Source organism: Streptomyces sp. NPDC046203 (assembly GCF_040646255.1).
GTDB lineage: Bacteria > Actinomycetota > Actinomycetes > Streptomycetales > Streptomycetaceae > Streptomyces.
In genome coordinates, this window is sequence record NZ_JBEYZX010000051.1 from 1 (window position 1) to 45,715 (window position 45,715).

Consider the following 45,715-nt stretch of genomic DNA (forward strand, 5'->3'; position numbering starts at 1 on the left):
CCCACCCCGCCGACGTCGCCGGGCCTGTTCTGTCCCCCCGAGCTGACCTCCGAGCGGTGGAACCGCGGCGCGGCGGCGCTCGAAGTCCGCGAGGGCCGCGGCGACGGCCCTCGGCACGGCGGTCGGGTCGGGTACGACCGGCCGCCCGCCCTGGCCGTTCACCAGGACGAGGCCGTCGCCGCTCAGCGTGACGTCGTACGACGGACCCTCGGCGAGCTGCGCGGAGACGTACACCGTCGGGTACTCGCCGGTGATCGGGTCCGGCCCGATCAGACCGCCGATGCTGTTGTCGTACAGATGGATGTTCAGCGTGTGGCCGCCCTCGGTCACGGAGGCGCGCCCCGCGTAGTCGATCTCGATGCCCCAGGGCTGGGCGGGGTCGGTGTTCATGGGAAATCCCTCCGGATCGGGTCTGGATGCCGTATCAGGTCTGGATGCCGTGCATCATCACGGGCTGGGCGTAGACCGTGCCGCTGGTGGCCTGGGCGTGGATCTCGACGGTGACGGTCTTGGAGAAGTTGGTCTGGATGTTGCCGGGCAGCGGGCCGGTGTAGTCGTAGGTGCCGCCGGCGGTGACCGTGGGGCCGAACTGCGTGCCGTCGACGAGGACCTTCACCGAACCGGTGCCGCCGCTGGACGCCCGGGTGTACATCGTCAGCCGCATCCTCGGCTGCCACACCGGGTTGAACGACTGGGCGATCATCGTGAACGTGCTGCTGGTCGTCTGCGGCCAGCGGGCCTGGTTCTGGTCCATCGGCGGCAGCATCTGGAGCCACGGCCGGGCGAGTCCGCCGGTGACGATGTCGTCCGCGAAGATCTCGTGGCTGTAGCCGTCGAAGACGCGGATGACCGGCCGGTTGAGCTTCGGGTCGCTGCTGTCCATGACCAGGGCGGTCATGCTGGTCCCGTCGGGGTTGACCCGGCGGACGGTGAACGAGCCGTTCACCACCTGGTTGAGCGCCGGGCGGGTGTTGACGGCCGTCGACAGGGCCTTGATCCGGCTTTCCATCTGGTTCAGCCGGTCGATGATGTCCTCGGGCAGCTGGGGCATCATGCCTCCTCGAGATAGAGGTCGGCGGTGTCGGGCCGGCCGCGCTCCGGCGGGGTGACCTTGACGCCGATGATCCGATAGCGGGCGTCCAGCCCTTGCGCGTACCACTCGTCGGTGATCCGGATCCGCGCGACGCGGCCCAGGAGCTGCGGCGGGACGATCCCGCCCAGATGGATGCCGACCTCCGGGATCACGACGGTGCCGCGCGCCTGGTTCAGCTCCGCGCCCGCCAGCGAGTCGAGCGTGAGCTGGTCGGTGATCTCGTTGTGGTCCGTGGACAGGTCGAGCAGCGGCCAGCCGTCCGCCAGCAGATCCGTGGCGGTCTGCTGGCTGGAGAACAGCGGCCGGGACTCGGCGGCGGCGTTGGAGTTGGTGGACGCGCCGCGGGCCACGGCGGTGGTGCCGCCGCGGGTGGCGTCGTACGGGAAGGAGTACGACAGGATGACGCCGGGCCGGTCGAAGACCAGGTCGGTGGCGCCCGTGATGATCCGGGGCGCACCGAGCCGCAGCTGCTTCACCCGGGCGCCGGTGACCGGGTCGCGGTAGACCAGGATCTGGTGCTCGAAGCCGTTGTCCATGGCCGCGAGCTGATCGAGCGCCTCCAGGTAGACGGTCTCGTCCCCGGGCCGCCAGCTCACCGTGCGCAGCACCTTGGAGTCCGGCTCGTTGCCGAAGGTGATACCGAGCCGGCGGGGCTCCTCGCCGGCGGGCGCGCCCGGGTAGTTCTGGACGTCGAGCTCACGCCACAGCCGGCGGGCGATCTCCAGCTGCTCGGTCGGGGTGGTGTACGTGATCTCGGTACGGATCCGGCGGCGGCTCGCGTACGAGTCGAAGGTCGCCGCCTGGATGCCGAGCGTCAGCACGCCCCGGCCGCTGGACTGGAGGGTGGTCGTCCAGACGATGCCGCCCCACCACAGGTCGCCGCCGCGCTCCAGATAGACCGCGGTGCGGCCCTCGCGGACCTTCTTCACCCGCTCGGCGATGGCCTGGTCGGGGATGGGGACGGTGCCGGACAGCGAGCCCGACTTGCCGATGTAGTCGTCGAACTGGACGTCCCGCAGCGGCAGGATGTCCAGCGTCTGGTCCGTGAGCAGATCGCAGAAGATGGCCCGGTAGGGCGTGTCGAGTGCCATGGCGGACCTCCCTTTAGAGGACGTAGGTGGCGGAGATGCGCAGATTGCGGCCGGCGACCAGGGAGCCGTTGTAGGTCCAGCTGCGGATGGTGATCCCGCCGCCGGTGTAGACGATCGCCGCGCCCATGCCGAAGCCGTCGGAGGCGATGGCCTCGATGTCGACCGCCGGACGCCAGCCGGCGGGCAGGGTGAGCAGCGCCTGGTCGGGGAGGTTGCCGCTGGCGTCGACGTCGATCTTGTCGCCGTTGCGGGTGACGACGACGCTCATGCTGCACAGACCGCTCTTGGTGCGCCGGGCGTTGAAGGAGTTCAGCGTCCAGCCGGTCTGGGCGGTCGCGCCGCTCGTGGTGCTCTCGTTCTCCACCGGCGGCTGGTAGGCCAGCCAGGCCGAACCGTTCCAGCGCTGCAACTGCCCGCCGTTGTAGTCCCGGTACTGGCCGGGGTAACTGCCGGCGGTGACCGTGCCGCTGGGCGCGATGCCGCCGATCTCCTTCGGGTACGGCACCCAGGAGGTGCCGTCCCAGCGCTGGAGGAAGTGGGCGTTGTCGTTGTCCTGGTACTGGCCCGGGTACGAGCCCGGCACACCGCCGTTGTTGTAGACCGGCAGGATGCCGCCGGACGACACGGTGGTGGTGCGCAGATCGGTCGTCGTGCCCGAGGTGGTCCAGTCGATGCCGCCGGTACCCGCCGACGCCCCCGCCTTCACCTTCACGGTGAACAGCACCAGCGAGCGGGCCGGGGCGGCGGGGGCGACCGGCGCGGCCGCCGGGACACCCTTGACGATCTCCACGCCGGCCTCGTACTTGCCGAACGTGTCCACGTCCTGGTCGTAGACGCGCACCACGACGAGGTCGATCCGCGGGTTGAGCGGGTCGCCGTCGGCGAAGGTGATGGTGATGTCCTCGTCGAGGGCGACCGGGTAGGCACCGTCGCTGGTGCCGCCCTGGATGACGGCCTTGCCGGCGTAGACGGTGGCCGTCATCGGGCCGTTGGAGGCCATCCACAGGCCGCCGACGCGGTACTTGCCGTCGTACGTGCCGGGCAGGATGCCGGACCGTACGCCCAGCGGGTTGACGGGGGTGGTGGCGCCGATGTTCGTGATGCGGGTGTTCTGTCGGGTCTGACCAGTGGGCAGCAGCCAGCCGGAACGCATGGGCATGGGATCTCCTGGGATCTCCTGGGAGGGGCGGGCGGGACCGGGGGAAAGCCGGGTGAGGCCGGGGGAGGGGCAGGGGGCGGTCGGCCGAGGGGGCGGTCGGGACCGGGGGTGGGGTGGGGGACGGAACCAGGGGCTGGGGCCGGGTGGCCGGGACCGGGCGAGGCGGTCCCGACCGGGGGCCGCGGTTTCTAGTACTGCGCGTCCACGCGGATGAAGCAGTTGTCGAACTCGGCGGTGACGGTGGCGGCGTTGACCCTGTAGTAGGCGGTCAGGGTGTACGCCGCGCCCGGGGTCAGCCCCGACAGCCGCCGGTGCGTCGACACCGACACGAGGGTGTCGGAGGCGGCGATCGCCGCGTAGTCGTCGCTCGGCTCCTGGACGACCGTGGTGCCCTGGGTGAGCCGGAGCGCCATGTACGCGTAGGTGGAGGTGTTGGAGCGCAGCCGGGTGCCGAAGTGGACGAGCACGGCCTTCGACGCCGGGGCCGTGAAGGTCACCGAGAACGGGGTCTTCACCGTGTCGGTCAGGTTGGGGGTGTACGTGGTCGACTTGGTGGTGCCCGCGTCGCTGAAGTCGTTGTAGTAGCCCCCGCGGAACGCCGGCGCCCACGCGGTGCCGTTCCAGCGCTGCAGCTCGCCGTTGGTGCCGTCGCGGTACTGGCCGACGTAACTGCCCAGCGCGGTGGAGGCCGAGCTCGGCACCACACCGCCGACCGCCTCCGGGTACGCGACCCACTTGCCGCCGTCCCAGCGCTGGAACTGGTTGTTCGCGGTGTCCTGGTACTGCCCCGGGTAGGCGCCCGGCAGCACCGCGTTCTCCACGGGCAGGATGCCGCCGACCGCGACGACCGGGGTGCGCAGGTCCCGCAGGGAGGTGTTCCACGGGATGCCGCCGTTGCCCGCGCTGGCGCCGGCCGGGACCAGCACCTCGTACAGCGGCAGACAGCGCGGCGGGGCGGCCGCCGCGACCGGGGACGCGCTCGGCACGCCCTGGATGACCTCGATCTTCGCCTCGTTGCGGTTGCTGCCGTCGTAGAGGTTGTCGTAGATCCGCAGGGTGACCAGGTCGACGCGGCCGAACTGGGCGTCGCCGGTGGCGAAGGTGACCGGCTCGGAGGCGGGCAGCGTGACCGGGTAGACGCCCTGGGAGATGTCGCCCTGGATGACGGCGCGGCCCTCGGAGACGGTGGCGGTCATGGTGGAGGCGCCGGTCATCCAGAAGCCGGCGAGCCGGTACTTGCCGTCGTAGGAGCCGGGGGTGATGCCGGAGCGGACCTGGACCGGGTTGACCATGGTGGTCGGGGTCTGGGTGAGACGGGTGTCCTCGCGGGTCTGGCCGGTCTCGGCGACCCAGCTGCTGCGCAGATTCACGGTGTTCTCCGATCGGGTGGAGAGGCGGAGGGGTGGGGAGGCGGAGGGGTGGGGAGGCGGAGGGGAGGGCTGCGCGACGGGAGAGGCCGTCGCAGGAGGGCTGTCGCTGGGGGCCGGTCAGGCCTTGAGCCACTCGGCGGTGAGCGTGCAGGAGTAACCGGCGCCGCCGAGCGTGCGGACCGCCGCGGTGTGGCTCTGGTAGCCGGAGAGCTGGACCGTCTTGCCCGCGTCGATGTGGATCAGGGCGGAACCGCCGACGGTGATCGTTCCGTTGGCGGCGGGGGTGAGCCAGCTCATCCGGGACTGGGCGACGCCGTTGACCGAGACACGGGCGCCGCGCATGCCGGTCTGGCCGTCGTTGGACCAGGCGGCCTGGGCGGAGACGCGCCAGTAGCCGGAGCGCGGGACGACGTACGTGTCGGTCCCGTTCCAGCCCTTGGCGTCGTCGGCCTCGACGGTCGGCAGGGTGAGCAGGGTCCAGGTGTTGGGAGCGATGCTCTGGGCCTCGGTGGTCTGCCACTGCGTGGCGGCGAAGAGGATCTTCCCCTTGCCCTCGGCGTACTGCCAGGCGGCACCGTCCCAGCGCTGGAGGACGCCGGCGTTGTCGCGGTACTGCCCGGTGTAGCCGCCGGTCGTCGCGGTGCCGCTGGGCGCGATGCCGCCGATCGGCTTCGGGTACGACACCCAGGTCGTACCGTCCCAGCGCTGGAGCAGACCGGAGACATCGCGGTACTGGCCGACGTACGCGCCCTTGAAACCACTCGTCGGCATGATCCCGCCGAGCGCCGTCATCGGGTAGTGCAGCGTCGTGACGGCGCTCTGCCAGGCGATGCCCCCGGAGCCGGCCGAGGTGCCCGCCGGGACGGCCACCGTATAGAGCGGGAAGGCGCTGCCGGGACCGGAGGCCGGGGCCACCGGGGTGGCCGCGGGCGTGCCCTTGACCAGCCGGATCACGGCCTCGGCCCGCCCGCTGTCGTCGTAGGCGCTGTCGAGGACGGCCAGTTCGATCAGGTCGATCCGGCCGTACTGCGGGTCGCCGTCGGTGAGCGTCAGCGTCTCGGCGGCGGTCACCGCGATCATGTACGCGCCCTGGGCGGTGTCGTTGCCCTGGACGACGGCCCGGCCGGTGCCGATCACACACTGCATCGCGGCCGTGCCGGTCAGCACGAGCCCGCCCGGCACGATGCCGGGCCGGGACCGCAGCGGGGTCTCGGCGGCGCTCTGCCCGCTGGGGGTGAGCAGCGCGGACAGTGCCATCCGGGTGTCCTCGCGGGTCTGGCCGGTGGACTGGAGCCAGGCGGCTCGTACGGTCATCGCTTCACCTCGGCGGTCGGGCTGGTGGGGTGGTGCGGGTGGGGGTGCGGGGAGTGGTGCGGGTGGTGCCCGTGGGGGTGCGGGGACCAGGGCCGTCGAGTACGGCGGTGGGGGTGCCGGCTACCACTCGGCGCTGCGCCAGCGGACGGTCATCAGCGCGTCGGGCGTGGCGCCGTCGGGCCGGAACGCCAGCTCGGTGCGGCCCGGTTCGAGCACGAACAGCTCCTCCGGACTGGAGTCGGCCATCGCGGTGTGGCGGCGGGACGCGGTGTTGTTGAGGGTGACCGTGCCCGCGGCCGTGTCCACGATCAGCTCGTCCCCGGCGGCCAGGTCGATCGCGTACCGCAGCCGGCGCTGGCTGACCCGCTCGGTGACGGTCGGCATGGAGCACGGGCCGCGGAAGACGATCACCGGGTGGGTGGCCGCGGAACCGGTGTTCTCGGCGACGGCGTCCCCGGTGGACTTGGCCTGGCCCCAGTTGAGCGGCCAGGTCAGCGGCCAGGTCAGACCGGACTCCGGCTGCGGGGCCGTGGTGGACGCCGACTGCTCGTAGACGGCGTACCGGCGCGGGTCGGAGGCCAGCCACTGCACCGACATGCGCGAGCTGCCCTGCGTGGCGAAGCCCTGGTCGGCCGGGACCACCCGCTGGGCGATCCGGGCGCGTACGGCGAGCAGCTCGCCGTGCAGCCGTACGGTCAGCCAGCGCTCCTCGTCCATCAGGGCGAGCGCCTGGCGCAGTGCGCGCAGGGCCTCGGGGACGCCGTCGAACTCCGGCATCAGGACGATCGTGCCGCCGACCTTGCGCGGCTTGGCGTAGCGGGAGCCCGGCCAGGCGCCGTGCGAGGTGGGCCGGTCGGCGTCGGAGGAGTCGTACTCCGGCAGGTCCTCCCAGCCGGACAGACCGGAGCGGTCCACGGCGAAGGGGGTGCCGGGGCCGATGAGCAGCCCGGCCCACTGCATCTGCCCGTCCTGGGTGATGAGCGAGCCGGGGGCGAGATCGGCGGTGTAGTTGCCGGCGTAGCCGGTGGAGTTCTCGGCCATGAGGCCGTCACCTCACTTCTGAGGGCGGGTGGATGGGGGCGGGGAGGGGCAGGGCGCATGGGTGCGCCGGGCGCCGGGCGGCGTGGGGGGAGGGGTGCAGGTGGGGCGCGCGGGGCGTCAGCAGTGCGCGCCGGCGAGGAACAGCAGGTCCTCGGCGGTCGACCGGGGACCGGCCCCCGGGTCCTCGTGGAAGTCCCGGATCCGGTGCGGCGGCCGGGGCGCCTCGGTGACCGCCGGGACACGGCGGTTCTCCAGGACGGTGAGCGGGTCGATGCGGGGAGCGTCGGTGGCGCCGGGGAAGACGACACCGCCCTCGGCGAGCATCGGCAGCTTGGGGATGTCGACACCGAAGTGCTTGCCGAGGAAGTCGAAACTCAGCTTGTTGAGGCCGTCGATGATCCAGTTGGCGAAGGCGGCGAGACCGCTGATCGGCCCCTTCACCACCCCGAGCACCGCGCTCAGCCCGCCCTTGACCAGCTCGCCCATCCCGTGGAGCGCCTTGCCCAGCGCGTCCTTGGCGTGCCGGAAGAAGCCCGGCACGGACTCGGTGAAGAAGGACAGGAAGGGGTGGATCGCGCTCTTGATCCCGCCGATCGTGCGCGACGCGATGCCGCGCAGCGCGTCGAGGGCGGACGTGACGGTGGACCGGACGTGGGTGAGGCCGTCGACGGCGGCGACGACGACCTTCAGGACGGTGACGATGACGGTGAGGTAGGCCTTGAAGTAGGTCCCGACGACCGTGCCGATCACCTTGAACACCGGCTGGAGGAACTTCCAGACGGACTGGAAGCCCTTGAGGGCCTGCTGGAAGACCTGCTTGATGATCCGCTGGCCGGTCTCGGTGTTCACGGCGTACTCGATGAGCCAGGCGGCGACCGGGACGAGGATGCCGGCGAGGAAACCGAGCGGGCTGCTCTTCATGGCCAGGTTGACGCCGGTCATGGCGACGGAGGCGACCTCCATCACCGTGCCGTAGGTGTCCATCAGCCTGGTGATCGTGTCCGCGAACGGCAGCAGCGGGAGCAGCAGGTCCAGCAGCATGCCGAGCGCCGGTCCGCCGAGCAGCCCGGCCACGGTTCCCGCCTTGCCCGCCACGGTGCCGAGCTTCCGGAATCCGTTGGCCGCCTTGGACTGCTGGATGCGACGGACGGGGCCGGCTGCATCGGACGCGTCACGGCCGAGGGCGCGCAGGGACGTTCCGGCCGTACGCAGTCCACTGGCGAGCTTGTCCATGCCGCCGGACGCCCGCTGCGCGTCCTCCTTGATCCGCTTGAGCGCGCCGCCCGCGTCGCCGAGTCCGCGCCGCAGCGTCGTGAGGGCCGGTTCGGCGCCCCGGAACGGGTTGCGGAAGGCGGCGGCACTCATCCGCGTGCCTTCGCCAGGTACATCAGCGCGTCGGCGGTGGACTGCGGGTCACTGCCCCGGGACGCGTGATAGTGCTCGATGTGCAGCCCGGCGCCCATGCCCTGGCCCGCCTGCATCTGCGCGTGCATCCGGGCGCGGCGGGCGGTGACGGCGAGCAGCCGGTCCAGCTTGGACAGCGGGAGGACGGCCTCGGCCTCGCCGGCCTCGGCGATGATCGCCGGGACACCGCCGTTGCGGGGCATGACGACACCACCGGTGGCGAGCATCGGGATGGTGGGGATGCTGACGCCGAAGGTCTTGCCGCCGACGAGGGGCACCCAGCCGGGGACGCTGACCTTGACCTGGTTGAGGGCGCCGATCATGCGGTTGATCAGGCCGATGACGGCGTTGATCGGGCCGGAGACACCGCTCTTGATGCCGTCGAACGCCCGGGACGCGATGTCCTTCAGGCCGTTCCAGATGGACGACATCTTGTCCTTGACGGCGTGGAAGGCGTTCGGGACCGCGCTCTTGATCCAGTCGATCACCGGGGTGATCACGGCCTTGATGCCGTTCCAGACACTGCCGACGACCGTCTTGATCGCCTTCAGGACGGTGGTGATGACCGTCTTCCAGATGTTCACGTAGGTCTTGATGACGGTCGCGACCGCCTTGACGACCGCGGTGACGGCGGTCTTGATGCCGTTCCAGACCGTCTTGATCAGGGCGCCGGCCTGCTTCATGATCGGGCCGACGGCCTTCATGACGGCGCTGATCACGACCTTGATCGCGTCGAACGCCTTCTTGATGACCTTCTGCATCGTCTTCGACTCGGACGCCATCTCGACGACCTTCTCGATGAGCGGCATGAAGAGTTCGAGGAGACGGGCGAGCAGATTGCCCTTCATCGACTTGTTGAGCTTGTCCTGGCCCTTGGACGCCTTGCCGGCGCCGGACTCGTACTTGCCGAGCTTGGTTCCGGCCGTCTCGCCCGTCTTGCCGGCCTTCGTCATCGCCTTCTCGGCGTTGTCCGAGGCGGTCTTCAGACTCTTGAGCTGAGTGCTGGAGCCCTGGGCGTTGCTCTTGAGGTTCTTCAGCTGACCGGACGCGGAGTTGCCGGCGTCCCCGGCCTTCTTGATGTCGGTGGAGGCGCCGGCGGCCTGCGTCTTGAGGGCACGCAGGGCGTCGGACGCCTTTTTCACGGAGTTGGTGAGAGACATGGGTCACCTCCTTTCGGGGGTGGGTGGGTCAGACCGCACTGGAGAGTGAGTCGGCCGCGGCCCTGAGACGTCTGAATGCCTCGGCCGAGTCGTTGCCCGCCTTGGCGAGCCGCTCCGCGGACCGCGCGGCGGAGGCGAGGCTGCTGGACTTGGGGATCTTCCGCGGATCGAAGTGGCGCTGAGCGCTGGCCAGCTTGCCGGTGGCAGTGGCCATTTGCTTGATCTTGGCGGGGTCGGCCGAGGTCATGGCCGTGTTGAGCCGCTCGACCTTGTGGGGGTCCGGCAGCTTCTTGGGGTTGTGGTGCTTGACGGCGCCGGTGAGCTTGCCGAGTGCCCTGGCGAGGCTGGTGACCTTTTCGTGGTCGAGGCCGTTGACGGCTGTCTTGACGCTTGTCATGCCCTCCCCGGTCTTGGTGAGGGCGCTCGCCTTCGGCGTCTTGCGGATCGCGGTGTTGAAGTCGCGGACCTTCGGGTTGAGGTCGGCGAGGGCCTCACGCAGGCCGGCGAGGTCCGACGCGTCCGGCGGGTTGGCAAGGGAGCGGAGGCCGCCCGCGCCGTCCTCGCGGCCACGGACGTGGTCGCGATCCTGGAGGCGGGGGAAGGTCCCGTCGTCGTTCATCGCCAGGATCTGGTTACGGGCGACACGGCCGCCGGTGGCCGTGGAGACACCGTTCAGGATCTTGCTCTGGATCCACCGCTGCATGTTCGTGAAGTTGGTCAGCAGCAGGAGGCCGATCGCGGGAACGGCGAGGCCGACGAAAGCCGAGGCGAAATAGGGGGCGACTACCTTGAAGCCCTCGCCCTCCTTGATCTTTTCGACGCCGGCGGCGACGCCGCCCAGTCCGGCGGCTTCCAACCAGTCGGTGATCGGGGCCTTGGTCGAATCCTTGTGGATGTCGGCGATCTTCGAGGAGATGTCGCCTTCGAGTTTGCTCTTGATCTGAAAGACGGCGCCTTGGGTCTGGCTGCCCTGTGCGGAGAGGGAGTTGAGTGTCGCCTCTCCTCCTGTCGGGTCCGGTGTGTGGGACATGGGTTGCTCCGCTTCCGGCCGAGATCGGCCAAGCGCTGAAAGCCCCTGCCGAGGGGGGGCTTCGGCAGGGGCTCGTAAGGGGAGGGCGGTTCGTCCGGGTGATGCGACCGGTGCCTGGCGGAGGGGAACCGCGCGGGCTGTGGGCCGCGTGTCCGAACGCCCTTCGTGCGCGGGAGTGCTCGCGAGCCGCGATCTCGGCGTCGGGGTGGCGAGCGGGTGCTGAGGCGGGGTGGGGCGGGGTGGGGCGGCTCTGTCGGTGGGGGCCGCCGCGCCCTACGATCACCGCGTGATGACCAAGGGGGGCAAGGTGGAGGCGCCGGCGGCGGGTCCGGGGCGCGAGTCGCGGGGCCGGTCGTCCGGCCAGGAGAACTGGGCGGCGTGGTGGTGGATCCCGCTCGGGATCGTCGTCCTCGCGGCTGCGGGCTGGGGGCTCTCCGGGTGGATCGAAGGCGGGTGCCCGCCGAATCCGCTGGATGACTGTGTCGTGTACGGCCGCTATCGGTGGCTCAAGCGGCTGTTCTTGGTCATGGTCGTCCCCGCCTTGGCCGTCTGCGACGCCGGCCTGAGGGCCGACCGCTGGCCGCCCGTCGCCGGGCTGGCGCTCGGTGCCGCCGCGGTCGGGGCGTACGAGGTCGTCCAGGCGACGGAGCGGTCGGTGTGGCATGCCGTGCCCGCGGTGCTGTTTCTCGTGCTCGCCGCCGTCGCACCGCTCGTCGGCCGGTGCCGCGTGCGGGCGAGGAGGCGTACGGAGGTCCGCTGAGGGGAGGGGAAGGGGAAGGGAGGTCAGGCCCGCCTGCGGCGGGCCTCGGCCAGGGCGTCGTTCCAGCCGGCCTTGTACGCGTGGAGTTCGCGGGCCGCGAGTTCGGCGTCGACCGTGGCGAGCAGGGCGCGTTTGTCGAGGGAACCGGGGCCCTGGAGCAGTGCGTCGAGGCGGTCATGGAGCTTGCTGCCCGAGTGGTTTCCTCCGGCCTGGGACGTCATGGTGACCTGCCTTCCGACTATCGATCGTGCGTGCGAAGCATTGTCGAACAAGTGTTCGGGCTTGTCGAGCATGAAACACCTGACGTGGCGTCTTCCCGACGGCACGGGGCAGCGGTTGAACCTCGATGAGCGCCTGCGGGCGGCCCGGGTACTCTGGAGGACGCGTTCCCTGCACCTGACACAGTCGGGGGGCGAGGGGCGCGAGGGGCGCGTGGGGACCCCAGGGGGTTGGAAGGCAGTGCGGACGCATGGAAACGGAGCCGAGCGCTAGCCGGCGGGAGCAGGCCATCGACTGGCTCGCAGCCCACCCGGACCTGCCCCATCTCTTCGCCCGTGTCGCCGAGCTCGTCCACGTCGCCGGGTACGCCCCCGAGGACCTCGTCGTCATGCCGCGCGCGGAGGCGGACCGGCGCGAGACCACCGCGTTCACCGCCGGCTGGGCCGAGGCCGTCTCGGACGAACTCCCCCGGATACGGCGCGAGTACGAGAAGCGGGTGGCCGACGCGTACGCGCAGGGCCAGGCCGACGCCCGGGGCATCCGGCAGCCCCAGCGCCGCCAGGACAATCCGGATGGCGCCCGGGTCATCGCGCTGCCCTTCGCCCGGCTGCTCGAACCGCCCGCCTCCGTGGTCCGCGCCGAAGAGCGGGTCCGCCGGGAACGGGAGATGTTCGAGCGGCGCGGCGACTGCGAACGCGTGCCAGAGTCGGAACCCGAACCTGAGCCCGAACCGGAACTTGAGCCCGAGTCGGGGCAGGAACCCGAGCCCAAGCCCGCGTTCGAACCCGCGCGTGAACCGGAATCCGGTACGAGGCCGGGGACCGGGTCCGAAGCGCGGGTCGCGGCCCAGGAGAGCCGGACCCGCCGGAACCCTCAGCCGGTACGGAAGGTGGTACGCGGCAAGGGCGGGCGCCCGATCGTGCCGCCGCTCGACGGCGTGCCCGGACAGCCCGTCGCGCGCGACGCCGAGAACGGTGAACCGGACGGACGCGCCGGCGGCCGGGGCCGCCGGCTCTCCGACCGGGCCAGGGAGCTGGAGGAACGCGCACAGGAAGTGCCCCCGGAGCGCGCTCCCTGACGGGAACGGGCTCCGGGGTCCGGCGAGTTCGGCTGGTTCGGCGAACTCGACGGATTCGGTGAGCCTGCCGGGCCTGTCGGGCCTGCCGGGCCTGCCGGGCCTGTCGGGCCTGCCGGGCCTGTCAGGCCTGTTGGGTCTGTCGGACCCGGAGGACTCGCCGGATCTGCCAGAGCCACCGGGCGCGACGGACCCACCAGAGTCGACAGGCGGGCCCGTCGGCCCATCGGAGCCGCCGCGCCCGCTCGCGCTACCAGGCCCGCGCGCGGGCGAGGCTCAGCCGAAGAAGCGGGCCAGAGCACCAGGGCTGACGGCCTCGCCGCCGGCCTCCAGCACGGTGCGCCCGCCCTCGCCCCCGGCGCCGTTCTCACCGTCCGCGCCGGCTTCGTCCCCGTCCCCGTCCTCGTCGCCCTCCGGCGAACTCGGACGCGGGACCGGCTGCGGCGGCTCCGGCTGGTCGTCGTCCTCGCCGGTGTTGACGCAGGCGAACATCCAGTTGGAGACCGCGAGATGATCCACCGCCGCCGCGAGCAGATGGTCGGTGACCGACCACTCCGCGCCCTCGCCGTGGATCTCGCGCAGCACGGCGCTGTCGTTCGGCAGATGTTTGATCAGCACCGACAGACGTCGGCTGGACAGCGTGCCGCGGTGCCAGTCGAGCAGGTCGGTGCCGTAATGACGGAGCAGGTCCGCCTCGAGTGCCTCGGCGTGTTCGTCGACGAACTCGACGAGGCTCAGTCTTCCCCCAGGCCGAGCCCGGTCTCCTTGCCGTAGGCCTCCAAGATGGCGGCGATGTCCTGCATGGTGATGTCGTGCTGCTCGAAGCGGGCGAACTGCGCCTCGCCCATCAGGAGTTCGAGCAGCCCGTCCACGTCGTTGTCGTCGAGCTTGCGCAGGGCCTTCGCCGTCGCGCGGGAGAGCTCGGTGGGGAGGGTGTAGGTCTCGCCGTCCAGTTCGAAACTCCAGGTGCGGCCGGCGGCCTCCTGGCGCTGGGCGCGAGCGGCGTTGACGTCGAAACGGGCCATGGTGCGTACTCCTGTGTCCGAGTGCGTGAGGTGCGGGAAGAGAGGAGAGAGGGAGAGAGGGGGAGGGGGAAAGGGCGGGAAGGAAGGGTGGAGCGGAGGGTGCGAGCGGGAGAGGCCCCGGGTGGGGCGGGCCGACGGTCGCCGGCCCGCCCCGCCCGGGAGGGGATCAGCCCGCGGCGTACTGGCTGTCCTTCATGAGGAAGGTGGCCAGCGGCTTGCCGTCGCCCTTGGACATCGCGGTGAACGTGATGCCCAGCTGGGAGGCGGCCTTGCGGGCCAGCTTGATGTCGTCGGTCGCCGTCACCTGGCCGCGGGCGATCACGAAGCGGTAGGTGACCTTGTCCGTGGAGCCCGCCTTGACGTCGGTGAACTCCAGGCCGAGGGCGCGCACGTCCGCGTACGGACGCTCCGCGATCTCGTAGCGGTAGACGTCGGACGCGGCCGGCGGAACGGCCTCGGACTTGACGTCGCCGCCGCCCATGAAGAACGGCATCGTCAGCTCGTTGAACTGCAGCAGCGAGAACTTCAGCGACAGGTCGCGCGCCGAGTAGATGTAGTGCACCGGGGAGACCGACTGCCACGAGTCGATGGCCTCCAGCTTGTCCTTCTTCGAGAAGGTGACACCGTCGCCGGTGGTGAAGCCCAGGTCCTTCCAGCCCGCGCCGGTCCAGTCGGTGGTGCTGTCGGTGCCGAAGGCGGTCGGGGCGGCGGTGCCGGCGTCGGCCACGAAGAGCTTGCCGATTCCGGCGACGCGGATCTCGGCGGAGTTGTTTCCTGCCATGGTGGGTTTCTCCTTGTAGAGAGGGTGGGGTCACCGCCCCGGACCGGAGGGATTTCCGGTCCGGGTACGGCGAAGGCCCCGCCGGAGGGGCCGGCGAGGCCTGGTCTGTGGGGAGCGCCGGAGCGGCGCTCGGGGGTGTCGCGCGGGGGTGCCGCGCGGGCGGATCCGGGGGCGACGAGCCGCCCCGGTCGCGACCCGGTCTAGAAGACGGTCAGCGCGAGCTGGATGACGCAGAGGTAGCGATTGGCGCCCCGGTACAGGTAGTCGGGCATCCAGCGCGGACCGTCCATCTCCTCCACGTCCTGGACGAGATTGACGCCGACCTGCTTGCCGATGGTGGCGAGCAGCGCCCGCCGGGCCGCGTTGGCGAGGATGTGGGCCGCGTTCTTGGTCGGGCCGTACACCTCGAACTCGATCAGCGGCTTGTCGACGTGCAGATCGCCGATCCAGGCGCCGCCGCGGCGGTTGACCAGGACGGCGTTCTGCGTGCCGTCGAAACCGGTGGGCGCCTGGACGGCGACCGTGACGCCGGCCAGCGCCGGGTCGGCCTTGAGGACGTCGACGACCAGCTTCTCGACGTCCGGGAACGCACTCGGGGGAGTGGTCATGACTGCTCCTCGGGGTCCTCGGGAGGGGAAGGGCGGGCGGCCGTCCGGGGCGCTCGACGCGGGGGAGGGGGCGAGGGGCGCGGAGCGCGCCCGGACGGCGAACGGCGAAGCCGCCGCCCGTCCTGCGGGCGCAGCTCCGCCGCTGCACCAACTGTGACAGAGAGCGTGCGCGCACGCAACTAGTTCGGGATCCGATCGCCCACCCGATTGCCCACCTGACCGGGAACACGACCGTCCGGCCGCCTGCCCGACTCCTCGCAGGACCCTTGAAAGCCCAGCTCAGGGGGCCTGATAGTGGGGCAGCCCACCCGGCGGGCCACCGTCCGCCGCGCGCCGAACCAGGAGCCGTCCGTGCCCTCCGTACCCCCTGCGCCCTCCGTACCCCCTGCGCCCTCCGTATCCCCTGCGTCATCCCCTGCGTCCCCTGTCCCCGCCGTGCCCTCGACCGCGTCCGAACCGTCCCCGCCGCCGGTACGTGCCGCCCGCACCGCCGGCGCCGCCCGCCGCCCCCGCCTGCTCTACGTCACCGACCTCGCCTATCCGGCCCGCGGCCGGCGCTACTGCGACGAGGACATCGACCTCACCGCCCGGCTCCGCACCGACTTCGACCTCGCCCTGTGCCACCCGCGCGACGCAGCCGCCCTCATGGACGGCTTCGACGCCGTGGTCGTCCGCAACAGCGGCCCCGTCCTGCACTACCAGGACGACTACGACGCCTTCCGCGCCGCCGCGATCGCGCGCGGCATCCGCGTCTACAACCCGCCGCACGGGCGTGCCGACATGGCGGGCAAGCAGTACCTGGTCGACCTCACCGCCGCCGGCTACCCCGTCATCCCCACCGTCGACCGCCCCGAGCACGCCGACCGGCTGCCCGCCGCCGAGCTGTACGCGGTCAAGCCCAAGGCGGGCGCCGACTCCATAGGGCTGCGCTTCCTGCCGTACGAGGAACTCGCCGCGCTCGACGACCACACCGCCGCCGGCACGCTCCTCTTCCAGCCCCGGATCGACTTCCTCCACGAGGTGTCCTTCTACTTCGTGGACGACCGCTTCCAATACGCGCTGTACGCCCCCGACCCCGAGCGCCGCTGGGTCCTGGAGCCGTACGAGCCCACCGAGGACGATCTGCGCTTCGCCCGCCGCTTCATCGACTGGAACACCCTCGACCACGGCATCCAGCGCGTCGACGCCTGCCGGACCCGGGAGGGCGCGCTGCTCCTCGTCGAGCTGGAGGATCTCAACCCGTATCTCTCCCTCGACCGGGTCGCGGAGCCCGTACGGGAGCGTTTCGTCGCCGACCTGACGGAGTCGCTGCACGCGTTCCTCGCGGTCTGAGGCCCGCCGCCCACGCGAAACGCCCGGCTGGGGAAGAACCCCAGCCGGGCGTTTGTCGAGATGTCCGATCACTCCGGTCACGGCGTGATCGCTCGGATCACGGCCCGTCTCACTCCGCGTCCCCCGCCTCCCCCGTGTCTTCCACGGCCGCGTAGCTCAGATCGCGCGCTGTCAGGGACGAGGGGACCAGCCTCAGCCAGACTGTGCCCCGCACCTTTGGATCGTCGTACAGGTAGTGGACGAAGCGCGGGTCCCACCGGGATTCGTCCGGACCCAGGTAGCGGACCAACGTGCGGCGGCCACGGGCGACATCGAAGGGGACGAGTTCGGCCCGCCCCCGAGCGACGACCTGGCGGACAAGGCCGGTGGCGACGTCGCACACGTCCACCACGAGGGCGATCCGCGGATCCGCGCTCACCCGGTGGAAGAGCCTGGTCCAGGGGCCGGTCAGGATCCAGAAGGCACCTTCCTCCCAGACGAACCACACGGGCCGCACGGTCGGACCGTCGGTCGCCACATGGGCGGTGAGCGGCCGGCTGAGGAAAGCGTCGATGTCGAAATCGAAGGGCGAAGACCTCATGCCGCCATGGTCGTTCCGCCGTCCGAGGCCGAACACCCCGACCTTCGACCTACGTCCCAGGGGCAGGCGGTGCTTGTCGACTGATCGGGGCGCGGGACGCTTCGTCGGGGCATATGCCGGGATCGCTGGCATCGGTCAGGCCAGCCGGATCAGTCGGATCAGGCGGTACGGGGCCGGCGCCGCGCCGCGCGTTCCGCCGCGAAGACGTCCTCCAGCCGGAACAACTGCGCCCGCCCCGCCTTGCCCGCCGCCCGCAGATGGCCCAGCTGGACCCACTTGCGGATGGTCGCCGGGGCGACGCCCGCCTCCTCGGCGGCGAGCGGCCCCGGGATCAGGGCCGGCAGGGCCGGCAGGGTCGGCAGGGACCGTGCGGTCGCCGTGGTCGCCGCCGTCGCACTCAGCATGAGGTCTCCATCGTGTCGTCCATCGCCGCTTCGATCTCGTCCGTACGGGCCCCCGACGCGTCCGCCAGCTCCGCCCACTGATCCTCGGGCCACAGATGCCGGTAGGCCGGGTCGTCCTGACAGCCGCATGCCGCGTCCGTACACAGGCACGCCGGGTTCACGCACAGCACCGCCCGCCGGTCCGGGAAGGCCCGCAGCGACACCGAGTCGCACCACGGGCAGCGCCCCGAGACCCGTACGACCGTCTCCGCGTCGCCCAGCGTCCGCGCGCAGCGGCGGGCCATCCGGCGGATCTCGTCCCGTACGTGCCGGGCGAGCACGGGGTACGCGGCGACCGCGTCCCGCAGACCGACGATCCGGCGCAGCCGCTCCACGACCCCCGCCCGGCGCGGCCGGGGGAGTCCGAGCCGGGCGCACACCGCCTCCTCCAGCTCCACCACGCCGTCGGTGATGTCGCGGATGGTGTCGGAGACATGGAGCCGGATGGGCGCGGCACCGTGCCCGGGGACGACCAGGCCGTGCCGCTGTTCGAGCAGCAGCGCCTCGCGCCGCTCGGCGCGGATCAGTTCGTCGTGGCCCGGGCGCGGGGCGGTGGCGGGAGCGGCCGGGGCGGGCCCCCGGCGGCCGGGCGCGAGCTCCTCGGCCAGCTCGGGGAACTGGCGTACGAGGGAGGCGGCCCACAACGTGAGGTCCCGCATCACCCGCTCGTCCGCCGGGTGTCCGCCGGCCGGAGGCGCGGGGTGTCCGTCGGCCGGGGCCGCCAGGTGCGCGTCGGTCGGGGTCGCCGTCCGTCCGTCGGTGTCGCGCGGCGCTCGCGCCGCGTCCGTACCGGATCGCTCAGCCACGGTCGCCTCCGGAGGCGAGGCCGGCCAGGTGGTCCGGGCGGCTTGTGCGGGTCGCGTCGGTCCCGCCGTCCGTATCGATCCCGGCCGCACCGCCGCGCCCGCGGCGCGGCCGTACCGGACGTCCGTTGCGCCACAGACGGCCCGCGCAGACGCCGTCGAACCAGCTCTCGGCCGGGGCGACGACCGTCTCGCACTCGCGGCTCACGGGGCAGACGGCGCAGGCCCGCAGGGCCGGGGCCGCCTCCTTGCCGCGCCGGGAGAAGACGACGGTCGGGGAGAGGCCGGCGCACGCGGCGGTGGCCTGCCAGGGGGAGGTGTCGGGCTGCTGCAAGGAGTTCTCCACGGTCCGGGCCCCCGCCCCGCGGGCCGGGGGCCCACGGACTCGGGAGGCCGACGAGTGCGGCGCGGAGCACGATAAGCATGTTGCGTGCGAGCGCGCAACCAACTTCTTTCCGAAGGCATGGTGATCCCTTTGCGGCCTCCCGGTCACCTTCCGTATTTCTTCACTGATTCGTCACGGTTGCGTGCCCGAAAGCACGTAATTCTGTGCGCGCAAGCACGCTAAGGTAAGGGGCCCGTAAGGGTGGGGGAGTGAGGGAGCAGGACACATGAGCACTCAAGGACTCGACGAGTTCGCGGGCTGGGTCGAGGGCCTGATGCGGGCTCGCGGCTACGACATCGACAGCCCCCGGGGCGGCGGGAAGTCGCGGATCGCCGACGAGGCCGGCGTACACCGCGCCGCCGTGACCCGGCTGCTGCAGCGGCAGAGCATGCCCGACCTGGAGACCATGCGCAGGATCGCCCCGCTTCTCGGGGTGTCGGTCCGCGACATGCTGATCCGGTCCGGGCGAGTGAGCCCGGAGGAGTTGCCGCTGGCCGCGGATCTGCTGCCGCCGGGCGACTGGCAGCCGACCATGGAGGACTTCGCGCGCTGGCTCGGCGTCCCCGACGAGCGGATGGGCGTCTTCGTGAAGGTCGTCAACCAGTTCCTCGACCCCGAGGTGGACGAGCCCGGCACCCGCCGTACCGCCCAGGACTGACCCGGGGGCGACGGGTTCCGGCCACCGGCCCCGGCGGCCGTACCCCGTCACGCCCACCGTCACGCCCACCGGCACGCCCGCCGGCGGCACCCGCCGGTCACGCGTGCCGGCCGCGCCCGCCCCACCCCGAGCCCCGATCCCGCCCCCGATTCCGAGCCCCTGCGGCACCCCCGCCCGGAACCTCTCATTCCGCGCAGGTGCCGCCCGGGATCCCACCCGAGACCTTTCCGCCCCCGCCTCCTCCCCGAGACCTCCACGACCCCTCACGGCCCCCACAGACCCCCCACGGGCCCTCCCGGGGTCCTCCAGGAGGTCACCCGGAGCCTCGGGGGAGGATCGGCGGAGGGTCGATGGAGGGTCGACCCCGGGCCCGCCCCGGGCCGCCGTTTCGGCCGACCGCCCGGGGTTCTGCCTGCGTGGGCATTTGTTTTGACCGGAGTGCATGCGGTAGGTACGCTCATGCCTTGTGCCTGGGGTGTGCCCGGAGCCGAGTGCGTGTCCTCAACCGCACACAAGGTTCCGAAACCGGCCACCGTGATCCGCACCTTTCCGCCCTCGGCGGAGGTCCGCGTGATTCGACACACCCGACCGCGTGGGTCGGCGACGTTCCAGGTTAGTTTTACGATCGGCACACAGAAACCGGAGAAGTAGTGCCTACGATCCAGCAGCTGGTCCGGAAGGGCCGGCAGGACAAGGTCGAGAAGAACAAGACGCCCGCACTCGAGGGTTCCCCTCAGCGCCGCGGCGTCTGCACGCGTGTGTTCACGACCACCCCGAAGAAGCCGAACTCGGCCCTCCGTAAGGTCGCGCGTGTGCGTCTGACCTCCGGTATCGAGGTCACGGCCTACATTCCGGGTGAGGGACACAACCTGCAGGAGCACTCCATCGTGCTCGTGCGTGGTGGCCGTGTGAAGGACCTGCCGGGTGTTCGCTACAAGATCATCCGCGGTTCGCTTGACACCCAGGGTGTCAAGAACCGCAAGCAGGCTCGCAGCCGCTACGGCGCCAAGAAGGAGAAGTAAGAATGCCTCGTAAGGGCCCCGCCCCGAAGCGCCCGGTCATCATCGACCCGGTCTACAGCTCTCCTCTTGTCACCTCGCTGATCAACAAGATCCTGCTGGACGGCAAGCGTTCCACCGCCGAGCGCATCGTGTACGGCGCCATGGAGGGTCTTCGTGAGAAGACCGGCCAGGACCCGGTCATCACGCTGAAGCGCGCTCTCGAGAACGTCAAGCCGTCCCTCGAGGTCAAGTCCCGCCGTGTCGGTGGCGCCACCTACCAGGTGCCGATCGAGGTCAAGCCGGGTCGTGCCTCCACCCTCGCGCTGCGCTGGCTGGTCGGTTACTCCCGCGCCCGTCGCGAGAAGACCATGACCGAGCGCCTCATGAACGAGCTCCTCGACGCCTCGAACGGCCTCGGTGCTGCCGTCAAGAAGCGCGAGGACACGCACAAGATGGCCGAGTCCAACAAGGCCTTCGCGCACTACCGCTGGTAGTCGCAACCCACATCGAGACCGAGAGAAGACTGAAGCCTTATGGCTACCACTTCGCTTGACCTGGCCAAGGTGCGCAACATCGGCATCATGGCCCACATCGACGCGGGCAAGACGACCACCACCGAGCGGATCCTGTTCTACACCGGCGTTTCGTACAAGATCGGTGAGGTCCACGACGGCGCCGCCACGATGGACTGGATGGAGCAGGAGCAGGAGCGTGGCATCACGATCACGTCCGCTGCCACCACCTGCCACTGGCCGCTCGAGGACGTCGATCACACGATCAACATCATCGACACGCCGGGTCACGTCGACTTCACCGTCGAGGTGGAGCGTTCGCTGCGCGTGCTCGACGGTGCTGTCACCGTGTTCGACGGCGTCGCCGGCGTCGAGCCCCAGTCCGAGACTGTCTGGCGTCAGGCGGACCGCTACGGCGTTCCGCGTATCTGCTTCGTCAACAAGCTCGACCGTACGGGTGCCGACTTCCTCCGCTGCGTGGGCATGATCGACGAGCGCCTCGGCGCGACCCCGATCGTCATGCAGCTCCCGATCGGTGCCGAGGCCGACTTCCAGGGTGTCGTCGACCTCGTCCGCATGAAGGCTCTCGTCTGGTCCGCCGACGCGAGCAAGGGCGAGATGTACGACATCGTCGACATCCCGGCCGACATGCAGGAGCTCGCCGAGGAGTACCGCGGCAAGCTGCTCGAGGGTGTCGCCGAGAACGACGACGAGATCATGGAGATGTTCCTGGAGGGCACCGAGCCCACCGAGGAGCAGCTCTACGCGGCCGTCCGCCGCATCACGATCGCGTCGGGTTCGAAGGACTCCACCACGGTCACCCCGGTGTTCTGTGGCACCGCGTTCAAGAACAAGGGCGTTCAGCCCCTGCTCGACGCCGTCGTGCGCTTCCTCCCCTCGCCGCTCGACGTCGAGGCCATCGAGGGCCAGGACGTCAAGGACGCCGAGAAGGTCATCCTTCGCAAGCCGTCCGAGGACGAGCCGCTGGCCGCCCTCGCGTTCAAGATCGCGAGCGACCCGCACCTCGGCAAGCTCACCTTCGTCCGGGTTTACTCGGGCCGCATGGAGGCCGGCACCGCGGTGCTGAACTCCGTGAAGGGCAAGAAGGAGCGCATCGGCAAGATCTACCGTATGCACGCGAACAAGCGTGAGGAGATCGCGTCGGTGGGCGCCGGTGACATCGTCGCCGTCATGGGTCTGAAGCAGACCACCACCGGTGAGACGCTGTGTGACGACAAGGCCCCGGTCATCCTGGAGTCCATGGACTTCCCGGCGCCGGTCATCCAGGTCGCCATCGAGCCCAAGTCCAAGGGTGACCAGGAGAAGCTGGGTGTTGCCATCCAGCGTCTCGCGGAGGAGGACCCCTCCTTCCAGGTTCACTCGGACGAGGAGACCGGCCAGACCATCATCGGTGGTATGGGCGAGCTTCACCTCGACATCCTCGTCGACCGTATGCGTCGCGAGTTCAAGGTCGAGGCGAACGTCGGCAAGCCGCAGGTCGCGTACCGCGAGACGATCCGCAAGGCCGTCGAGCGCGTGGACTTCACCCACAAGAAGCAGACCGGTGGTACCGGTCAGTTCGCCAAGGTGCAGATCGCGATCGAGCCGATCGAGGCCGGCGAGGCCTCGTACGAGTTCGTGAACAAGGTCACCGGTGGCCGCATCCCCAAGGAGTACATCCCCTCGGTGGACGCGGGTGCGCAGGAGGCCATGCAGTTCGGCATCCTGGCGGGCTACGAGATGACCGGTGTCCGTGTCATCCTGCTCGACGGTGCCTACCACGAGGTCGACTCCTCCGAGCTCGCCTTCAAGATCGCCGGTTCGCAGGCGTTCAAGGAGGCCGCGCGCAAGGCGTCCCCCGTGCTCCTCGAGCCGATGATGGCCGTCGAGGTCACCACGCCCGATGACTACATGGGCGAGGTCGTCGGCGACATCAACTCCCGCCGTGGCCAGATCCAGGCCATGGAGGAGCGTCACGGTGCTCGCATCGTGAAGGGCCTCGTGCCCCTGTCGGAGATGTTCGGCTACGTCGGAGACCTCCGCAGCAAGACCTCGGGTCGCGCAAGCTACTCGATGCAGTTCGACTCCTACGCCGAGGTTCCGCGGAACGTCGCCGAGGAGATCATCGCGAAGGCCAAGGGCGAGTAACGCTCCGCGTTCCCACGCTTTAGGCTTGACACCGACCGCCGGGGAAGGACCCGGAAGGGAACATCCCCGGCGGACGGCACCCCAGCAAAGATCATCCTGGCGCCGATGAAGCAAGGCGTTCAGAACCACTCCACAGGAGGACCCCAGTGGCGAAGGCGAAGTTCGAGCGGACTAAGCCGCACGTCAACATCGGCACCATCGGTCACATCGACCACGGTAAGACGACCCTCACGGCCGCCATTACCAAGGTGCTGCACGACGCGTACCCGGAGCTGAACGAGGCCTCGGCGTTCGACCAGATCGACAAGGCTCCCGAGGAGCGCCAGCGCGGTATCACGATCTCGATCGCGCACGTCGAGTACCAGACCGAGTCGCGTCACTACGCGCACGTCGACTGCCCCGGTCACGCCGACTACATCAAGAACATGATCACCGGTGCTGCCCAGATGGACGGCGCCATCCTCGTGGTCGCCGCCACCGACGGCCCGATGCCGCAGACCAAGGAGCACGTGCTCCTGGCCCGCCAGGTCGGCGTTCCGTACATCGTTGTCGCCCTGAACAAGGCCGACATGGTGGACGACGAGGAGATCCTGGAGCTCGTCGAGCTCGAGGTCCGTGAGCTCCTCACCGAGTACGAGTTCCCGGGCGACGACCTGCCGGTCGTCCGCGTCTCCGCGCTCAAGGCCCTCGAGGGCGACAAGGAGTGGGGCGAGAAGCTCCTCGGCCTCATGAAGGCCGTCGACGAGTCGATCCCGCAGCCCGAGCGTGACGTCGACAAGCCGTTCCTGATGCCGATCGAGGACGTCTTCACGATCACCGGTCGTGGCACCGTCGTCACCGGTCGTATCGAGCGTGGTGTCCTCAAGGTCAACGAGACCGTCGACATCATCGGCATCAAGACCGAGAAGACCACCACCACGGTCACCGGCATCGAGATGTTCCGCAAGCTGCTCGACGAGGGCCAGGCCGGTGAGAACGTCGGTCTGCTCCTCCGTGGCATCAAGCGCGAGGACGTCGAGCGCGGCCAGGTCATCATCAAGCCCGGTTCGGTCACCCCGCACACCGAGTTCGAGGCCCAGGCCTACATCCTGTCGAAGGACGAGGGTGGCCGTCACACCCCGTTCTTCAACAACTACCGCCCGCAGTTCTACTTCCGTACCACGGACGTGACCGGCGTCGTGACCCTCCCCGAGGGCACCGAGATGGTCATGCCGGGCGACAACACCTCCATGACCGTCGCGCTGATCCAGCCCGTCGCCATGGAGGAGGGCCTCAAGTTCGCCATCCGTGAGGGTGGCCGTACCGTCGGCGCCGGCCAGGTCGTCAAGATCAACAAGTAAGTCCGCTTGCTTGTCGCTTGATTGACCGGGTGGCTCCGTAGGAGCGCTCGAATCACGCGAAGGGCCCGTACGACTCCGGTCGTACGGGCCCTTCGTCGTACCCGGGAACCCGGGCGTCCCTCCCCAGGGGGCCCGTGCCCCGCTGTCCCGCGCTCCGGGCATTTCCCGCCTGGGAATGCGGAAAAGCGGGGTTTCGCCAGGGAAATCAATTCGGGAGCGGGGCCGTCGCCGGCCCCTCCCGAAAGGGTCCGAATCGGTCACAACCCCTGTGCTAACGTCTCCGTCGTGCCCAATCTTGACGTTATTGTCGACCGTTCCGACCCCGCGGTGCAGCGCATCGTCGATGTGACCAAGCCTTCCCGGTCCGTCGTGCGCACAGTGCTGATCGAGGACATCGAGCCCCTGCTGCAGAGCATCCGCGCCGGGGTCGAGTTCGCCGAGGTCTACGGTCTCGACACCGTGCCGGTGCCGGGCGACCTGCTCGACGCGTGCGAAAAGCGCGGAATTCCGATGCGGCTGCTCTCCGCCGCGGTCGCGAATCAGGTTTTCAAGACCGAGAAGAAGCCCAAGGTCTTCGGTATCGCCAAGGTTCCGCCGGCCGGCCGATTCGCCGATCTGGAGAGCCTCGCCGGTGATGTCGTCCTGCTCGACGGCGTGAAGATCGTCGGCAACATCGGCGCCATCGTGCGGACCGCGTTCGCGCTCGGTGCCGCCGGTGTCGTCCTGGTCGACAGCGGTCTCGGCACCATCGCCGACCGCCGGCTCATCCGCGCCAGCCGCGGCTATGTGTTCTCCCTGCCGATCGTCCTCGCCTCGCGCGAGGAGGCGCTCGCCCACTTCGGCGGCAGCGGGATGCGCCCGGTGGTCTTCGAGGCCGACGGCAAGCTCTCCGCGAGCGAGCTCGACGGCATCGACGAGCGGCTCGTGCTCGTCTTCGGCAGCGAGAAGACCGGCCCGTCGGGTTCGTTCGCCGGGGTCGCCGCCGAGACGGTGTCCATCCCGATGAACCCCGCCGCCGAATCGCTCAACGTCTCCGTCTCGGCCGGCATCGCCCTGCACGCCCGGGCCCGCCGCAACCTCGCGGCCGCCGCCGGCTGACCGGCCTCCCGGCGCGCGTGCGCGTCCACACGGCTCCCGGGCCCGCCTTCCTTCGTGGGAAGGCGGGCCCGCTTCGTGCCGTATCCCGTTCGTCCCGTATCTGATGTCCCGTAACGTACGCGCACATCAGGCGTGACACGGGCGGTTCGAGCGGGTGGAGGAATCGTGGCAGCGGTTGGACGGGCACGCGCGCGTACGCGTGGGGGATCGGGCACCCGGGTTCGTCGTACGGCGGTGGGGGCGGCGCTCGCGGCCACCGTGCTGCTGGCCCCGCAGGCCGCCGCGTACGGGGTGGGGGTGGGCGGAGGCGACGGCGCCGCCGGGGCCGTGCGGTCGTACGACCTCGGGCGCGACCTCGACCTCGACCACGAGCTGCCGGGCGGGATCCGCACGCTCGCTCTGACCGACCGGGGGAGCGGCGAAGCGGTCCTCGACCGGCAGCGTACGGAGCCGTTCCGGCTGCTCGGCGTGACCTGGGACGACCCTCGGGCCGAGGTCCCGGGCCCGATCGAGGTCCGCACCCGCGACCTGGCGACCGGCCGCTGGTCCGACTGGACCGAGCTGGAGCGGCATCCCGCGGGCCTGGACGGCGAGCGGGCGGCCGGCCGGGGCTCGACCGAGCCCCTGTGGGTCGGCCCCTCCGACGGCGTCGAGGCCCGCATCCGGGGAGCCGGGGGCGAGAGCGGCCAAGGCGATGGCTTGGACGACAAGGCCGCGGCCCCGCTGCCCGCCGGTCTCCGGGTGCACCTGATCGATCCCCGGAGCGCGGGCGAGGGAACCGACGCCGGGCGGGCGGGGACCAGGGCGGGCAGCGACCCGGACGGCTCTCCCACCACCGAGGACGCCGGGACCAAGGCGGGCGACGGCGCGAACGGCGCACCCGCCGCCGAGGACTCTCCGACCGTCCCGCCGAGCCAACCAGGCCCGTCGTCGACGGCCGCGCGCCCCCGGGTCGTCACCCGCGCCGAGTGGGGCGCCGACGAGTCCGAGGTCACCGAGCCGGCGATCTATCTGCCGGCCGGCCGGATCAAGGCCGCGTTCGTCCACCACACCGACAGCCGCCCGTACGAGTGCTCCCAGTCCGCGAGCATCATCCAGGGCATCCTCGACTACCACGTCCGCGTCGAGGGATGGCGGGACATCGGCTACAACTTCCTCGTCGACAAGTGCGGCACGATCTACGAGGGCCGCAAGGGCGGCATCGACCAGCCGGTGCACGGCGCCCACACCTATGGCTGGAACGCGCAGACCACCGGCATCGCCGTGATCGGCGACTTCTCGGCCGAGGGCGCGCCGCAGGCCGCGCTCGCCTCGGTGGCGCGGATCATCGCGTACAAGCTCGGCCAGTACCGGGTCGACCCCGGCGGCCGGACGACCCTGACCTCCGGCGCCAACCAGACGGTGGGTACGCGGAAGTACGTGGAGGGTGACCCGTACACCTTCGACGCGATCTCCGGGCACCGTGACGGCTTCGCCACCGCCTGCCCGGGCGACGGGCTCTACGGGCAGCTGAACACGATCCGCGGATACGCCGCCCCCGGCCGGATCAGGGGCAACGGCATCGGGAGCGCTGTAGGGAGCGCCGTGGGGAGCGGGATCGGGAGCGGGAGCGCGGGTACGGCGGAGAGCGGTCCGGCGTCCTTCGGCGGCCGGTACGAGGCTGTGCTGCCGCGCTTCTGAGTGGGCGTCATACGCCTTTACGTGGAGGGGAGTCGGGGGCGCCAGAACCACGGCCGGGCGTCGGCGCCCATGCCGACCGTGAGCGCCCCTCCGCCCGCGCTCTCCACCCGCAGCGCGGGGTCGCCGACCGGTGCCGCCCCTCGGGTACGGACGGACAGCCGGCCCTCGTGGTGCAGCTGGACCCGGCCGTGGTCGTCCAGGCCGAGCAGGACCGGGCCGGGGGCGGCGGCGAGAGCGCCGTACCCCTCGAAGGCGGGCGCGGGCCGGTCCCCGGACCCGGGCGCCACGCGCAGCCGGCCCTCGGCGGGGGCCCGGTAGTAGACCGCCAGGTCCCGCGGGCCGGGTCCGGGAACCGCCGCGACGGGATCGCCCGCCAGGGGCAGCGGCGCGGCGGGGGAGCCGTCCACCCACTGCCGTACCGCCGTCCGCCCCGCCGCCAGCAGCCGCACCCGGCCCGCGCCGTCGACGAGCGCCGTCAGCCCGTCCTGGACGCCCCCACCCGAGCCCGTGCCGGAGCCCTCGCCGGATCCCGTGCCGGATTCCTCGCCGTTGCCGGGCAGGGTCCGCCACGGTCCCCAGACGCCGTCGGCGGACCGGATCCGGGTCGAGACGCCCTTGTCCGCGTTCCGTACGAACAGATGGACCCGGCCGTCCGGCGCGGCGAGAGCCACCGGCGCGCCGATCCGGCGGCCCCGGTCGTCCCCGCGCTCCGGGTTGCCGAGCCCCCGCCACGCGCTGAACTCCCCGCCGGGAGAACGCTGTTCGAGCAGCACCACCTCACGCCGGTCCGGCCCGCCGCGCCCGCTGAGCGCCGAGATCCGCACCCCGAACAGCAGCAGCCGCCCGTCGGCGAGGACCGCCTGGCCGAGCGCGGGCGTCAGCGGTCCGCCGCCCAGGTCCGTCGGCTCGCCCCACACCCCGGAACCGGGCGCGGTCTCGCGCCAGCGCGCCACCCGCAGCCCCAGCACCCCGTACGCGGCGAGCCGGCCGTCCGGCTCCCCGGCGAGCACCGGGCGGGCGCCGGGCCAGCGGTGGTGGGTGGCGCGCACCCAGCCCTTGCGGTTGGTCAGCGGCCGGCCGCCGCCCTGCCCGTAGTCGCCGCAGCCGGACGGATCGCCGCAGTCCCAGGACGGGTCGCCGCCGTACGGGACGAGGTGGGCGGCCTTCTCCGCGAGGACGCGGGGCGGGAGGTTCTTGGGCCAGTGCCGGTTGTAGTAGCCGCGGAACGCCGTCGTCGTGAACGCGGGCACCGGCCCGCCCCCGGCGGTCGCGTCGGCCACCCAGCGCAGCAGCGCCGCCCAGGTGAAGCAGGCGACGGCGGTGTGGTCGCCGTGGTCGGAGTAGCCGGGCTGCTCGCTGTCGCGCTGCGCGGCGGCGAGGCTCCCGTGCTGGAGGTCGGGGTCCGGGTCGAGGGTGTGTACGACGGTCGGGCGGTACGCGGCGAACAGTCCGGCCAGCACCTCGACCAGCCGGTCGTGGTCGTAGGTGTCGGAACGGGGGACGGGGGAGCCCGCGGACAGCTGGGTGCGCAGCTCCAGGGCGCGGTCCTCCCACAGGGCGGGTACGGCCATGTAGTGGCGGGGGTGGTGCATCGGCAGATTGAGGAAGACCAGCTCGACGCGGCGGCCCGCGTGCTCCAGGGTGTCGGCCTCCGCGTGCCGCCCGCCGGCGAGCCCGAGGGAGCGGCGCTGCCAGACGGTGAACTTGTTCAGTCCGAGCGCTTCGGCATATGCCTGTCGCAGGCCCTGGTGACGTGCGGCGGAGTAGGCGGCCTTGTCGACGGAGACGGGCGGCTTGCCGGGGAGCCCGTTCTTGCCGTTGTGCTCACCGGCGGTGACATAGACCGACACCACCGGCACCCCGGCGTCGAGCAGCCGCTGCGTGTCGGGGTTCATGAAGAACAGGTCGTCGTCCGGGTGCGCCGCGACCTGGAGCAGCAGCGCCCGGCGGTTCGTCGCGATGGGCCGCCCCGGCGCCGGATCGGCGGAGCGGGCGGGCGTCGGCGGTACGGGTACGGAGCAGCCCGCGAGCGTCACGGAGGCCGCGGCCGCCGCCCCGCCGGCCACGCCCGCGAGAAGCGTGCGGCGCGCCACTGTTCGGTTGTCCACCTGGTCCTCGGTCCCCCTGTGAGCGGCGCCGCGCTTCCCGCCGACCGCCGCGTGCGTGCCACCGGTCCTGGTCGGGCACCGGCCGTGTGCGCCCGGCAAGACGGGAATTCCGGGCGAGGGGTTCAGCGGGCGGGGATTCGTTCATCCGGGGGTGTGAAGGGGAGGAGCGGGATCCCCAGGGAACTCCCTCAGGACCCGCCGCCGAGCAGCACGGCCGCCCGTACCCGCATGGGCCCGTCGCCGCGCCGGGCGAGCGGAAGGCTCTGGTCAGTCCGCGGTGCCGGGAGGCGTGACCCAGCGGGTCCACTGCCCGGTGATCTCGGCGATCATCTCGAAGTCGCCGTCGTAGTGGAGGATCGTCAGACCCTCCTGCTCGGCGATGGCGGCGATGAGCAGATCCGTGTGCGAGAGCGCCCGGTGGAAGCCCCGCTGCAGCGCCTCGTTCTGGATGGCGAGGGCCCGCTCGTGCTGCTTGTCGTTGCAGGGGGCGTATTCGAAGCCGCCGCGCAGCCAGGAGCGGAGACGGAGGGCCTCCACCTTGGTCCGGGCGCTGAAGACCATCTCGTATTCGGTGGGGGCGCAGACGGCGAGCAGCCCGCGCTGCTCCAGATCGTCCAGAAGCTCGGCGGCCGCGTCGTTGTCCCAGCGGTAGAGCGCGGACTTGTCGACGAGGAAGGCGGCCATCACGCGGCTTCCTCCTCGATCCGCGGAGCCGCGCTGTTCTTGCGCTTCAGGGAACCGTCACGGTTCTTTGGTCCCGTCGACTCGCGGATCTCGGTGGTGTCGATCTCTCCACTTCGGATGGCGTCGCGGAACTCCCGGCGCAGCCGCCGCCTCACCGCGTCTTCCGCCGCCGCCTGTACGGCCGCCGCCTCAGTGGTCACCCCGTAGAGGCGCTTCGCCTCCTCGACCAGCTGGTCGTCCAGATCGATCACGATGCGTGTCATGGGTCTTACCTCCCTTCACGACGATCGATATCGCCACTACCGCTAACGACGGTAGTCCTGGAAGGGGACGCCATCCGTACGACGACCCGATGGACGCCCTGGCATATGCGCCCCCGCCCACCTCGCGCATGCCCCCGCCGCGCCCCGCCCCCACCCTGTGTGTACCTCAGCGTGACGTGGGGTACAGTCTTCGACCCGATTGGCGGTCGGCTGGCCCCGTATGGCAGACTGGCGTGGTTGCTCGGTTGAGTACCGATGCTGCGCGCCTCCCGCCGGGAGGACCGGAAGCGAGTCCCACAGTACTCGTCGCCCCTCGTGAGGGGCGGACGTACGGGAATCTTTCGGGAAGCGTGGGCGGGGTACCGGCCAGGCGCCCGGTGGGTGTTCCACCCCCGTACCGCGGTCTCAGGGACCGCACCCCCTTGGTTGGGAAATCTCTCGGGATTTCTTCGTAGAGGGAGTGCGACACGCCCGACCGCGTGGGTCGGAGGAGGAACGGTGCTCGCGCCACAGCGCAGGCGCAGCCCGGCGGGTTCCAGAGCGTTAACAAAGAGACAGGACTACGAAGTAGCCATGGCGGGACAGAAGATCCGCATCCGGCTCAAGGCCTACGACCACGAGGTCATCGACTCTTCGGCGAAGAAGATCGTCGAGACGGTGACCCGTACCGGTGCGTCGGTCGCGGGCCCGGTGCCGCTGCCCACTGAGAAGAACGTGTACTGCGTCATCAAGTCGCCGCACAAGTACAAGGACTCGCGCGAGCACTTCGAGATGCGCACGCACAAGCGCCTCATCGACATCCTCGACCCCACGCCGAAGACGGTCGACTCGCTCATGCGTCTCGACCTGCCGGCTGGTGTCGACATCGAGATCAAGCTCTGAGGTGACGCGCGAGATGGCTAAGAACATCAAGGGCATCCTGGGCGAGAAGCTCGGCATGACGCAGGTCTGGGACGAGAACAACCGGGTCGTCCCGGTGACCGTCGTCAAGGCCGGTCCGAACGTCGTGACCCAGGTGCGTACGAACGACATCGACGGCTACGAGTCGGTCCAGATCGCCTTCGGCGAGATCGACCCGCGCAAGGTGAACAAGCCCCTCAAGGGTCACTTCGCCAAGGCCGACGTCACCCCGCGCCGCCACCTGGTGGAGCTCCGCACCGCTGACGCCACCGAGTACACGCTCGGCCAGGAGATCACCGCCGAGGTCTTCGAGGCCGGCGTGAAGGTCGACGTCACCGGTAAGAGCAAGGGCAAGGGCTTCGCCGGTGTCATGAAGCGCCACAACTTCCGTGGTGGCAAGGCCTCCCACGGTGCGCACCGCGTGCACCGCAAGCCCGGTTCGATCGGTGGCTGCGCCACCCCGGGCCGTGTCTTCAAGGGCATGCGCATGGCCGGTCGCATGGGCAACGAGCGTGTGACCACCCAGAACCTGACCGTTCACGCCGTTGACGCGGAGAAGGGCCTGCTGCTCATCAAGGGCGCGGTTCCTGGTCCGAACGGCGGCCTCGTCCTGGTCCGCACCGCGGCCAAGGGGGCCTGAGGATATGAGCACCATTGACATTCTGTCGCCCTCCGGCGACAAGACCGGGACCGTCGAGCTCCCGGCCGAGATCTTCGACGCCAAGATCAGCATCCCGCTGATCCACCAGGTCGTCGTCGCGCAGCTGGCCGCTGCCCGTCAGGGCACGCACAAGGTCAAGTCGCGTGGCGAGGTCCGTGGTGGCGGTCGGAAGCCGTACCGCCAGAAGGGCACCGGCCGCGCCCGTCAGGGTTCGACCCGCGCCCCGCAGTTCGCCGGTGGTGGCGTCGTGCACGGTCCCGTGCCGCGTGACTACTCGCAGCGGACCCCGAAGAAGATGAAGGCCGCCGCCCTGCGCGGTGCCCTCTCCGACCGGGCGAACCACTCCCGCATCCACGTCGTCTCCGGCGTGGTCGAGGGTGCTGCCTCCACCAAGGCCGCCAAGACGCTGTTCGGCAAGATCTCGGAGCGCAAGAACCTGCTCCTGGTCGTCGAGCGCTCCGACGAGGCCGCGTGGCTGTCCGCCCGTAACCTGCCCCAGGTGCACATCCTGGAGCCGGGCCAGCTGAACACGTACGACGTGATGCGATCCGACGACGTGGTCTTCACCCAGGCCGCCCTCGAGTCCTTCGTGTCTGGCCCCAAGGCCGCTGACATTGAGGGGAACGAAGCCTGATGGCCGAGATCACCAGCAAGACCTTCACGGACCCGCGCGACATCCTCGTCAAGCCGGTTGTCTCCGAGAAGAGCTACGCGCTGCTCGACGAGAACAAGTACACGTTCATCGTCGCGCCCACCGCCAACAAGACCCAGATCAAGCAGGCCGTCGAGGCGGTCTTCTCGGTCAAGGTCGCCGGGGTCAACACGATCAACCGCCAGGGCAAGCGCAAGCGCACCCGCACCGGTTTCGGCAAGCGTGCCAACACCAAGCGCGCCATCGTGACCCTTGCTGAGGGCAACCGAATCGACATCTTCGGCGGCCCGACCGCCTAACGGCGGTCGAGTCGTCCGATATCGGACGAGGACTGAGAAATGGGTATCCGCAAGTACAAGCCGACGACGCCGGGACGCCGTGGCGCCTCCGTCGCCGACTTCGTCGAGATCACGCGGTCCACGCCGGAGAAGTCGCTGGTCCGCCCGCTGCACAGCAAGGGTGGCCGTAACAACACCGGTCGTGTGACCGTCCGTCACCAGGGTGGTGGCCACAAGCGCGCCTACCGCGTGATCGACTTCCGTCGTCACGACAAGGACGGCGTGCCGGCCAAGGTCGCTCACATCGAGTACGACCCGAACCGCACCGCTCGCATCGCGCTGCTCCACTACGCGGACGGCGAGAAGCGCTACATCATCGCCCCGCGCGGTCTCGCGCAGGGTGACCGGGTGGAGAACGGCCCCACGGCCGACATCAAGCCCGGCAACAACCTGGCCCTCCGCAACATCCCGGTCGGTACCACGATCCACGCGATCGAGCTCCGTCCCGGCGGTGGCGCCAAGTTCGCCCGCTCCGCAGGTGCCTCCGTGCAGCTGCTCGCGAAGGAGGGCACGATGGCCCACCTCCGCATGCCGTCCGGCGAGATCCGCCTGGTCGACGCTCGCTGCCGCGCCACCATCGGTGAGGTCGGCAACGCCGAGCAGTCGAACATCAACTGGGGTAAGGCCGGCCGCAAGCGCTGGCTGGGCGTCCGCCCGACCGTTCGCGGTGTGGCGATGAACCCGGTTGACCACCCGCACGGTGGTGGTGAGGGCAAGACCTCCGGTGGTCGTCACCCGGTCTCCCCGTGGGGTCAGAAGGAGGGTCGTACTCGTTCGCCGAAGAAGGCTTCGAACAAGTACATCGTCCGCCGCCGCAAGACGAACAAGAAGCGCTAGGAGCGGGTTTAGATGCCGCGCAGTCTCAAGAAGGGACCCTTCGTTGACGGCCACCTCGTAAAGAAGGTGGACGCCCAGAACGAAGCCGGTACCAAGAACGTCATCAAGACCTGGTCCCGTCGCTCGATGATCATCCCCAGCATGCTGGGTCACACCATCGCGGTGCACAACGGCAAGACCCACGTCCCGGTGTTCGTCACCGAGTCGATGGTCGGCCACAAGCTCGGCGAGTTCTCGCCGACGCGCACCTTCCGGGGTCACGTCAAGGAAGACCGGAAGTCGAAGCGCCGCTAGTAGCGGATCGCATTCAGACACGTAAGTAACTGAGAGGGACAACCATGGAAGCCAGGGCCCAGGCGCGGTACATCCGCGTTACGCCCATGAAGGCCCGCCGCGTGGTGGACCTGATCCGTGGCATGGATGCCACGGAGGCTCAGGCTGTTCTGCGATTCGCTCCGCAGGCAGCCTCCGTGCCGGTCGGCAAGGTGCTCGACAGCGCCATTGCCAACGCCGCGCACAACTACGACCACACGGACGCCTCCTCGCTGGTCATCAGCGAGGCGTACGTCGACGAGGGCCCGACCCTGAAGCGGTTCCGTCCGCGTGCCCAGGGCCGTGCCTACCGGATCCGCAAGCGGACCAGCCACATCACCGTGGTCGTCAGCAGCAAGGAAGGAACCCGGTAATGGGCCAGAAGGTAAACCCGCACGGGTTCCGGCTCGGCATCACCACCGACTTCAAGTCGCGTTGGTACGCCGACAAGCTGTACAAGGACTACGTCAAGGAAGACGTCGCCATCCGTCGGATGCTGACGTCCGGCATGGAGCGCGCCGGCATCTCGAAGGTTGAGATCGAGCGCACCCGTGACCGTGTCCGCGTGGACATCCACACCGCTCGCCCGGGCATTGTCATCGGTCGCCGTGGCGCCGAGGCCGACAAGATCCGCGGCCAGCTGGAGAAGCTGACCGGCAAGCAGGTTCAGCTGAACATCCTCGAGGTCAAGAACCCCGAGGTCGACGCTCAGCTGGTGGCCCAGGCCGTCGCCGAGCAGCTGTCCTCCCGCGTCTCCTTCCGTCGGGCCATGCGCAAGAGCATGCAGTCCGCCATGAAGGCCGGCGCCAAGGGCATCAAGATCCAGTGTGGTGGCCGTCTCGGCGGCGCCGAGATGTCCCGCTCGGAGTTCTACCGCGAGGGTCGTGTGCCGCTGCACACGCTGCGCGCGAACGTCGAGTACGGCTTCTTCGAGGCCAAGACGACCTTCGGCCGCATCGGCGTGAAGGTCTGGATCTACAAGGGCGACGTCAAGAACATCGCCGAGGTCCGCGCCGAGAACGCTGCTGCCCGCGCCGGCAACCGCCCGGCCCGTGGTGGCGCTGACCGCCCGGCCCGTGGTGGCCGCGGTGGCGAGCGTGGCGGTCGCGGTCGCAAGCCGCAGCAGGCTCCCGCTGCCGAGGCCCCCAAGGCCGACGCCGCCGCCGCTCCGGCTGCTGAGAGCACCGGAACGGAGGCCTGACCGAAATGCTGATCCCCCGTAGGGTCAAGCACCGCAAGCAGCACCACCCGAAGCGCAGCGGTATGTCCAAGGGTGGCACGCAGGTTGCGTTCGGCGAGTACGGCATTCAGGCCCTCACCCCGGCCTACGTGACCAACCGCCAGATCGAGGCCGCGCGTATCGCGATGACCCGCCACATCAAGCGTGGCGGCAAGGTCTGGATCAACATCTACCCGGACCGCCCGCTCACGAAGAAGCCTGCCGAGACCCGCATGGGTTCCGGTAAGGGTTCTCCGGAGTGGTGGATCGCGAACGTCAAGCCCGGTCGGGTGATGTTCGAGCTGTCCTACCCGAACGAGAAGATCGCGCGTGAAGCCCTGACTCGTGCGGCCCACAAGCTGCCGATGAAGTGCAAGATCGTTAAGCGCGAGGCAGGTGAGCTGTGATGTCGGCCGGTACCAAGGCGTCCGAGCTGCGCGAGCTGGGCAACGAGGAGCTTGTCGCCAAGCTCCGCGAGGCCAAGGAAGAGCTGTTCAACCTCCGCTTCCAGGCGGCCACGGGTCAGCTCGAGAACCACGGCCGTCTGCGGGCGGTCCGTAAGGACATCGCCCGTATCTACACCCTCATGCGCGAGCGTGAGCTCGGCATTGAGACGGTGGAGAACGCCTGATGAGCGAGAACAACGTGACTGAGAACGAGCGCAACGCCCGCAAGGTGCGTGAGGGCCTGGTCGTCAGCGACAAGATGGACAAGACCGTCGTCGTCGCCGTTGAAGACCGCGTCAAGCACGCGCTGTACGGCAAGATCATCCGCCGTACGAACAAGCTCAAGGCTCACGACGAGCAGAACCAGGCCGGCGTCGGCGACCGCGTTCTCCTCATGGAGACGCGCAAGCTGTCCGCCACGAAGCACTGGCGTGTCGTCGAGATCCTCGAGAAGGCCAAGTAATTCCCGTCAGGGAACTGCGAAGGTAAGCAATCCCTCCTAGGGGGACTCCCTAGGAATCGTTCCGCCAGGCTCGGCGGGGGCCCCACTCACCGTGGTGCCCCCGCCGGGAACCGGCAGACAATCAGGAGATAGACGTGATCCAGCAGGAGTCGCGACTTCGTGTTGCCGACAACACTGGTGCGAAGGAGATCCTTTGCATCCGTGTTCTCGGTGGCTCGGGTCGCCGCTACGCGGGCATCGGTGACGTCATCGTCGCCACCGTCAAGGACGCGATCCCCGGTGGCAACGTGAAGAAGGGTGACGTCGTCAAGGCGGTCATCGTTCGCACCGTCAAGGAGCGCCGCCGCCAGGACGGCTCGTACATCCGCTTCGACGAGAACGCCGCCGTCATTCTGAAGAACGACGGCGACCCTCGCGGCACCCGTATCTTCGGCCCGGTCGGCCGTGAGCTGCGCGAGAAGAAGTTCATGAAGATCATCTCGCTCGCGCCGGAGGTGCTGTAAGCATGAAGATCAAGAAGGGCGACCTGGTCCAGGTCATCACCGGTAAGGACAAGGGCAAGCAGGGCAAGGTCATCGCGGCCTACCCGACCGAGTCCCGCGTCCTCGTCGAGGGTGTCAACCGGGTCAAGAAGCACACGAAGGCCGGCCCGAACCAGGCCGGTGGCATCGTGACCACCGAGGCCCCGGTCCACGTGAGCAACGTTCAGCTCGTCGTGGAGAAGGACGGCAAGAAGGTCGTCACCCGCGTCGGTTACCGCTTCGACGACAACGGCAACAAGGTTCGCGTTGCCAAGCGCACGGGTGAGGACATCTGATGGCTACCACTCCGCGTCTGAAGACGAAGTACCGCGAGGACATCGCGGGCAAGCTGCGTGACGAGTTCAAGTACGAGAACGTCATGCAGGTTCCCGGCCTCGTGAAGATCGTGGTCAACATGGGTGTCGGCGACGCCGCCCGTGACTCGAAGCTGATCGATGGCGCGATCCGCGACCTCACCACGATCACCGGTCAGAAGCCGGCCGTCACCAAGGCCCGCAAGTCCATCGCGCAGTTCAAGCTGCGTGAGGGTCAGCCGATCGGTGCCCACGTCACGCTCCGTGGCGACCGCATGTGGGAGTTCCTGGACCGCACCCTGTCGCTGGCGCTGCCGCGCATCCGCGACTTCCGCGGCCTGTCCCCGAAGCAGTTCGACGGCCGTGGCAACTACACCTTCGGTCTCACGGAGCAGGTCATGTTCCACGAGATCGACCAGGACAAGATCGACCGCGTCCGGGGTATGGACATCACCGTGGTCACCACGGCGACCAACGACGACGAGGGCCGTGCCCTTCTGCGTCACCTCGGCTTCCCGTTCAAGGAGGCGTAAGCGAGATGGCGAAGAAGGCTCTCATCGCGAAGGCTGCCCGCAAGCCCAAGTTCGGTGTGCGTGGGTACACCCGCTGCCAGCGCTGCGGTCGCCCCCACTCCGTGTACCGCAAGTTCGGCCTGTGCCGCGTGTGCCTTCGTGAGATGGCTCACCGTGGCGAGCTGCCGGGCGTGACCAAGAGCTCCTGGTAATTCCCCTTCGCCCTTTGGGCGTTGGTGAATGACCGGAGTCTCTCGGTAAGCACTGGGTTGGCGGCCGCCCGTCCCCGCATGGCTTAGGCTAGTGGGGTTGGGCGTCCGCCGCCCGTACGACTTACTACGCCGCAGGTCCACCGCACCGCACCCGCCTCGTCTCGGTTCGAGGAGAGGGATGGCGCACCAGGAAACCCCGGCGAGAGAGGCCGAAGGCCAATTCATGACCATGACTGATCCGATCGCAGACATGCTCACGCGTCTGCGTAACGCGAACTCGGCGTACCACGACACCGTGACGATGCCGCACAGCAAGATCAAGTCGCACATCGCGGAAATCCTCCAGCAGGAGGGCTTCATCACCGGCTGGAAGGTCGAGGACGCCGAGGTCGGCAAGAACCTCGTTCTCGACCTGAAGTTCGGTCCGAACCGTGAGCGCTCCATCGCGGGCATCAAGCGGATCTCGAAGCCGGGCCTCCGGGTTTACGCGAAGTCCACCAACCTGCCGAAGGTCCTCGGTGGCCTGGGCGTGGCGATCATCTCCACGTCCCACGGTCTCCTGACCGGCCAGCAGGCAGGCAAGAAGGGCGTAGGTGGGGAAGTCCTCGCCTACGTCTGGTAGTCGGGAACGGAGGAATAGCTAATGTCGCGTATTGGCAAGCTGCCTATCCAGGTTCCCGCCGGCGTGGACGTCACCATCGACGGGCGCACGGTCACGGTCAAGGGTTCCAAGGGCACCCTGACCCACACCGTCGCCGCGCCGATCGAGATCGTTAAGGGCGAGGACGGCGTTCTGAACGTCACCCGTCCGAACGACGAGCGTCAGAACAAGGCCCTGCACGGCCTGTCCCGCACGCTGGTGGCCAACATGATCACCGGTGTGACCCAGGGTTACGTGAAGGCGCTCGAGATCAGCGGTGTCGGTTACCGCGTGGCCGCGAAGGGCTCCTCGCTGGAGTTCCAGCTCGGTTACAGCCACCCGATCCTGATCGAGGCGCCCGAGGGCATCTCGTTCAAGGTCGAGTCGCCGACCAAGTTCGCGGTCGAGGGCATCGACAAGCAGAAGGTCGGCGAGGTCGCCGCCAACATCCGCAAGCTTCGCAAGCCCGACCCGTACAAGGCCAAGGGCGTGAAGTACGCGGGCGAGGTCATCCGCCGCAAGGTCGGAAAGGCTGGTAAGTAAGCCATGGCATACGGTGTGAAGATCGCCAAGGGCGACGCTTACAAGCGCGCTGCTAAGGCGCGTCGCCACCTGCGCATCCGCAAGAGCGTGTCGGGTACGGCGGAGCGTCCGCGCCTCGTCGTGACGCGTTCGAACCGCGGTATCACCGCTCAGGTCATCGATGACCTCAAGGGTCACACCCTGGCGTCGGCGTCCCACCTGGACACGTCGATCCGCGGTGGCGAGGGCTCGAAGTCCGCGCAGGCCCAGCAGGTCGGCGCCCTGGTCGCCGAGCGCGCCAAGGCCGCCGGTGTCGAGACCGTCGTGTTCGACCGTGGTGGCAACAGGTACGCCGGGCGCATTGCCGCTCTGGCTGACGCCGCCCGCGAAGCCGGGCTGAAGTTCTAAGCCCCGGTTCCGGGACTAACGGACGTAACAGAGAGAGGTATTCCAATGGCTGGACCCCAGCGCCGCGGCAGCGGTGCCGGTGGCGGCGAGCGGCGGGACCGGAAGGGCCGCGACGGTGGCGCTGCCGCCGCCGAGAAGACCGCGTACGTTGAGCGCGTAGTCGCGATCAACCGCGTCGCCAAGGTTGTCAAGGGTGGTCGCCGCTTCAGCTTCACCGCGCTGGTCGTGGTGGGCGACGGTGACGGCACCGTGGGTGTCGGTTACGGCAAGGCCAAGGAGGTGCCGGCCGCCATCGCCAAGGGTGTTGAGGAGGCCAAGAAGCACTTCTTCAAGGTCCCCCGTATCCAGGGCACCATCCCGCACCCGATCCAGGGCGAGAAGGCTGCGGGCGTCGTCCTGCTCAAGCCGGCTTCCCCCGGTACCGGTGTGATCGCCGGTGGCCCGGTGCGCGCCGTTCTCGAGTGCGCCGGCGTTCACGACATCCTGTCGAAGTCGCTCGGCTCCGACAACGCGATCAACATCGTGCACGCGACCGTGGCGGCCCTCAAGGGCCTGCAGCGTCCCGAGGAGATCGCGGCTCGCCGTGGTCTGCCGCTCGAGGACGTCGCCCCCGCGGCTCTCCTTCGTGCGCGTGCCGGGGCGGGTGCGTAATGGCCCGCCTCAAGATCACGCAGACGAAGTCGTACATCGGCAGCAAGCAGAACCACCGTGACACGCTGCGTTCGCTCGGGCTCAAGCGCCTGAACGACGTGGTCGTCAAGGAGGACCGCCCCGAGTTCCGCGGAATGGTGCACACCGTCCGCCACCTCGTGACGGTCGAGGAGGTCGACTGACATGGCGGAGAACAACCCGCTGAAGGTCCACAACCTCCGTCCCGCCCCGGGCGCCAAGACCGCCAAGACCCGTGTGGGTCGTGGTGAGGCGTCGAAGGGTAAGACGGCCGGTCGTGGTACGAAGGGTACGAAGGCCCGTTACCAGGTTCCGGAGCGCTTCGAGGGTGGCCAGATGCCCCTCCACATGCGTCTTCCGAAGCTGAAGGGCTTCAAGAACCCGTTCCGCACCGAGTACCAGGTCGTGAACCTGGACAAGCTCACCGCGCTCTACCCGCAGGGTGGCGAGGTCACGGTGGCCGATCTGGTCGCCAAGGGTGCGGTTCGCAAGAACCAGCTCGTCAAGGTCCTGGGCCAGGGCGAGATCACCGTGGCGCTGCAGGTGACGGTCGACGCCGTCTCCGGCTCCGCCAAGGAGAAGATCGCCGCCGCGGGCGGCACCGTCACCGAGCTCGTCTGAGACGACTCGTTGGCTTGAACATCCGACCGGGGATGCTCCTTTTTGGAGCATCCCCGGTTGGTCGTTCCTAGGGGGCCATGGTCGCCGGTAAGGTGGCGTCTACTGTCTAGAGTGCGTGCGGTATGCCCGTGTGCTCTCTGGGTGGGCCCTTATCCAGTCGAACCTCAAGACCGTCACCTCTGACGCACGTGCGCGGGGGTCGCAGGAGGCACCGTGCTCACCGCGTTCGCCCAGGCGTTCAAGACGCCTGACCTGCGCAAGAAGCTGCTCTTCACACTCGCCATCATCATCATCTACCGATTTGGCGCGCACATCCCGGTTCCCGGTGTCAGCTACAAGAACGTGCAGCTGTGCATCGACCAGGCCCAGAACGGTGGCCTGCTGGGTCTGATGCAGATGTTCAGTGGCGGTGCCCTGCTGCAGATCACCATCTTCGCGCTCGGCATCATGCCGTACATCACCGCGAGCATCATCCTGCAGCTGCTGACCGTGGTGATCCCGCGTCTGGAGGCCCTCAAGAAGGAGGGTCAGGCCGGTACCGCGAAGATCACGCAGTACACGCGTTACCTGACGGTCGCCCTCGCGATCCTCCAGGGCACCGGCCTCGTCGCCACCGCCCGTACCGGCTCGCTCTTCAGCGGCTGCTCCGTGGCGAACCAGATCGTTCCGAACGACTCGATCTTCACCACCGCCACCATGGTCATCACCATGACCGCGGGCACCTGCATGGTCATGTGGCTCGGCGAGCTCATCACCGACCGCGGCATCGGCAACGGCATGTCGATCCTGATGTTCATCTCGATCGCCGCCGGCTTCCCGGGCCAGCTCTGGGCCATCAAGACCAGCGGCAAGCTGGCCAAGGGCTGGATCGAGTTCGGCACCGTCATCCTCATCGGCTTCGTGATGGTGGCCCTCGTGGTCTTCGTCGAGCAGGCCCAGCGACGGATCCCGGTGCAGTACGCGAAGCGCATGATCGGCCGCCGTTCCTACGGTGGTACGTCCACGTACATCCCGCTCAAGGTGAACCAGGCGGGTGTGATCCCCGTCATCTTCGCCTCGTCGCTGCTCTACATCCCGGCGCTCGTCGCGCAGTTCTCGAACTCGACGGCCGGCTGGAAGACCTGGATCGAGTCGCACTTCGTCAAGGGCGACCACCCGTACTACATCGCCGCCTACTTCCTCCTGATCGTGTTCTTCGCCTTCTTCTACGTGGCGATCTCGTTCAACCCCGAGGAAGTCGCCGACAACATGAAGAAGTATGGTGGCTTCATCCCGGGTATCCGGGCTGGTCGACCTACTGCCGAGTATCTGAGCTACGTGCTCAACCGGATCACTTGGCCGGGCTCGCTGTATCTGGGTCTGATCGCTCTTGTGCCGACGATGGCGTTGGCGGGCTTCGGTGGTGCCAACCAGAACTTCCCGTTCGGCGGCACCAGCATCCTCATCATCGTGGGTGTCGGTCTCGAGACCGTGAAGCAGATCGAGAGCCAGCTCCAGCAGCGCAATTACGAAGGGTTCCTCCGCTGATGCGAATCGTCCTCGTCGGACCGCCCGGGGCCGGCAAGGGAACGCAGGCCGCGTTCCTTGCCAAGAACCTGGACATCCCGCACATCTCCACGGGTGACCTGTTCCGTGCCAACATCTCCAAGGGCACCGAGCTGGGCCTGAAGGCGAAGGCGTTCATGGACGCCGGCGACCTCGTCCCGGACGAGGTGACCATCGGGATGGCCAAGGACCGCATGGAGCAGCCGGACGCCGTGAACGGCTTCCTGCTCGACGGGTTCCCGCGCAACGTGGCCCAGGCCGAAGCTCTTGACGAGGCCCTCAAGGCCGACGGCATGCAGCTGGACGCGGTCCTGGACCTTGAGGTCCCCGAGGACGAGGTCGTGAAGCGGATCGCGGGCCGCCGCGTCTGCCGTACCGACTCCGCGCACGTCTTCCACGTGACGTACAACGCTCCGAAGACCGAGGGCGTCTGCGACACCTGCGGCGGCGAGCTGTTCCAGCGCCCGGACGACTCCGAGGAGACGGTCCGCCGGCGCCTGGAGGTCTACCACAAGCAGACCGAGCCGATCATCGACTACTACCGGGCCCAGGACCTGGTGGCGACGATCTCGGCGCTCGGCAAGGTGGACGAGGTCACGGCGCGTGCCATGGAAGCCCTGAAGAAGTAACCAGTCGCCGGCTCCGGCCGGACTGGAGCGATACGGCCGCGGTTCCCCGGGAGGGGTGCCGCGGCCGTATCGTTGTATCGATCCCCGTACTCGATGGAAAGGCCGCGGCCACGATGGTGCAGATCAAGACCCCCGAGCAGATCGCGAAGATGCGCGAGGCGGGGCTGGTCGTCGCGGCCATCCACGCGGCGACCCGCGAGGTCGCCGTGCCCGGCGCGACCACCCGGGACCTGGACGAGGCGGCCCGCAAGGTGATCGCCGACCACGGCGCGAAGTCGAACTTCCTCGGCTACGGCGGCTTCCCCGCGACCATCTGCACCTCGGTCAACGAGGTCGTGGTCCACGGCATCCCCGACGAGAAGACCGTCCTGAAGGACGGCGACCTCATCTCCATCGACTGCGGCGCGATCGTCGACGGCTGGCACGGCGACGCCGCGTACACCGCCTTCGTCGGCACCGGTCACGCCCCGGAGCTCGTCGAGCTGTCCCGGGTGACGGAGGAGTCGATGTGGGCCGGCATCGCCGCCATGCGCGTCGGCGCCCGTCTGGTCGACGTCTCGCGCGCGATCGAGACGTACATCAAGCGCCAGCCGCGTCCGGCCATGGGCGACCACAGCCTCGGCCGCTACGGGATCATCGAGGACTACGGCGGCCACGGCATCGGCACCGAGATGCACATGGACCCGCACCTGCTGAACTACGTCGCCCGCAAGCGCGGCAAGGGCCCGAAGCTGGTCCCCGGCTTCTGCCTGGCGATCGAGCCGATGATCTCCCTCGGCACCCCGAAGACCGAGGTCCTCGCCGACGACTGGACCGTCATCACGACGGACGGCACCTGGTCCTCGCACTGGGAGCACAGCGTCGCGGTGACCGAGGAGGGCCCGCTGGTCCTCACCGCGGTCGACGGCGGCAAGGCGAAGCTGGCGGAGCTGGGCATCACGGCGGCGCCGGACCCGCTCGCGTAACGCCGTGCGGCCCTCCGGGATGTCCCGGGGGGCCCGCGTAATGATCTTCAGGCTGGGGCAGACTGTCCGGATTCGTATTTTCCAGGTGGCTGGCGTAGACTGACGCGTCGGCTCTCGTATACCCGTGTGTCCGCACCCGGCGGCGAGAGTCGATCAAGGTAGCCGATTCGAAGGGCGAAGCGTGGCCAAGAAGCAAGGTGCCATCGAAATCGAGGGCACCGTGATCGAGTCCCTGCCGAACGCCATGTTCAAGGTGGAGCTCCAGAACGGTCACAAGGTCCTCGCGCACATCTCCGGAAAGATGCGGATGCACTACATCCGAATCCTCCCGGACGACCGGGTCGTCGTGGAGCTGTCTCCGTACGACCTGACGCGTGGCCGGATCGTCTACCGGTACAAGTAGATCTTGCCCGCACCCCGCCTCCGTGCGCGGGTGATGGCACTGACCCGGAGAACCTCACATCCCATGAAGGTCAAGCCGAGCGTCAAGAAGATCTGCGACAAGTGCAAGGTGATCCGCCGCCACGGCCGGGTCATGGTCATCTGCGACAACCTGCGCCACAAGCAGCGCCAGGGCTGACGCACGCCGACCGACCTGCATTTCGCAGTCTTCGCGCGACGCATAGCAATACGTACATACGCAGAACCCGTCGGGCCGTGATCCACGGCTGACGGCACCTCCGGCGGGGGCCGGGGACCCGACCTGTACCTGATACGGCAGCCGGGAGTGGTTCTGCAGCAGACCCCCGAGAACACAGGAGCCATTGAATGGCACGCGTTTCCGGTGTTGACATCCCGCGCGAAAAGCGTGTGGTGGTCGCACTCACCTACGTCTTCGGTATCGGGCGTACCCGGTCCGAGGAGATTCTCGCCGCGACCGGCGTGAACCCGTCCACCCGTGTCCGCGACCTTGCCGAGGAAGACCTCGTCAAGATCCGCGAGTACGTGGACGCCAACCTCCAGACCGAGGGTGACCTCCGCCGCGAGATCGCCGCCGACATCCGCCGCAAGGTCGAGATCGGCTGCTACCAGGGCCTGCGCCACCGTCGTGGCCTGCCCGTCCGCGGTCAGCGCACCAGCACGAACGCTCGTACCCGCAAGGGCCCGCGTCGCGCCATCGCCGGTAAGAAGAAGCCGGGCAAGAAGTAGTCCTCAGCGGACGCTTGACCAAGCGGTCTTCGCTGTAGGACCGACCACCTCCCGTAGGAGTAAGAGATGCCCCCCAAGGGTCGTCAGGGCGCTGCCAAGAAGGTGCGCCGCAAGGAAAAGAAGAACGTCGCTCACGGCCACGCGCACATCAAGAGCACGTTCAACAACACGATCGTCTCGATCACGGACCCGTCCGGCAACGTGATCTCCTGGGCCTCCGCCGGCCACGTCGGCTTCAAGGGCTCGCGCAAGTCCACCCCGTTCGCCGCGCAGATGGCCGCCGAGTCGGCCGCTCGCCGCGCGCAGGAGCACGGCATGCGCAAGGTCGACGTCTTCGTCAAGGGTCCCGGCTCCGGCCGTGAGACCGCGATCCGTTCCCTCCAGGCCACCGGCCTCGAGGTGGGCTCGATCCAGGACGTCACCCCCACCCCGCACAACGGCTGCCGTCCGCCGAAGCGCCGCCGCGTCTGACCTCGGTCAGGTCGTAGCGGACGCACTTGTGCGTTCTTGAGTGTCCGGGCGGTACGGCTCCCCAGGAGCGGTGCCGCCCGTACCCTTGCTGTATCAGCGGACGTCAAATAGTGGGCGTCCTCGACTGAAGGAAACGAAGACATGCTTATCGCTCAGCGTCCCTCGCTGACCGAAGAGGTCGTCGACGAGTTCCGCTCCCGGTTCGTCATCGAGCCGCTGGAGCCGGGCTTCGGCTACACCCTCGGCAACTCGCTCCGCCGCACCCTGCTCTCGTCGATCCCGGGCGCCGCTGTCACCAGCATCCGCGTCGACGGTGTCCTGCACGAGTTCACCACCGTGCCGGGTGTGAAGGAAGACGTCACCGACATCATCCTGAACATCAAGCAGCTGGTCGTCTCCTCGGAGCACGACGAGCCGGTCGTGATGTACCTGCGCAAGCAGGGCCCGGGTCTGGTCACCGCCGCCGACATCGCGCCGCCGGCCGGTGTCGAGGTGCACAACCCCGACCTCGTCCTCGCCACGCTCAACGGCAAGGGCAAGCTGG

At 69.3% G+C, this 45,715-nt stretch carries 60 protein-coding genes and 1 pseudogene; 39 read left to right on the forward strand and 22 right to left on the reverse strand.

The genetic code is table 11. The annotated features are described in order from the left end of the window. The 10 genes from ABZ990_RS26605 to ABZ990_RS26650 all read right to left on the reverse strand — a co-directional run. The coding region (locus tag ABZ990_RS26605) for a hypothetical protein (RefSeq protein WP_361236565.1) at positions 1 to 390 on the reverse strand (390 nt) is incomplete at its 3' end. A gap of 34 nt (positions 391 to 424) precedes the next feature. Further along, a complete protein-coding gene (locus ABZ990_RS26610; protein WP_361236568.1) occupies positions 425 to 1,054 on the reverse strand; it encodes a hypothetical protein in 630 nt (209 codons plus the stop codon). Beyond that, complete coding sequence (locus ABZ990_RS26615) at positions 1,051 to 2,184, reverse strand: hypothetical protein (protein ID WP_361236571.1); 1,134 nt, start codon at positions 2,182 to 2,184, stop codon at positions 1,051 to 1,053. Before ABZ990_RS26615 ends, ABZ990_RS26610 begins: the two co-directional genes overlap by 4 nt. 13 nt (positions 2,185 to 2,197) lie before the next feature. After that, positions 2,198 to 3,343: a hypothetical protein gene (locus tag ABZ990_RS26620; RefSeq protein WP_361236574.1), complete on the reverse strand. Its 1,146-nt coding sequence runs from the start codon at positions 3,341 to 3,343 to the stop codon at positions 2,198 to 2,200. 188 nt (positions 3,344 to 3,531) lie between these two features. After that, positions 3,532 to 4,713: a hypothetical protein gene (locus ABZ990_RS26625; protein WP_361236577.1), complete on the reverse strand. Its 1,182-nt coding sequence runs from the start codon at positions 4,711 to 4,713 to the stop codon at positions 3,532 to 3,534. A gap of 117 nt (positions 4,714 to 4,830) precedes the next feature. Continuing rightward, positions 4,831 to 6,027 carry a hypothetical protein gene (locus tag ABZ990_RS26630; RefSeq protein ID WP_361236580.1) on the reverse strand — a complete coding sequence of 399 codons (1,197 nt, stop codon included), beginning with the start codon at positions 6,025 to 6,027 and terminating at the stop codon, positions 4,831 to 4,833. Between the two features lie 120 nt (positions 6,028 to 6,147). Next, on the reverse strand, positions 6,148 to 7,068 hold the full coding sequence (locus ABZ990_RS26635; RefSeq protein WP_361236583.1) for a phage tail protein: 921 nt from the start codon (positions 7,066 to 7,068) through the stop codon (positions 6,148 to 6,150). A gap of 117 nt (positions 7,069 to 7,185) precedes the next feature. Continuing rightward, positions 7,186 to 8,433 carry a tape-measure protein gene (locus ABZ990_RS26640; RefSeq protein ID WP_361236586.1) on the reverse strand — a complete coding sequence of 416 codons (1,248 nt, stop codon included), beginning with the start codon at positions 8,431 to 8,433 and terminating at the stop codon, positions 7,186 to 7,188. Next, positions 8,430 to 9,632, reverse strand: a complete 1,203-nt coding sequence (locus ABZ990_RS26645; protein ID WP_361236589.1) for a phage tail protein — start codon at positions 9,630 to 9,632, stop codon at positions 8,430 to 8,432. The genes ABZ990_RS26640 and ABZ990_RS26645 overlap by 4 nt, the downstream gene beginning before the upstream one ends. Positions 9,633 to 9,660: 28 nt before the next feature. Beyond that, positions 9,661 to 10,662, reverse strand: a complete 1,002-nt coding sequence (locus ABZ990_RS26650; protein WP_361236591.1) for a hypothetical protein — start codon at positions 10,660 to 10,662, stop codon at positions 9,661 to 9,663. A gap of 286 nt (positions 10,663 to 10,948) precedes the next feature. Here ABZ990_RS26650 and ABZ990_RS26655 point away from each other — a divergent pair, with 286 nt between their 5' ends. Further along, positions 10,949 to 11,422, forward strand: a complete 474-nt coding sequence (locus tag ABZ990_RS26655) for a hypothetical protein (RefSeq protein ID WP_361236594.1) — start codon at positions 10,949 to 10,951, stop codon at positions 11,420 to 11,422. Between the two features lie 23 nt (positions 11,423 to 11,445). Here the strand turns inward: ABZ990_RS26655 and ABZ990_RS26660 are convergent, their stop codons facing one another. Continuing rightward, a complete protein-coding gene (locus tag ABZ990_RS26660) occupies positions 11,446 to 11,643 on the reverse strand; it encodes a hypothetical protein (protein WP_361236597.1) in 198 nt (65 codons plus the stop codon). Positions 11,644 to 11,891: 248 nt separating this feature from the next. On the opposite strand from ABZ990_RS26660, the gene ABZ990_RS26665 reads away from it, so the two are divergent. Next, on the forward strand, positions 11,892 to 12,719 hold the full coding sequence (locus ABZ990_RS26665; protein ID WP_361236600.1) for a hypothetical protein: 828 nt from the start codon (positions 11,892 to 11,894) through the stop codon (positions 12,717 to 12,719). 273 nt (positions 12,720 to 12,992) lie between these two features. Here the strand turns inward: ABZ990_RS26665 and ABZ990_RS26670 are convergent, their stop codons facing one another. The 4 genes from ABZ990_RS26670 to ABZ990_RS26685 form a co-directional block, all read right to left on the reverse strand. Beyond that, positions 12,993 to 13,379 carry a hypothetical protein gene (locus ABZ990_RS26670; protein ID WP_361236687.1) on the reverse strand — a complete coding sequence of 129 codons (387 nt, stop codon included), beginning with the start codon at positions 13,377 to 13,379 and terminating at the stop codon, positions 12,993 to 12,995. 71 nt (positions 13,380 to 13,450) lie between these two features. Next, on the reverse strand, positions 13,451 to 13,741 hold the full coding sequence (locus ABZ990_RS26675) for a hypothetical protein (protein WP_361236603.1): 291 nt from the start codon (positions 13,739 to 13,741) through the stop codon (positions 13,451 to 13,453). A gap of 166 nt (positions 13,742 to 13,907) precedes the next feature. Further along, entirely contained in the window at positions 13,908 to 14,522 is a 615-nt protein-coding gene (locus ABZ990_RS26680) for a phage tail protein (protein WP_361236606.1), read from the reverse strand. Positions 14,523 to 14,722: 200 nt separating this feature from the next. Next, positions 14,723 to 15,130, reverse strand: a complete 408-nt coding sequence (locus tag ABZ990_RS26685; RefSeq protein WP_361236609.1) for a hypothetical protein — start codon at positions 15,128 to 15,130, stop codon at positions 14,723 to 14,725. Between the two features lie 513 nt (positions 15,131 to 15,643). Between ABZ990_RS26685 and ABZ990_RS26690 the strand changes: the two genes are divergently transcribed. Continuing rightward, complete coding sequence (locus ABZ990_RS26690; protein WP_361236690.1) at positions 15,644 to 16,462, forward strand: hypothetical protein; 819 nt, start codon at positions 15,644 to 15,646, stop codon at positions 16,460 to 16,462. Between the two features lie 109 nt (positions 16,463 to 16,571). Here the strand turns inward: ABZ990_RS26690 and ABZ990_RS26695 are convergent, their stop codons facing one another. The 4 genes from ABZ990_RS26695 to ABZ990_RS26710 all read right to left on the reverse strand — a co-directional run bounded on the left by ABZ990_RS26695 (position 16,572) and on the right by ABZ990_RS26710 (position 18,622). Next, complete coding sequence (locus tag ABZ990_RS26695) at positions 16,572 to 17,042, reverse strand: pyridoxamine 5'-phosphate oxidase family protein (protein WP_361236612.1); 471 nt, start codon at positions 17,040 to 17,042, stop codon at positions 16,572 to 16,574. Between the two features lie 158 nt (positions 17,043 to 17,200). Continuing rightward, positions 17,201 to 17,446 (reverse strand): hypothetical protein, encoded by a 246-nt coding sequence (locus ABZ990_RS26700; RefSeq protein ID WP_361236615.1) that lies wholly within the window; start codon positions 17,444 to 17,446, stop codon positions 17,201 to 17,203. After that, a complete protein-coding gene (locus ABZ990_RS26705) occupies positions 17,440 to 18,144 on the reverse strand; it encodes a hypothetical protein (RefSeq protein ID WP_361236693.1) in 705 nt (234 codons plus the stop codon). The genes ABZ990_RS26700 and ABZ990_RS26705 overlap by 7 nt, the downstream gene beginning before the upstream one ends. A 139-nt stretch (positions 18,145 to 18,283) precedes the next feature. Beyond that, complete coding sequence (locus tag ABZ990_RS26710; protein WP_361236618.1) at positions 18,284 to 18,622, reverse strand: WhiB family transcriptional regulator; 339 nt, start codon at positions 18,620 to 18,622, stop codon at positions 18,284 to 18,286. Between the two features lie 277 nt (positions 18,623 to 18,899). Here ABZ990_RS26710 and ABZ990_RS26715 point away from each other — a divergent pair, with 277 nt between their 5' ends. The 7 genes from ABZ990_RS26715 to ABZ990_RS26745 all read left to right on the forward strand — a co-directional run bounded on the left by ABZ990_RS26715 (position 18,900) and on the right by ABZ990_RS26745 (position 27,110). Further along, positions 18,900 to 19,331: a helix-turn-helix transcriptional regulator gene (locus tag ABZ990_RS26715; protein WP_361236620.1), complete on the forward strand. Its 432-nt coding sequence runs from the start codon at positions 18,900 to 18,902 to the stop codon at positions 19,329 to 19,331. A gap of 650 nt (positions 19,332 to 19,981) precedes the next feature. Next, positions 19,982 to 20,353 (forward strand): 30S ribosomal protein S12, encoded by a 372-nt coding sequence (gene rpsL, locus ABZ990_RS26720; protein WP_003948652.1) that lies wholly within the window; start codon positions 19,982 to 19,984, stop codon positions 20,351 to 20,353. Positions 20,354 to 20,355: 2 nt separating this feature from the next. Beyond that, positions 20,356 to 20,826 (forward strand): 30S ribosomal protein S7, encoded by a 471-nt coding sequence (rpsG, locus tag ABZ990_RS26725; protein ID WP_359872649.1) that lies wholly within the window; start codon positions 20,356 to 20,358, stop codon positions 20,824 to 20,826. Between the two features lie 39 nt (positions 20,827 to 20,865). Beyond that, complete coding sequence (gene fusA, locus ABZ990_RS26730; protein WP_361236623.1) at positions 20,866 to 22,992, forward strand: elongation factor G; 2,127 nt, start codon at positions 20,866 to 20,868, stop codon at positions 22,990 to 22,992. A 146-nt stretch (positions 22,993 to 23,138) separates the two neighbouring features. After that, on the forward strand, positions 23,139 to 24,332 hold the full coding sequence (tuf, locus tag ABZ990_RS26735) for an elongation factor Tu (protein WP_361236626.1): 1,194 nt from the start codon (positions 23,139 to 23,141) through the stop codon (positions 24,330 to 24,332). A gap of 285 nt (positions 24,333 to 24,617) precedes the next feature. Next, positions 24,618 to 25,430, forward strand: a complete 813-nt coding sequence (nshR, locus tag ABZ990_RS26740) for an NshR/TsnR family 23S rRNA methyltransferase (RefSeq protein WP_361236629.1) — start codon at positions 24,618 to 24,620, stop codon at positions 25,428 to 25,430. 165 nt (positions 25,431 to 25,595) lie between these two features. Next, positions 25,596 to 27,110 carry an N-acetylmuramoyl-L-alanine amidase gene (locus ABZ990_RS26745; protein ID WP_361236632.1) on the forward strand — a complete coding sequence of 505 codons (1,515 nt, stop codon included), beginning with the start codon at positions 25,596 to 25,598 and terminating at the stop codon, positions 27,108 to 27,110. A gap of 17 nt (positions 27,111 to 27,127) precedes the next feature. Here ABZ990_RS26745 and ABZ990_RS26750 read toward each other — a convergent pair whose 3' ends face one another. The 3 genes from ABZ990_RS26750 to ABZ990_RS26760 all read right to left on the reverse strand — a co-directional run bounded on the left by ABZ990_RS26750 (position 27,128) and on the right by ABZ990_RS26760 (position 30,165). Continuing rightward, positions 27,128 to 29,218, reverse strand: coding sequence for a PIG-L family deacetylase (locus ABZ990_RS26750; protein ID WP_361236635.1), 2,091 nt, complete (start codon positions 29,216 to 29,218; stop codon positions 27,128 to 27,130). A gap of 267 nt (positions 29,219 to 29,485) precedes the next feature. Further along, a complete protein-coding gene (locus ABZ990_RS26755) occupies positions 29,486 to 29,905 on the reverse strand; it encodes a PIN domain nuclease (protein ID WP_361236638.1) in 420 nt (139 codons plus the stop codon). Next, complete coding sequence (locus ABZ990_RS26760; RefSeq protein WP_361236641.1) at positions 29,902 to 30,165, reverse strand: type II toxin-antitoxin system VapB family antitoxin; 264 nt, start codon at positions 30,163 to 30,165, stop codon at positions 29,902 to 29,904. Before ABZ990_RS26760 ends, ABZ990_RS26755 begins: the two co-directional genes overlap by 4 nt. 573 nt (positions 30,166 to 30,738) lie before the next feature. Between ABZ990_RS26760 and rpsJ the strand changes: the two genes are divergently transcribed. The 29 genes and pseudogenes from rpsJ to ABZ990_RS26905 all read left to right on the forward strand — a co-directional run. Further along, the gene (gene rpsJ, locus ABZ990_RS26765) at positions 30,739 to 31,047 is read left to right on the forward strand and encodes a 30S ribosomal protein S10 (RefSeq protein ID WP_003948644.1); all 309 of its coding nucleotides are present in this window, start codon (positions 30,739 to 30,741) and stop codon (positions 31,045 to 31,047) included. A 13-nt stretch (positions 31,048 to 31,060) separates the two neighbouring features. Then, a complete protein-coding gene (gene rplC / locus ABZ990_RS26770; protein ID WP_361236644.1) occupies positions 31,061 to 31,705 on the forward strand; it encodes a 50S ribosomal protein L3 in 645 nt (214 codons plus the stop codon). A 4-nt stretch (positions 31,706 to 31,709) separates the two neighbouring features. Continuing rightward, a complete protein-coding gene (rplD, locus tag ABZ990_RS26775) occupies positions 31,710 to 32,360 on the forward strand; it encodes a 50S ribosomal protein L4 (RefSeq protein WP_361236646.1) in 651 nt (216 codons plus the stop codon). Further along, the gene (gene rplW / locus ABZ990_RS26780; protein WP_282694359.1) at positions 32,360 to 32,677 is read left to right on the forward strand and encodes a 50S ribosomal protein L23; all 318 of its coding nucleotides are present in this window, start codon (positions 32,360 to 32,362) and stop codon (positions 32,675 to 32,677) included. The genes rplD and rplW overlap by 1 nt, the downstream gene beginning before the upstream one ends. A 39-nt stretch (positions 32,678 to 32,716) precedes the next feature. Then, positions 32,717 to 33,553: a 50S ribosomal protein L2 gene (gene rplB, locus ABZ990_RS26785; RefSeq protein WP_361236649.1), complete on the forward strand. Its 837-nt coding sequence runs from the start codon at positions 32,717 to 32,719 to the stop codon at positions 33,551 to 33,553. Positions 33,554 to 33,565: 12 nt separating this feature from the next. Further along, the gene (gene rpsS / locus ABZ990_RS26790; protein WP_361236652.1) at positions 33,566 to 33,847 is read left to right on the forward strand and encodes a 30S ribosomal protein S19; all 282 of its coding nucleotides are present in this window, start codon (positions 33,566 to 33,568) and stop codon (positions 33,845 to 33,847) included. A gap of 44 nt (positions 33,848 to 33,891) precedes the next feature. After that, positions 33,892 to 34,239: a 50S ribosomal protein L22 gene (gene rplV, locus ABZ990_RS26795; RefSeq protein ID WP_004571827.1), complete on the forward strand. Its 348-nt coding sequence runs from the start codon at positions 33,892 to 33,894 to the stop codon at positions 34,237 to 34,239. Further along, positions 34,239 to 35,066 (forward strand): 30S ribosomal protein S3, encoded by an 828-nt coding sequence (gene rpsC / locus ABZ990_RS26800; protein WP_128985132.1) that lies wholly within the window; start codon positions 34,239 to 34,241, stop codon positions 35,064 to 35,066. The genes rplV and rpsC overlap by 1 nt, the downstream gene beginning before the upstream one ends. Before the next feature lie 5 nt (positions 35,067 to 35,071). Next, positions 35,072 to 35,491, forward strand: coding sequence for a 50S ribosomal protein L16 (rplP, locus tag ABZ990_RS26805; RefSeq protein ID WP_015035580.1), 420 nt, complete (start codon positions 35,072 to 35,074; stop codon positions 35,489 to 35,491). Next, positions 35,491 to 35,715 carry a 50S ribosomal protein L29 gene (rpmC, locus tag ABZ990_RS26810; protein ID WP_030494258.1) on the forward strand — a complete coding sequence of 75 codons (225 nt, stop codon included), beginning with the start codon at positions 35,491 to 35,493 and terminating at the stop codon, positions 35,713 to 35,715. The genes rplP and rpmC overlap by 1 nt, the downstream gene beginning before the upstream one ends. Further along, positions 35,715 to 35,993: a 30S ribosomal protein S17 gene (gene rpsQ, locus ABZ990_RS26815; RefSeq protein WP_361236656.1), complete on the forward strand. Its 279-nt coding sequence runs from the start codon at positions 35,715 to 35,717 to the stop codon at positions 35,991 to 35,993. The genes rpmC and rpsQ overlap by 1 nt, the downstream gene beginning before the upstream one ends. Before the next feature lie 134 nt (positions 35,994 to 36,127). Then, positions 36,128 to 36,496, forward strand: a complete 369-nt coding sequence (gene rplN, locus ABZ990_RS26820; protein ID WP_003956455.1) for a 50S ribosomal protein L14 — start codon at positions 36,128 to 36,130, stop codon at positions 36,494 to 36,496. 2 nt (positions 36,497 to 36,498) lie between these two features. Beyond that, entirely contained in the window at positions 36,499 to 36,810 is a 312-nt protein-coding gene (gene rplX / locus ABZ990_RS26825) for a 50S ribosomal protein L24 (RefSeq protein WP_361236660.1), read from the forward strand. Continuing rightward, on the forward strand, positions 36,810 to 37,361 hold the full coding sequence (rplE, locus tag ABZ990_RS26830; RefSeq protein WP_361236663.1) for a 50S ribosomal protein L5: 552 nt from the start codon (positions 36,810 to 36,812) through the stop codon (positions 37,359 to 37,361). The genes rplX and rplE overlap by 1 nt, the downstream gene beginning before the upstream one ends. A 5-nt stretch (positions 37,362 to 37,366) precedes the next feature. After that, the gene (locus tag ABZ990_RS26835; RefSeq protein ID WP_003948630.1) at positions 37,367 to 37,552 is read left to right on the forward strand and encodes a type Z 30S ribosomal protein S14; all 186 of its coding nucleotides are present in this window, start codon (positions 37,367 to 37,369) and stop codon (positions 37,550 to 37,552) included. 223 nt (positions 37,553 to 37,775) lie between these two features. Next, on the forward strand, positions 37,776 to 38,174 hold the full coding sequence (rpsH, locus tag ABZ990_RS26840; RefSeq protein WP_361236666.1) for a 30S ribosomal protein S8: 399 nt from the start codon (positions 37,776 to 37,778) through the stop codon (positions 38,172 to 38,174). A 21-nt stretch (positions 38,175 to 38,195) separates the two neighbouring features. Next, a complete protein-coding gene (rplF, locus tag ABZ990_RS26845; protein WP_361236669.1) occupies positions 38,196 to 38,735 on the forward strand; it encodes a 50S ribosomal protein L6 in 540 nt (179 codons plus the stop codon). A gap of 3 nt (positions 38,736 to 38,738) precedes the next feature. Then, positions 38,739 to 39,122, forward strand: coding sequence for a 50S ribosomal protein L18 (gene rplR, locus ABZ990_RS26850; protein ID WP_361236672.1), 384 nt, complete (start codon positions 38,739 to 38,741; stop codon positions 39,120 to 39,122). 45 nt (positions 39,123 to 39,167) lie between these two features. Continuing rightward, on the forward strand, positions 39,168 to 39,773 hold the full coding sequence (rpsE, locus tag ABZ990_RS26855; protein ID WP_005313527.1) for a 30S ribosomal protein S5: 606 nt from the start codon (positions 39,168 to 39,170) through the stop codon (positions 39,771 to 39,773). Beyond that, positions 39,773 to 39,955 (forward strand): 50S ribosomal protein L30, encoded by a 183-nt coding sequence (rpmD, locus tag ABZ990_RS26860; protein ID WP_005313525.1) that lies wholly within the window; start codon positions 39,773 to 39,775, stop codon positions 39,953 to 39,955. Before rpsE ends, rpmD begins: the two co-directional genes overlap by 1 nt. 1 nt (position 39,956) lies before the next feature. Beyond that, positions 39,957 to 40,412, forward strand: coding sequence for a 50S ribosomal protein L15 (gene rplO / locus ABZ990_RS26865; RefSeq protein ID WP_361236675.1), 456 nt, complete (start codon positions 39,957 to 39,959; stop codon positions 40,410 to 40,412). Between the two features lie 213 nt (positions 40,413 to 40,625). Next, positions 40,626 to 41,939 (forward strand): preprotein translocase subunit SecY, encoded by a 1,314-nt coding sequence (secY, locus tag ABZ990_RS26870; protein ID WP_361236678.1) that lies wholly within the window; start codon positions 40,626 to 40,628, stop codon positions 41,937 to 41,939. Further along, entirely contained in the window at positions 41,939 to 42,586 is a 648-nt protein-coding gene (locus tag ABZ990_RS26875; protein ID WP_361236680.1) for an adenylate kinase, read from the forward strand. Before secY ends, ABZ990_RS26875 begins: the two co-directional genes overlap by 1 nt. 113 nt (positions 42,587 to 42,699) lie before the next feature. Next, positions 42,700 to 43,551 carry a type I methionyl aminopeptidase gene (gene map / locus ABZ990_RS26880; protein WP_361236683.1) on the forward strand — a complete coding sequence of 284 codons (852 nt, stop codon included), beginning with the start codon at positions 42,700 to 42,702 and terminating at the stop codon, positions 43,549 to 43,551. A 181-nt stretch (positions 43,552 to 43,732) separates the two neighbouring features. Next, positions 43,733 to 43,954 carry a translation initiation factor IF-1 gene (gene infA / locus ABZ990_RS26885; protein ID WP_003956442.1) on the forward strand — a complete coding sequence of 74 codons (222 nt, stop codon included), beginning with the start codon at positions 43,733 to 43,735 and terminating at the stop codon, positions 43,952 to 43,954. 63 nt (positions 43,955 to 44,017) lie between these two features. After that, a complete protein-coding gene (gene rpmJ, locus ABZ990_RS26890) occupies positions 44,018 to 44,131 on the forward strand; it encodes a 50S ribosomal protein L36 (RefSeq protein ID WP_003956441.1) in 114 nt (37 codons plus the stop codon). 188 nt (positions 44,132 to 44,319) lie between these two features. Beyond that, entirely contained in the window at positions 44,320 to 44,700 is a 381-nt protein-coding gene (gene rpsM / locus ABZ990_RS26895) for a 30S ribosomal protein S13 (RefSeq protein WP_015035595.1), read from the forward strand. Between the two features lie 66 nt (positions 44,701 to 44,766). Beyond that, positions 44,767 to 45,171 (forward strand): 30S ribosomal protein S11, encoded by a 405-nt coding sequence (gene rpsK / locus ABZ990_RS26900; protein ID WP_003956432.1) that lies wholly within the window; start codon positions 44,767 to 44,769, stop codon positions 45,169 to 45,171. Between the two features lie 141 nt (positions 45,172 to 45,312). Further along, positions 45,313 to 45,715 (forward strand): annotated as a pseudogene (locus ABZ990_RS26905) (DNA-directed RNA polymerase subunit alpha); the annotation flags it as partial.

Bases quoted from the DNA above. Each gene is read 5' to 3' on its own strand.
- rpmJ (WP_003956441.1), top strand. From the start codon at position 44,018: ATGAAGGTCAAGCCGAGCGTCAAGAAGATCTGCGACAAGTGCAAGGTG.
- ABZ990_RS26630 (WP_361236580.1), bottom strand. From the start codon at position 6,027: ATGACCGTACGAGCCGCCTGGCTCCAGTCCACCGGCCAGACCCGCGAG.
- rpsJ (WP_003948644.1), top strand. From the start codon at position 30,739: ATGGCGGGACAGAAGATCCGCATCCGGCTCAAGGCCTACGACCACGAG.
- rplW (WP_282694359.1), top strand. From the start codon at position 32,360: ATGGCCGAGATCACCAGCAAGACCTTCACGGACCCGCGCGACATCCTC.
- ABZ990_RS26665 (WP_361236600.1), top strand. From the start codon at position 11,892: ATGGAAACGGAGCCGAGCGCTAGCCGGCGGGAGCAGGCCATCGACTGG.
- rpsH (WP_361236666.1), top strand. From the start codon at position 37,776: ATGACCATGACTGATCCGATCGCAGACATGCTCACGCGTCTGCGTAAC.
- rplF (WP_361236669.1), top strand. From the start codon at position 38,196: ATGTCGCGTATTGGCAAGCTGCCTATCCAGGTTCCCGCCGGCGTGGAC.
- ABZ990_RS26645 (WP_361236589.1), bottom strand. From the start codon at position 9,632: ATGTCTCTCACCAACTCCGTGAAAAAGGCGTCCGACGCCCTGCGTGCC.
- ABZ990_RS26675 (WP_361236603.1), bottom strand. From the start codon at position 13,741: ATGGCCCGTTTCGACGTCAACGCCGCTCGCGCCCAGCGCCAGGAGGCC.
- ABZ990_RS26700 (WP_361236615.1), bottom strand. From the start codon at position 17,446: ATGCTGAGTGCGACGGCGGCGACCACGGCGACCGCACGGTCCCTGCCG.
- ABZ990_RS26705 (WP_361236693.1), bottom strand. From the start codon at position 18,144: ATGCGGGACCTCACGTTGTGGGCCGCCTCCCTCGTACGCCAGTTCCCC.
- ABZ990_RS26760 (WP_361236641.1), bottom strand. From the start codon at position 30,165: ATGACACGCATCGTGATCGATCTGGACGACCAGCTGGTCGAGGAGGCG.
- rplX (WP_361236660.1), top strand. From the start codon at position 36,499: ATGAAGATCAAGAAGGGCGACCTGGTCCAGGTCATCACCGGTAAGGAC.
- ABZ990_RS26640 (WP_361236586.1), bottom strand. From the start codon at position 8,433: ATGAGTGCCGCCGCCTTCCGCAACCCGTTCCGGGGCGCCGAACCGGCC.
- rpsQ (WP_361236656.1), top strand. From the start codon at position 35,715: ATGAGCGAGAACAACGTGACTGAGAACGAGCGCAACGCCCGCAAGGTG.
- rplC (WP_361236644.1), top strand. From the start codon at position 31,061: ATGGCTAAGAACATCAAGGGCATCCTGGGCGAGAAGCTCGGCATGACG.
- rplE (WP_361236663.1), top strand. From the start codon at position 36,810: ATGGCTACCACTCCGCGTCTGAAGACGAAGTACCGCGAGGACATCGCG.
- rplO (WP_361236675.1), top strand. From the start codon at position 39,957: ATGGCGGAGAACAACCCGCTGAAGGTCCACAACCTCCGTCCCGCCCCG.
- ABZ990_RS26660 (WP_361236597.1), bottom strand. From the start codon at position 11,643: ATGACGTCCCAGGCCGGAGGAAACCACTCGGGCAGCAAGCTCCATGAC.
- ABZ990_RS26615 (WP_361236571.1), bottom strand. From the start codon at position 2,184: ATGGCACTCGACACGCCCTACCGGGCCATCTTCTGCGATCTGCTCACG.
- ABZ990_RS26635 (WP_361236583.1), bottom strand. From the start codon at position 7,068: ATGGCCGAGAACTCCACCGGCTACGCCGGCAACTACACCGCCGATCTC.
- rpsG (WP_359872649.1), top strand. From the start codon at position 20,356: ATGCCTCGTAAGGGCCCCGCCCCGAAGCGCCCGGTCATCATCGACCCG.
- ABZ990_RS26695 (WP_361236612.1), bottom strand. From the start codon at position 17,042: ATGAGGTCTTCGCCCTTCGATTTCGACATCGACGCTTTCCTCAGCCGG.
- rplV (WP_004571827.1), top strand. From the start codon at position 33,892: ATGGAAGCCAGGGCCCAGGCGCGGTACATCCGCGTTACGCCCATGAAG.
- ABZ990_RS26835 (WP_003948630.1), top strand. From the start codon at position 37,367: ATGGCGAAGAAGGCTCTCATCGCGAAGGCTGCCCGCAAGCCCAAGTTC.
- rpmD (WP_005313525.1), top strand. From the start codon at position 39,773: ATGGCCCGCCTCAAGATCACGCAGACGAAGTCGTACATCGGCAGCAAG.
- rpmC (WP_030494258.1), top strand. From the start codon at position 35,491: ATGTCGGCCGGTACCAAGGCGTCCGAGCTGCGCGAGCTGGGCAACGAG.
- rplB (WP_361236649.1), top strand. From the start codon at position 32,717: ATGGGTATCCGCAAGTACAAGCCGACGACGCCGGGACGCCGTGGCGCC.
- ABZ990_RS26680 (WP_361236606.1), bottom strand. From the start codon at position 14,522: ATGGCAGGAAACAACTCCGCCGAGATCCGCGTCGCCGGAATCGGCAAG.
- rplP (WP_015035580.1), top strand. From the start codon at position 35,072: ATGCTGATCCCCCGTAGGGTCAAGCACCGCAAGCAGCACCACCCGAAG.
- rplD (WP_361236646.1), top strand. From the start codon at position 31,710: ATGAGCACCATTGACATTCTGTCGCCCTCCGGCGACAAGACCGGGACC.
- ABZ990_RS26610 (WP_361236568.1), bottom strand. From the start codon at position 1,054: ATGATGCCCCAGCTGCCCGAGGACATCATCGACCGGCTGAACCAGATG.
- ABZ990_RS26650 (WP_361236591.1), bottom strand. From the start codon at position 10,662: ATGTCCCACACACCGGACCCGACAGGAGGAGAGGCGACACTCAACTCC.
- rpsS (WP_361236652.1), top strand. From the start codon at position 33,566: ATGCCGCGCAGTCTCAAGAAGGGACCCTTCGTTGACGGCCACCTCGTA.
- ABZ990_RS26875 (WP_361236680.1), top strand. From the start codon at position 41,939: ATGCGAATCGTCCTCGTCGGACCGCCCGGGGCCGGCAAGGGAACGCAG.
- rpsK (WP_003956432.1), top strand. From the start codon at position 44,767: ATGCCCCCCAAGGGTCGTCAGGGCGCTGCCAAGAAGGTGCGCCGCAAG.
- ABZ990_RS26685 (WP_361236609.1), bottom strand. From the start codon at position 15,130: ATGACCACTCCCCCGAGTGCGTTCCCGGACGTCGAGAAGCTGGTCGTC.
- ABZ990_RS26715 (WP_361236620.1), top strand. From the start codon at position 18,900: ATGAGCACTCAAGGACTCGACGAGTTCGCGGGCTGGGTCGAGGGCCTG.
- map (WP_361236683.1), top strand. From the start codon at position 42,700: ATGGTGCAGATCAAGACCCCCGAGCAGATCGCGAAGATGCGCGAGGCG.
- rpsE (WP_005313527.1), top strand. From the start codon at position 39,168: ATGGCTGGACCCCAGCGCCGCGGCAGCGGTGCCGGTGGCGGCGAGCGG.
- rpsC (WP_128985132.1), top strand. From the start codon at position 34,239: ATGGGCCAGAAGGTAAACCCGCACGGGTTCCGGCTCGGCATCACCACC.
- rpsM (WP_015035595.1), top strand. From the start codon at position 44,320: ATGGCACGCGTTTCCGGTGTTGACATCCCGCGCGAAAAGCGTGTGGTG.
- fusA (WP_361236623.1), top strand. From the start codon at position 20,866: ATGGCTACCACTTCGCTTGACCTGGCCAAGGTGCGCAACATCGGCATC.
- ABZ990_RS26620 (WP_361236574.1), bottom strand. From the start codon at position 3,343: ATGCCCATGCGTTCCGGCTGGCTGCTGCCCACTGGTCAGACCCGACAG.
- rplR (WP_361236672.1), top strand. From the start codon at position 38,739: ATGGCATACGGTGTGAAGATCGCCAAGGGCGACGCTTACAAGCGCGCT.